The following is a 57,671-nucleotide window of genomic DNA, read 5'->3' on the forward strand; positions in this document are numbered from 1 at the left end:
GGGGCAACTGCCATCAGTTATACCCCACAGGATCTGAAAGTAGTGCCGCAATTATTGATCAAGGCGCTTAGACATACGCCTTATGACACCGCCAAAGTAATTGAGGATATTGTGGGTATGGCAGAAGAAGCACGAAGGGAAGGTTTGCTGTACCTGGAGAATCACCTGACTGAGATTGAGGATCAATACCTGCGGAAAGGTATTCAATTGGTTATAGACGGCACCGATCCGGAATTGGTCAAAAATATTCTGGAGGTTGAAATTTATTCCGTTGAGGAACGGCATCATATCGGCAGCAGCATATTTGAGGCGGCCGGGGGATACGCCCCTACCATGGGCATTATCGGCACGGTTATGGGGTTGGTTCATGTTTTAGGCAATATTACCAGCCCCGAGGCTCTGGGACCATCCATTGCGGTTGCTTTTATGGCCACCCTTTACGGTATCGGCAGCGCCAACGTGTTTTGGCTTCCCCTGGGGGCCAAGCTTTCCAACATCAGCCAAAAAGAAATATTATTAAAGCAATTGATGATGGAAGGGATCATATCGCTGCAAGCCGGTTATAACCCTATTTTAATCAGGGAACGCCTGGTAGCCTACCTTAACCCTGCTAATCGCGGAAATATGGAAATCGAAGAAGGGGAAGAATGAACATAAAGTTTTTTGGGAGTCAGAAGTCAGGAGTCGGAATGAATTGGAATGAAATATAGAATAAAAAGCGGGAGGAGTATAAGTGAGTAATTTTGCCGAACAGTCAAAGGACCTGCAAGTAGTTGTATTTTCTTTAGACAATCAACTATTTGGTCTTGATATTACCCTTGTGTCGGAAATAATCAGACTGGAAAAAATAACGCCAATTCCCAATGCACCGGATTATGTTGAAGGAATAATCAACATCAGAGGCAATGTTATCCCCGTTATAAGTTTGCACAGCCTTTTTAACATAAATACTGAAGGCTGGAACGAAAACAGCCGGGTAATTATTGCCGAAACAGGCGATCTAAAATTTGGTATCATTGTTGAATCGGTCTATGAAGTGCGCAAAATAAGCCAGGAAGCTGTCAGGCCGGCGCCGGCCGCGGTTATTGCCGGTCAGGAGTACATTCAGGGAATCATTTTGGACGGCGATGATCTGATCGTACTTATCGAACTCGATAAACTGGTCTCCGGGCAGGATTTACAGGAAGTTAAATCAATCCTCTAAAAACAGCGGGGGTGAAGTAATGTTTAGCGATGCAGAAATTGCAATTTTCCAGGAAGAACTGGAAGAAAAACTTCAGATCATTAACGACAACATTTTGCTGCTGGAGCAGCAGCAGGTTACACCGGAGGTAATTCAGGAAATTTTCCGGGCTGCTCACACTATCAAAGGCTCATCTGCCGTAATGGGTTATGATAAAATGACGGAATTAACCCATAACATAGAAAGCCTGTTTGATGAGATACGCCACGACCGGCTAAACATAACCGGTGAATTAGTTGATGTTTTATTTGAGTCTATGGATACCTTGACCGAATTAAAAGAGGAAATAGTCGGAGGCGACGTTAAGCATATTGATATCGGGCCGGTTATGGAAAAATTAAAGCTGTTCCAGGGAGGCAATGACCAGGCGGCTGCCGCCGCGGCAACCGGCAGCACGGCTTCGACTCCCGGTTTCCCCGCGTCTGAAAGCAATACCCCGCAAAGTGCCGACTCAAATACAGCTGCTGAACCAACTGAATTAGATATAGAAATAGACAGCGTGGTGGAGGAAGTAATCACTGAAGCCGAACTGCGCGGCTTCAGGGGGTACGGATTAAAGATTATCTTTGAAGATGACTGCCAGATGAAAGAGGTCCGGGCATTTTTATTGTTTGAAACCCTGGAACAGGCCGGGGAAATAATAAAAACACTGCCGCCTGCCGAGGACATCCAGAACGGCCATTTTGACCAGAGTATCGATATGGTTATCATCAGCCAGTCGGACCCCGACCAGATAAAAAATATGGCCCTTTCGGTGGCAGAGATAAAAGATGTGTTTATCAAACAGTTGGAAAACGGTGCTGCTTTCAAAGAGGAAGTCAGCTACGAATATCAATTGGAACATAAAACCGGCGCAGCCAATTTAAAATTGGCCGGACGTCCTAATGTTCCGGAGAAGACGCAGAACGGTAATGCTGAAACATCGGAAAAGAAAACCATCAAAACGGTCCGGGTTGATGTAGAAAAGCTGGATACATTGATGAACCTGGTGGGTGAACTGGTTATCGACCGCACCAGGCTGGACCGGTTTGTCGATGTGTTTGAGAATAGATACGGCACCGGTGACCTGGTTGACGACATCTCGGACATATCCACTCACCTGGGACAGGTAAGCACTGACCTGCAGCATGAAATTATGAAAGCAAGGATGCTGCCCGTGGCGCAGGTTTTCAACCGTTTTCCAAGAATGGTCCGCGATATTGCCCACAAACTGGGCAAAGAAGTGGAGTTTATCATCGAAGGCAAGGAAACGGAACTGGACCGCAATGTTATTGAGGTTATCGGCGACCCGTTAATTCACCTCCTCAGGAACTCAATTGATCACGGGATCGAGGAACCGGCGGAAAGACTGAAAAAAGGCAAGCCGGCCCGTGGCTTGCTGCAATTAAAAGCTTCATATGTAGAAAGCCACATTGTCATTACCGTAGAAGACGACGGCCAGGGCATAAATGTGGAAAAACTAAAAAATAAAGCATTGCGTAACGGAGTAATCACCCGGGAGCAATATGACCGGATGAGTAACCGTGAGGCTATGGACCTGATTTTTATGTCCGGTTTTTCAACAGTTGATGAGAATAAAGTGAGCGATATTTCCGGGAGAGGCGTGGGCATGGATATCGTGCGCACCCAGATTGAGAATATCAATGGAACGGTGGAATACACCACCACTCCCGGCCAGGGCACCAGCTTTGCCATTAAACTGCCTTTGACCCTGGCGATTATCCGGGCGCTGATGGTGGAAAGCGGCGCCAGGGCTTACGCGTTCCCGCTGACTTACGTCGTGGAAACTCTAAATGTAAACAGCAGGGATATTAAAAACATCCGGCATTCCGAGGTTATCGTGGTGCGCGGGCAAGTGTACCAGTTAAAGCGGCTGGGTGATATTTTCAGTCATAGTTCCGGTGATCAAATTGACCAAAAAATCTATGTGGTTATCGTGGGCAGCGGCCAGCGCAAGCTTGGTGTCGTGGTGGATAAACTGATTGGCGAGCAGGAAATAGTAATTAAATCCCTGGGAGATTACCTGGGGCAGGTGGAAGGTCTCTCCGGGGCGGCCATTCTTGGTGACGGCAACGTTTCACTGATTGTTGACGTTCGGGGCCTGCTGCGCCATGTCGGAGCCGAGGAGGCCCTCTCATATGCTGCGTCAAATTAAGGTACTGGTAGTTGACGACTCGGCGCTGATGCGCCGTATTGTCAGCCGGCTGCTGGAAATGCAGGCCGACATAAAGGTTGTGGATACCGCTGTCGATGGCGAGGACGCGATAAAAAAGGTTAAGCTGCACCGGCCCGACGTGGTTACCATGGACGTGGAAATGCCCGGCTTAAACGGTGTTGCAACCGTTAGAAGGCTGATGCAGCAGTGTCCCGTGCCGGTGATTATGCTCAGCGCCCACACCATGGAAGGAACAAGTGTAACCATGGAGGCGCTGGCTGCCGGCGCAGTGGATTTTGTCCCCAAGCCAACCAAAGCCGGCGGCGTAGAAAAAATGGTTGCTGATTTAACCAGAAAAATCAGAGTGGCCAGACGGGCGTCAATTGGCCGGTGCCAGGCTGCACCGGCTCCAAGCCGGGTCATAGATTATAAACCTAAACCGCAAACAGCGGCAGCAGTGGTGGCCGCTGCCGCTGAAAAAGCGCCCTACGCCAAAATTGACCTGGTTGTGGTGGGCTCCTCCACCGGCGGCCCCGCCGCCCTGCAGAATTTACTGCCTGCGCTGCCCGCCAATTTTCCCTGCGGGATAATTGTTGTTCAGCACATCCCCGTAGGCTTTAGCGGCCCCATGTCCGAGCATTTAAACCGCAAGTGTAAAATGGAGGTAAAGCACGCCGAGCATGGAGACAGGGTCACGCCGGGCCGGGTGCTGGTGGCCCCGGCCGGCTACGACTTGTATTTGCGCAAATACGGCGACAGGCTCAGCGTGGCGTTGGATAAAGGAAATAAACCGGTTCCCCCCGGAGGCTTTCGCCCGTCCGTGGATGTAGTGATGAACTCCGCCGCCGAGGTGGCGGGAAACAACACCCTGGCTGTATTGCTCACGGGAATGGGCCGCGACGGGGCCCGGGGCATGCTGGCCATCCGCCGGCGCGGCGGCCGCACCATCGCCCAGGATGAAAGCACCTGCGTAGTATACGGCATGCCCAAGGCCGCCGCCGACCTGGGCGCCGCCGAAAAAATTCTCCCCCTGCACCAAATAGCCGCCGAAATAATCAAGCTGGTTTAATCTTATAAACAAAAACTACTCAAGTTACTAAAAAAACTGCCGATACTATCAATATACATACAAAAGCAATGGGGCGGTGTTCGCCATGAAGATCAATCCTACCGAACGCAACATTATCGACGCCTATAAAGCGCAAAGCCAAAACAATAACGCCGCGGCAAAAAAACAAATCAACCCCCGGCACGACCGGACGGAAATATCCACCAAAGCCCAGGAAATTATCAATTTGCGGGCCCAACTAAAAGCAATGCCCGACATCAGGCAGGACCGGGTGGACGAAATCAAAGCACAGATTGCAGACGGCACCTACCAGCCGTGTGCGGAAAAAATTGCCGGGGGCCTGATCCGGGAAAGAAACGACCAAAATTAGATGCGGGGAGAAATTAAACGATGCAGCTTTATTGTGACCTTGAGCAAACGATGCAGCAGCAATATGAGCTGGCAGCGCTGCTATTGGAAGAAACCCGGAAACAAAACCGGGCCCTGCGGAAAAACGATTTGGCGGCAATTAACGCCTGCGCCGCCGCTTTGGAGCAACTGGGCTTAAAAATGAGCGAAATAGATAAAAACAGGGAAAAAATAACCGGCCAACTGACGGAGCGGCTTAACCTGCCGCCGGATGCCAAACTGACCGCAATAGCCGCCCGGGCTCCTGAAGACTTATCCCTCCGCCTGTTGCATTTAAGACGGGAAATCCGCCGCAGCCTGGAGGAATTAAAGGAACAGGTGGAATTCAACAGCCTGCTGACCCGCAACGCCCTGCGTTTTAATAATACGGTGCTGGGTATTTTCCGGCAAGCCGCCGGCGCCACCTATGGCAACAGCGGCCAGGTTAAAGACGGCGCAGGCTTCGCAGCGTCATTTAACAAATCCGTTTAGTTGTTAGTTACTGGTTGGTAAGGAACTAGTAGCTAGCAATCTAGATACTTAATACCCTAACCAACTAACCCCTAACCAACTAACCAACTACCAAAAGCGAGGTAAGATAAAATGCCCAGCACCTTTTTAGGCCTAGAAACAGCCCGGCGCGGTTTGCAGGCAAGCCAGGTGTCCCTGGAAACCACCGGGCACAATATCGCTAACGTCAACACCCCGGGATATTCACGCCAGAATGCGGTTCTTGTTGCCAGCACCCCTTATGCCAACCCTACTATGTCGAGCAAATTGACGCCCGGCCAATTGGGCACCGGCGTGGAAGTAAATGAGATCAGGCGCATTCGCAATGAATATCTGGACACCCAGGCCAGGGACAGTACATCCTCATGGGGATACTGGCAAGTCCAGGAGGATATATTTGCCAGAGTGGAAGCTGTTTTTACGGAGCCCGGAACAACGGGCGTCGGAGATACGCTGACCAGCTTTTTTAAAGCCTGGCAGGATTTGAACAACAACCCTCAGGACCCCGGCGTCAAGGCTGCTGTGGCCGAAATCGGCGACCAATTGGCCAATATGTTTAGAGAAGAGTATCAGCAGCTGACCATTGTTCGTGAAAGCGCGGTTAGCCAGCTGGATTCCCAGGTTAATACGGTTAACGACTTACTGGCTCAAATTCGGGACGTTACCGGGGCAATCACCAAAGTTTACGAACAAGGCAACCAGCCCAATGATCTGCTGGATAAAAGAGACTATTTGATTGACCAGCTGGCCGGCTTCGGGGAGGTTTCCGTTGAAAACATCACCCAAAACGGGAAACCGACCGGCGAAATGAGGCTGCTTTTTAATAATATAGATGTAATGTCAACAACAGATAAATTTTTCTTAAAAGAAGAGGATGATACTGTAGCAATAACTTTTGGGGCCAACGCAGATAACTCCGAATTAGTTTATCTTAATCAAGGCAAGGGTAGTTTGGACGGCATTAATCAAGTATTGGGCAATATTGACAGCTACCTGGGGCAGCTGGTTAAATTGACCGATTCTTTAAGCCGGGTCATTAATCAAGCCCTCAACGAGGGCAGAGCAGAAGCGGACTACATTGATTTTTTCCAGGGCAGTCTTGCCAGCACTAATCCCGATGACCGGTTTAGGGTAAATCCGGATATATTGGCCAATCCCGCCGGAAGTGATGCGGCCGGCAACTTGCTGATTGACGGCACCAAGGCTATTGACGTGGCCAGGCTGTACAGCACGGGAATTGATGAGCTCGACGGCGCCACATTTAATGAATTTTACAACGCCTTACTGTCCGATGTCGGAGCCGATTACAGCAGGTTTATGGACATGGCCGAAAATCAAAGCGCCATTAACGAGCAGCTTGAATCATTGCGGCAGTCCGTGGCCGGGGTAAACATGGATGAAGAACTTTCGCTGATGCTCCAGTATCAATACGGCTACCAGGCATCGTCCAGAGTTATGACAACCCTGGATGCATTGTTGGATCACCTGATCAACCGGACTGCGGTTTAGCTGACAGTATAAAAAAGTTTTAGAACCCCGGGAGGGAAGATACATATGCGTATCACCAACGGCATTATTGCTAAAAATACCCAAAACTACATTCAAAGGAGCATGCAAAAGCTTGCCCGGACCCAGGAAATGTCTTCCACTACCAAGAAAATTATCAGGCTCAGCGATGATCCCAATTCGCTCAGCCAATTGTTGAACATCAGAAGCACCGTAGCTATGAACGAACAATATATGCGCAATATCAAGGACGGGCTCAGCTACCTGGACGCGGCCGATACGGCATTGGGCACGGCCGGCAGCCTGCTCCAAAGAATCCTTGAGTATGATGTTCAAGGTTCCAACGGAACACTGGATGAAAATGACATGGCGGCAATCGGCGAACAAATAGACAAAATGATCGACGAGCTGGTGGATATCGCCAATACCACTGTCGGCGGCAAATATATTTTTGCGGGAACTAAAAATAACCGTCCACCGTTTGAACGTGTGGACGACACCATCATCTATTCGGGCAACCTCGATAGTGTGAACAGGGAAATACTTGATCAGGCCAATTACGCCATCAACGTTACGGGGTTTGATCATGTCATTGATCTATATGCTCCTCGTGACGGGGGCGCCGGCATTAAGAGTGATGTACTGGATGCCGATGGCAACGTAGTCACTCCTGGTGAAACAGTTGCCCACGGTGACGGAGAGCTGGTAATAACCGCCGGTGACAAGGAATATAGGGTAAGTACATATAAATCCGATGGCAGCCCCAAAACCTACCAGGAAATCGCAGATGAAATTACAGATTTGGGTGACGGCCTGGCTGTTGAATACGAAGCCGGAAAAAAATTTATTATCTACAGCAATTCTGGGACGCTAAGAGTTGCGGAATCAGCCGACGGGGTCTTGGGCAGCTCGACAGATTATTCCGCACATCCCGAAAGCGCCGATCCAGGAATGTTTGGCTGTGTTGATGAAGAAACCGGGACGGTATACGGCGGGGTATTTCAAGCTCTCTTTGACCTCAGGGATAATTTAAATAATGGCATAACCAGTGTATATGGTGACGACGGCGAACTGTCGGGCGGTGTGGAATATTCCATAGGTGAGGTTTACGATCAAATCGATCATTTATTAAAATTCAGAGTTCAGGTTGGCGCACGCACACAGCACTTTGAATCGGTGCAGGACCAGCTGGAAGACCAGGAAGTGCTGTTAAATCAGGTTATGAGCAACCTGGAAGATGTTGATTTGGCCAAAGTAACCATAGACTTGGCCCAGAATCAGCTTGCCTATAACGCTTCCCTGGCTTCCGGCTCGCAAATACTCCAAGTTTCCTTGCTCAATTTTTTAAAGTAGGCTGTGATTAGGAAATAAATTCTGATATGAGGGGTGCAGCCAGTGAAAATTGGTGCCGGCGGGTTACAATCCCAGATAATTGAAGACGCTGTAAAAATTCGCGATGTCGACCCGGTGCGCAATAAACCAGGCCATGACGACGCATTGGCGGCAAACCTCATTGCAGGGCAAAAAAAAGCCAAGGAACAGGTTACCAAGCGGCCTGTTGATAAAACCATGCAGAACAGCAAAGTCTATAATCAAAAAGTCAGCCGGCGCGAGGAACAGCAAAATCAAAAGCATGGAGAAAATCAGGAGCAGCAGAAGCAACGTAAAGCAAAAAAAGTTGATCTATACATATAGGATATAATATGCGTCCGGGTGGCCACAGGGTCACCTTAATTTTATTATGCTTATCCTGTCAATGAAAGAGCAAGAGGGGAATCAAAATGATGAGAGTCAACACCACGCGTTTTGGTGAGCTGGAAATAGACAGCAATAAAATAATCGCATTTCCCAAAGGCATTCCGGGCTTCGAAAATTTGCGCCGGTTCTTTATCCTACCCGTGGCGGGCACGGAGGATATTCACTGGCTGCAAGCGGCAGAGGCGCCGGAAGTGGCCTTAATGGTGATTGACCCGTTTAAATTCTTTAAAGACTATACCTGTGACATACCGGAAAACGATATCGAGGAGCTGGAACTGACATCTCCCGAGAAACCCCTGGTGTTAACAACTATTACCGTACCCGGGGGCAACCCCGCCGGGGCCACCGCCAATTTGGTCGCCCCCATTATAATTAATACCGAGCAAAATCGCGCCAAACAGGTAATTATGTCCGGCTCGCCTTACACAACAAAACATCAATTGTTTGGCCAAAAAACATCTGGCGGGGAGGGAAAATAATGCTGGTGCTGACCCGTAAAAAGAAGCAGAGTATAATGCTGGGCGACGATATCCGGATAACGGTATTGGAAATCAAGCAGGATTCCGTCAGCATCGGCATTCATGCTCCCCGGGATATTACAATCTTGCGTGCGGAACTTTATGAAGCGGTTCAGAGAGAAAATATTGATGCTATAACCAACAACGTTGAATCAATTGAGCTTTTGTCAAATTTATTTAAGAAGATATAGACTTTGGCGCTAAAGTATCGGAAAAAAATACCGATTAAAAGAAATAGGATGTGAAAAATCCTTGGGGTGGCCACCCTGGAATTTAAATGCATGGATGCAAAATAACTTTCAAGGAGGAATGAAAACTTGATTATCAATCACAACATTGCAGCGCTGAACACCTATCGTCAGTTGAGCAGCAACAACAGCATCGGGCAGAAATCGTTGGAAAAACTGTCCTCCGGCCTGCGTATCAACCGGGCTGGCGATGACGCTGCCGGTCTGGCTATTAGTGAAAAAATGCGGGCTCAAATCCGTGGTTTGGATCAGGCTTCGCGTAACGCGCAAGACGGCATCTCTATGATTCAAACCGCCGAGGGTGCCTTAAACGAGACCCACAGCATTCTGCAGCGTATGCGGGAGTTGGCCGATCAAGCGGCCAACGACACCAACGTGGAAGTTGACAGAGATGAAATACAAAAAGAGATTAATCAATTAACTTCAGAAATTAACCGTATAGGTAATACAACTGAATTTAACACCCAAAAATTGCTTAAAGGCGGCAACAATACCGCGACGGTAACTGCAACCGGTCTTGTTGCAGCGGCTACCTTAAACGACGGGACACCGGGTACCGCAGATACTTTATCCCAAGTTAATATTACCGATACTATTGCTGACCTAACCCAAGCTGGAGCAAACGGCGAAACTGCAACATTTACAGTTGGTGGCAAAACATTTACTGTAACCATTGACCAAACTCAAACCGCTGCTGCTGCAAACAGTGTTTCAGCAGACGGCTTAACAATTACATTAGGTACATCCGATGCTACAGACGACGCTGGCAGTGCGGCTGCTTTAGCGAGTATATTAAATGATGCCTTTGATGCTGCTGGCATTGATGGTCAATACGAAGCCACTAGTGCTGGCGCCGCTTTAACTATTTCTGCCATTGCCGGCAGTGAAGCGGATGGTCCCGCAGGATCTATTGCTGGAACAACTTATTCGGATGCAGCAGTGGGGGCTGCTGGTGCAGTTACACCAGGTACCATAACTCCGGGAACTAAAGCATTGTCAGCGGAAATTGATCTTACGAGTTTGGCCACGCAGGCAGATGTTTTAGCTTTAGCCGGCAAAGGCTTTACTATTGATGGCCAGGTTATTGAGTTTTATGACGGTGCTAAAGGCAACTATGAAGGTAATGGTATAGGTGTAGACATTGCAGGCTTGGATGACGGTGCTGATCTTGGGGCCGCCCTAATTGCACAAACTTCAGGGAAACTAAACAACGTAATCATTAAAGAAGGTACAAGTGGTGCAGGTTATATCCAAATAGAAGCTCGTCAGGCGGGAACCGCCGCTAATAGCATCTCTTTCAGTGACGGCGGAAGACAAGAAGATTTTGAAGCAACATTCCAGGTAGGTGCCAATAAAGGTCAAAGCATGTCTATCTCTATTGCAGATATGAGAGCTAAGGCGTTAGGTATCACCGGTACTGCTGGCACTGAAGGTTTTTCCAGTGTAAACAATGTAACTAATGGTACCAATAATACCGCAGTTGAATCAGCATTGGATGTTTCAACCCATGAAAGTGCAGCTAAAGCTGTTGAAGTTATAAATAAGGCTATTGAAACTGTATCGGCTGAGCGTTCCAAATTGGGTGCCTATCAGAACCGCTTGGAACATACCATCAACAACCTGGGAACATCCAGTGAAAACCTGACCGCAGCCGAGTCCCGTATTCGTGACGTCGACATGGCCAAGGAGATGATGGAATACACCAAAATGAACATCCTTTCCCAGGCCGCTCAGGCCATGCTGGCTCAGGCCAACCAGGCGCCGCAAAACGTACTGCAGCTCCTGCGGTAATTAAATAATCGAGAAGAGACCTTTAATTAAAGGTCTCTTCTTACCTTGATTGCTGTAAATATTTGTCTCTGCATGTAGGGTATAAAGAAAGGGGGCCTACCATGCGATTGTCGGAAAAGACTTTTGAACTCAATATTTGTGCTCAGCTTAATACCATTTATGGTGGGAAAATAATATGGTTTGGTTTGACGCAGAAACAAGAAGCCAAATGGGGCTTTGATGTATGCGCTCGTTTAGGGGGTAGATTACTACTACTACAATTTAAGGCATCGAGTTATGTAGTAAAGGCTGGTAGACGATTTAGCACCACTCATAAGCAGTTGCAAAGTCTGGTTAAACAAACAGGGAGTTTTCGTCGCTCGGTCTTTTAGGTATTGCCCTCTATTGGGACAACCAGTGATTTGCTTTCAAATAATTATGATTTTATATCAAATACATGGCTTTTAGATGTAGCAAATTTACCGAATCCCTTTCCTAAGCCGTTTAGTAAACAAGGCATATTAAGAAAAGACAATCGCCATTATATTTATCTTAATCCCCCTTATGCAACGATACACTCGGATCCCGTCAAGGTAGATCTTGTTAAACTTGATTCTTTTTTCTCCGAAGGTGCCCCCGATGCTGATGGTGTTAACCATCTTTTTGAAAATTACCAGCACTTTGAAAAGTTCCGAAAAGACATTAATAGGAACTCTCTTGGTGCAATTGTTCTTCCATAATATTCTGCCCGGAAAACATTAAAAAGCTTACTACCCCTCCGAAATATCCCAAAAGGGGAGTGGCCGTTCGCCAAACTAAGGGCGTATCATATAGTGGGTGGGAACCCCACTGGGAAAAGTTTAGGCCAACTATCTACAGCGAGTCTTGCGAGGCGTGGGGCGATCCACGTCTCTAAGCGTAGACAGCAAACTATTTTGTGGACATCAATGCCACAACAAATTTTGTAAACGATTTTTAAAGTCATCGAGAAATTATTTTCAAAAAATTACGGAGATAGACAGCATTGACTGATTGCATGGCAATAAACGAGTAATGTTTATACAAAGATAAGTCTGCGTGCTTGAAGTCACACTTATTTGTGCTTGGAAAGGCAATCTAAACATATAACCATGCGGTCACTCCAATACTGAAGCGGCCCACTCACTCCCCGTGATTTGTAGTTAACTTTTTATCCCTATGACTTAGATTAATAAAAAAATAGCTCGAAGCCAACATTCTATTACGTTTTGTGCCTTGAGCGAAGCGAAAGGAATGGGCATAAATATGAATAACGGATACCAAGATTTATCTTGCAGTGCATATACTACGAATAACAACCATACACGAGAAAAATATACTGAATTTGCAGAACATATTAAGGTGCATGGTTTAAAAGTTGATTCCTATTTTATGGATAATAATATATTTATCAAAAATTTCTTGAATGGGATAGATGAGATTATAATAAATGAACAGGAAAAGTTAATTAGAATTGTTAGATGGGATGTTGGTATGAAGGGAGAGAATTTTGCTCCAGATCCTGCACGAACAAAAGCAGGGAGATTAAATCCCGAAAAAGTAGCATACTTATATTTAGGAAATAATGAGATCACGGCAATGAAAGAGACAAGAATTAAAAAAAGGGAGTCATTTTACATAGGCACATTTAGATCTAGAACCAACTTAAAAATTTTAGACTTCAGCAGCGATAGAGAAGCAGAAAGAAGTAAAGTCAATAGTTATAAACTAATAATAGATGAAGAGTTTTCAAAGCCCCTCAAAGACAGTGATGAAAAAAAAGAATATTTACCAACTCAATTTATAGCAAAATTGATTAAGGATAAAGGTTATGATGGAGTAAAATATAGTAGTGCACTATGTGAAAGCGGTTACAATATATGTATTTTTGAAGCAAATAATATGGAATGTGTTCATTTTGAATATAGGTAATGCTTGAGGATGTTTTTGGCTTGGGGTATGCACCATTACCCAAACATCCAAAAAGGCACGTCCCTCATTTTGTTAACACGGGGTCGGTTTTGGTCATGGCTCGACGCCATTCCCAAAACATCCCAAAGGGGGACAGACCCCCGCCGCGTTAAAGACTTAACAAACTAAAGCGATTATGGGGCAGCCAAGGGACTGAAGCAGCTATAAGAACAATTTTCATGGTATGTTACCGTGAATATGAATAGCAACAAAATGACGGCAAGTTTTGTTTCGTAGTGTAAATGAGGCAACAATTATCGTTCGGCACAATAAAATAGGAAGCACATTAATTACATTATGAAAGACGAAGGTGTCAGCTACCAAACTTATCAACTTATTTATTATATAATTACACAATATGTAAATATTTCAACGATTAACAACCAAGAGGACGTAATGTGAATTGACAGCTGTCCAACTTGTTTTCAAAAAGGATTAAAACCATGATCATAAACCACAATATTGCCGCGTTGACCGCCTATAGAAACATGACCATAGCCGGTAAAATGGTTGCCAGGTCCATAGAAAGATTATCCTCGGGCCTCAGGATAAACCGCGCTGCGGACGATCCCGCCGGTCTGGCCATCAGTGAAAGGATGCGGGCGCAGATCAGGGGCCTGCAGCAGGCCAGCCGGAATGCCCAGGATGGTATCTCCATGACCCAGACCGCCGAGGGAGCCTTGAATGAAACCCACGCCATGCTTCAGCGCATCAGGGAACTGGTGATACAGGGGCATAACGGTACCCTCAGCGACAGCGACAAAAGAGCAATCCAGCAAGAAATAGACCAGCTAATTGAAGAAATTGGGGGAATAGCCGGCAGAACAAAGTTTAACACCAGAAAGCTCCTCGACGGCAGCTGTGACTCCGGTACGGGCAAGGGGCTCTGGCTTCAGCTGGGGGCAAACGCCGGTCAAGGAACCTACATACAATTTGGCAATATGAGTGCCGGCACATTGGGGGCAAGTGCGGAGCCGGATTTTGCCCTAAACGGCGTCAATATACTGAAAAACTCCTATGATGATAACATGGCCGTTGTCGATCAAGCCCTGGCGGACGTTTCCAGCGAAAGGGGCAGGCTGGGCGCTTACGTAAATCGCCTCGAGCACACGATCAGCAATTTGGATACCACCGCCGAAAACCTCATTGCCGCCGAATCCAGGATCAGGGATGCGGATATGGCCAAGGAGATGATGGCGCTGACGAAGTACAGCCTCCTCCAGCAGGTTGCGCAGGCCATGCTCGTTCAGGCCAATCAGCAGGCGGAGAGCGTCCTGTGGCTGCTGCAACAAATGGCTCCAAACCGGAAATCCTGATTGCATCGGAGACGTTTCCCGTTATGAATTGGTTCGCACTGCTTTGCAAGTTAAATCATGGAATGGTGGTATAAATGACCAATGAAGAATACCTGAGACAACAACTTGTATGGGTGGAACGAAGAATGGGAGCCCTGGCTGAGATCGAGGCTAGGCTGACAGAGATGCGGGCACTGGCCGAATACGCCAGGGATAACAGCCTCAGTCGCGTCCAGACCCGGGAGATCAATGCCAAGCTTCAGGGGCTACAGCAGGAAGTGACAAAGCTGGACGAGCAGAGCAAGGTTTTCTGGCTGGATTACCAGTAAGTCTGTTCACTTATTCCCACAGTACATAGACACCACCAAGATCGGAGGTGACACTGATGGATATAGCGGCGCTGTCGATACTAAAGAACCAAGCCCAACTGCGGCAGGATGTGGGTATAGCCGTGCTGAAAAAGGCCATGGGCACGGCGGAGCAGGGCGGCAGCCTGATAAACCGGATGCTGGATAAGGCGGCGGAGGGGAAGGCCGCAGCCCAGATCATGCAGTCGCACCTGGGTAGCAACATTAACACTTTTGCATAGTTTATAGACAAAATTGATTGGAATATAACATTACACTAAAGAACACCTTTTTCGAGAATTGATTTTCCTTATTATACCATGAGGGTTATGCTGACGCAATCTGACTTGCAATGATAATACCGCAGCTCAGGTTTAAATGCTGCAATTTGGCGAGATGGAATAATTCACCCTGTATACAGATTGTGGTATAATGAATATAGGTAAAATTTATGGGAGTTGGAAAATTATACGGAGGATCAAAAGATTTTTGCTGGACAAAAAGCAAAAAGAACTGTTGATCGTCCAGATTGCCGGTCAGGTTGAGGAAATACCGGAAATTATCCTGGCTTTTCCCAATATTGTACTTTGGCTTAGAAAAGGATTCTATCCGGTAGATCAAGGCTAATTTTAAATTCTTAGTAATAGTTTAGAAAACGCCATACCTGGAAAGGTGGTCTCGATGGCTTTCAGACATAAAAAATACTGCGTGTTACCTGCAGAAAAAGAAAAAATGAAAAGTATGTTAACGTCATTTATGTACCACAGGACGGAAATTTGTTTTGTTTACCTGCATGGTTCTTTTGTGACTGAACGAAGCTTTGGCGACATTGATATAGCTGTCAATTTAAATACAGAATGTCCTGGAGCGACAGCCTATGAGCTACAGTTGGAAATAGCGTTGGAAAAAATAATCAAATACCCAACAGATGTAAGAATTTTAAACAATGCTCCCCTATCCTTTCAATATAATGTCATCAAATCCGGTGAAATTATCGTATCTCGCAATGAAAATAAGCGCATAGAATTCCATGTCCGCACTATCATCAGGTATTGTGACTTTGCCCCCCTCCGCAGAAACTATCTGAAGGAGGCATTCAATATTGAAATACAACCAGGATAAAATCAACAAGCTATGTTATGAGTTAAAGAAATCTCTGGCAAACCTGCACAGGCTATCCCGACTTGAAAAAAAAGCATTTATCAGCGACCCGGATAAAACCGGCAGCGCCAAATATAATTTTATCATTGCAATTGAAGCAGCCATAGACCTGTGTAACCACATTATCGCCAATAAAATGTACAGAACACCTGAAGATTATGCCGATACTTTTCGGGTTATGCAAGAAGTAGGCGTGTTCACGGAGAAATTTACCGATTCACTGGTGCAGATGGCAAAATTCAGAAACAGGTTGGTCCATATTTACTGGGACATAGATGAAGAAATGCTACATACATTTATGCAAAATGACCTAATGGACTTGGAACAAGTTATAATACAGTTAGGTAAAATCTTTAATAGTGACTAATCCCATCCGGTGTCAGGCACTGTTGTTATTCCTCCGCCATATTGGCGGAGTTTTTTTGTATTGAGACAAATAAATAATGGTAAAGTAATTGCTTTTTTTTCCGATATTTTAACTAAGATTACTTATAATTCTGCTATTATGAAAGGCAGTGATGATTTATGGTTATGCGCGTTAGCGGGCTGGCGTCGGGAATAGATTATGAATCAATGATCAAACAGTTGATGGATGCCCAGCGAATTCCGTCAATTAAACTTCAACAGGATAGACAAATACTGGAATGGAAGCAGGAGCAGTATAGAGATATTAATAATACCTTGCGCACTTTCCGTGATACCGTTTTTAATATGAAATTGCAGTCGACCTTTCTGACTAAAAAAACCATTATCGCTGATGGAAGTGTTGCTGCGGTGACTGCAGGCAGCAATGCCGTTGCAGGGACTTATACCTTTGCCGTGGAGCAGATGGCTGTCGGGGCCAATATAACAGGGGAAAAAATAGAATCAGACGCCGACAAGTCCACACTTGGCAAACAGTTAGCCTCCCAGGACATTTCCGGCACTCAGAGCATTACGATCAGTCAAACACTGAATGGCACGACTGTAACCAATACTTTTGAGGTTGATACAGATACCGAGAGTATATACGATCTGATTAATGAAATAAATAACTATAAGCCCGAAGACGGTACTTGGAAGGTAAAGGCTTCCTATGATGCTAATCTGGACAGGATTTTTATCATGAGCGCTGAAACCGGCGCGGGGGATATTGCTGTTGAAAACGGCACCGACAGCACACTGGCTGATGCATTGAAAATAACAACCAACCCTGAAGATCCGGCAAGCAACAAATCGGCGGCTTATATCAATGGCGCGGATGCCAGTTATCAATTTAACGGTGTCACCTATACGTCAGCTTCCAATACAGTTGCCATCAACGGCCTGACTTTCAACTTGAAGGGTGTTAGTGCCAAAGATGACGACGGTGATCCTGTCGCCACAACTGTCACAGTCACTAACGATACCGATGCTGTGGTTAAGGTTATTACTGACTTCGTAGATCAATATAATTCACTAGTTGAGACATTATCAGATAAATTATACGAAAAACGGTATACAGACTATGAACCATTGACGGATGATCAACGGGAAAAATTAACGGACGATCAAATTGATCAATGGATAGAAAAGTCCAAAAGCGGCTTGTTGAGAAACGATACAATACTGTCAAGCATTCTTACAAAGGTTCGGATGACCATGTCCTCTGTAGTGCCCGATGTTTCCGGTGGATATGTTGAGGATGGTCAAACCATCTACAATGACCGGTTATCGGAGATTGGCATTAAAACAACTGCCGATTATATGTCTGCGGTGCTTGAGGTGAATGAAGATCAACTGCGGAAAGCCGTAGAAAAAGACCCCGAGGGTGTAATGAGTTTGTTTACCAAGACATCGGATACGGATGATTACGATGAGATGGGTATAGCTTCAAGGTTATACCAAAATATTAACTATGGCATGGACCAAATATTTGACAAAGCCGGTTCTGCCAGTGATTATAACTTAGTTGATGAAAGCTATATTGGCAAAGAGATTAAAGACATTGATTCTCGTTTGGAAGATTGGGATGATCGTTTGGAGCAGATTGAAGACCGCTATTACCGCCAATTTAGCGCGATGGAACAGGCTATTTCACAGTTAAATCAACAAAGTGCCTGGCTACAGCAGCAGTTTGGCAGCAGCAGCTAATAATTTGAGGAGGCGTAGATATGGCTTTAAGCAACCCCTATCAAAAGTATCAACAGAATTCGGTAACAAGCGCGGCTCCGGAAGAGCTTACGCATATGCTCTACGGCGGTGGGGTTAAATTTATTAAACAGGGCATGAAATATATTGAAGAAAACAATATGCAAGCTGCTAATGAAGCCCTGGTCAGGGCACAGGAAATATATATACACCTGTCCGAGACACTTAATCATGAAATTGAGCTGTCGACTAACCTGAAGCAATTATATGATTTTATTATTGAACAATTAATGATGGCGAATATAAAAAAAGATATTGCTGTATTAAAGCGGATGCTTGAATTGGCCGAAGACCTGCGTGATACTTGGAAAATAGCCATGGAAAAAACCAGAGGGTAGGTAGTTTAACATTGAACGAAGAGGTTTTTAGCACAGTGAACCATGAGGATTTAATAGAATCTTTAGAACAAAAATTAGGCAAGCTTAATGATTTTTGTAATTTGACTTCTTTGCAGCGAAAAGCCATATTGGATGAAAACATAAACGAATTAAACAGTTTGATTCAAAAAAAAGAACACATAATCAAAACGGTTGATGAGATTGATAATGGCTTATCCAAATTGGTAAGTCTAATTGGAGAGGAGTTATTATCTAATCAAGTCAAGTATCTAGATTTAAAAAAACAGATACATGATCAATTGAAACAAGCGCTAGAGCTTGATGAACAGGTTAGGGACGGTATGGAGAGGCTGGCTCAAAAAATGGTTAAATCAATGAAAGACCTGCGCCTGGGCAGGCAGACAATAAAAAGCTATTACCAAAAAAGCGCTCAGGTTGAAGGTTATTTCATTGATCAAAAGAAATAAGGATCAAAGGGAGGTATATTAAAGAGGTGAAAGTTAGCGGAGTAGATCAGCTTGCACGGGTTGGATTGGATAATTATGTCGCCCGGTCTCAGGACATAATTACAGCAAAAGAAATTACCAAAACAGATGAAAGCTTGCGAGAGGATGAGCAAAAACAGCAGTGTACGCCACAGCAATTAAATCAATCGATTGAAGTATTAAATAAAACAATGGAAACCTATAAGACGAATGTAAGATTTGAACTACACGAAAAAAGCGGCGAATATATGGTTAAGGTTTTAAATGAAACAGACGGTACGGTAATCCGGGAAATACCTCCCAAAAAAGTTTTGGATATGGTCGCGTATTTTAAAGAAAAGCTTGGTATCATAATCGATAAATTGATATAAATACATAAAACAACTCGCCGGTTTGGGCGAGTTTCTTATTTATACAAATGGATTATTAATATAGGTGTTAAACAAAAAAGTGTTGACATGTGACTTATATTTGTATAAATTGACATTGTAGTCATAAGTTCGACTTGAAGTTACAATTAAACAATATTGGGCAAACCGACCGAAAGGCAGGGACGCAAAGCCATGGGTCTAAGGCATTTAGCTAAGATTGCCAGGCTGCAAACGATAGAAAACCGGAAGGATTTTGTTTGCGTCCTTCCGTTACTTTTTGTTATATAAGATTAAATTTGTTAAAAATACCTTAAGATTTTACAGATTCTCTTTTTTTGCAGGGAATTTTTTGTGTGCCGTAGAAAGTTTTTTAAAATAATTGTCTTCTTTTACATAATGGAGGATATTTATGAAATTATTTAATGATGAATTTTCCAATATTTTAGTAAAGCAAATGGATGCTTGCACTTTGCGCCAGCGCGTTTTAGCCAATAATATTGCCAATGTCAATACTCCGGGGTTTAAAAAGTCGGAAGTTAATTTTCAGCAGCAGTTAAAAGCCGCGCTTAATCACAATGCCATGGGGTTGCGGGTAACCAATCAAAGGCACATAGGGGCGGCCAATAACCTGCAATTGCTGAAACCGGAGGTCTTGCAGACCGAAGATACCTCAATGAGAGCAGGTAAAAACAATGTCGATATTGATGAAGAAATGGTAAACACCGCCGCAAACACACTTTTGTACAGATTGACAACCAGGGTTAACAGTGACAGGGCCAATTTAATAAGTTATGTGATCAAAGGAGGCAGATAATTAATGGGGTTGTTTGACAGTTTTGGTGTCAGTGCTTCTGGCATGACCGCCAACAGATTTTGGGCGGACCTTATCTCCAACAATGTGGCCAATATTAACAGCACGGGAACACCGGGCGATCCGAATCACCAGCCATATCGCCGTGAAGTGCCTGTTTTCGGCGAAATTTTGCAAAACCGGTTGGGCAAGTCAAATACGGCTGCCGGCCGCGGCGTAAATGTTATTAAACTAGCCAGAGACAATCAAGAACCCCGGATGGTTTATGAACCGGATCATCCGGATGCCGATCCCCAAACGGGCTATGTGGCTTATCCCAATATTAATATTTTAAACGAAATGGTTAATTTAATTGCTGCCACCAGAGCGTACGAGGCTAACGTTACCGCGTTGGAGGCGTCAAAAACCATGGCGGCCGCAGCGATTGACATGGGACGATAATAAGTTACAAAGGGTGATAAATAGTGAACATAGTTCCCATTATTGCAACACCTATTCAGGATATGTCCCGGGTTCAGCAAGCCGATCCAAATAGCGATTCTAAAACATCATTTAGGGATATATTTGACAGTGCAATCAATAACTTAAACGATAATCAGTTAAAAGTTGAGGATACTGTCAAAAATTTTTTAACGGGTGAAATTCAGGATATTCATACGGTTATTGTAGCTATGGAAGAGGCTAAGTTGAGCATGCAGCTGGCGGTGGAAGTGCGCAATAAATTAGTTGAGGCTTACCAGGAAATTTCTCGAATGCAAATATAATCTATTAAACAGAGGCGTGGTCGGATGATTGACGGAATGCTGGCCAAATTTCGTCAGTGGTGGCAGTCCCTTAAACAAAGCCAAAAGATACTTTTTGCGGTTGGGTGTTTGGGAATATTAATCACCATTGGCATTTTAGGTCAAGTTATGATGCGCCCAGCTTATGCACCGTTGTTCACCGAGCTGGAACCAAAAGATGCGGCAAAAATTATAGAACAGCTGGAAAGCACTAAAACACCTTACCGTCTTACCAATAACGGGAAAAACATAGAGGTGCCGGAAGATCAGGTTTATAAATTGCGCATTGATATGGCCAGTACCGGTGTTTTTTATAACAGCGGAGTTGGGTTTGAACTATTTGACGAAAAAAAATTCGGTATTACAGAGTTCGAGCAGCAAGTTGGTTATCAGCGTGCACTGCAGGAAGAACTAAGACGTACTATCGTTCAGCTTGATGAAGTTGAAGAAGCCAGGGTTCACCTTGTTTTACCCAAGGAAAGCTTATTTTTGGACGAAAAAGTTACGCCTTCTGCCGCCATTGCTTTAAAATTGAAAAGCAATACCGATCTTGACCATGACAAAGTTCAAGGTATTCAGAGTCTGGTGATGGGCAGTGTAGAGGGGTTAACGCCTGAGAACATACATATTATCGATATGCAGGGTAATGTTTTAAATGACACATTAGGCTCCGATAATGAAGATCAATTGTCAGCGTCTTCACTGGAAAGATTTGATATTCAAAGAAAATACGAAAAGGAAATGGAATCCCGCATACAGCAAATGTTAAACCGGGTTCTTGGTCCCGGCAGGGCGGTGGCTATGGCGGTTGCCGAATTGGATTTTGACCAGCAGCAGACAGTAATGACCGAACATGGGCCGGGTGCTGTTTTAAGCCAGGAGACGGCTCGGGAAGATGGTTCCGGCACATCTGTAGGAGGCCCGGCCGGAACTGATTCAGAAATGCCAGGAAATTCCATGCCTTTTGCCGACACGGGCACCGGATCCCAATATTCCAGGGAACAGCAAACCACTAATTACGAGGTGGATACAACTCAGCAGACTACGGTAAAAGCGACCGGCGGATTAAAAAGATTGTCAGTGTCGGTGGTGGTCGACGGGGACTACACACAGGACAGATTGGATGCCATTCAACAGGTAGTTGCCGCCGCTGTCGGTTATGATGCTAACAGAGGCGACCAGTTGACTGTTTCCAGCATGGCTTTCGATACTGATCTACTTTCAGCTTTCAACGAACCTGCTGTGGATCAAACAAATGCACCCAAAGTTTCCTTGCTTTCAGTTGGTTATCTGCTGCCGGCCGGTGTGGCTGCAATTTTACTGGTTCTATCAGCTGCGTTTATATTGCTCCGGCGACGCGCCCGCAGGCGCAGGGAAATGCTGATGCAACTGGAGGCTGAGGAAGAGGAGCAGTTGAGACTGGCGCAAGAACAAAAACACGATGATGATACACTTGTTTTTGAGGAGCCCAAGCCGGGTCCCCGTGCTAAAGTACAGGATATGGCCAAGGAAAAACCGGGGGTAATTGCGGAAATCTTGAAAATTTGGTTGAGGGAGTAGATTATGCCTGCTGCGTCAAAGTTGAACGGACTGCAAAAAACTGCAATATTATTAATTACGCTGGGGGCTGACATATCAGGCAGCATTTTAAAAAGCTATTTCCATAATGACGATATAGAAAAGATTACCCAGCAAATAGCTATGATGGATTCTGTGCCACGGGATGTCCAGGAAGAGGTATTAATGGAATTTTCAGAGATGCTTCAAGCCCGGGAATTTTTGATGATAGGCGGTATGGATTACGCCAAAGAGATGCTGCGTAAGGCATTGGGAGATCAAAAAGCGAAGTCGATATTAGAAAAAGTCCAACTTACCATTAAAAACAAGCCGTTTAGTGCGCTGCGCAAAACAGACCCCAGGCATCTGGTAACTTTTATCAGGGATGAACATCCACAGGTGATTGCTTTGATACTTAATTATTTGAGCCCTGATCAAGCGGCACTGATACTTTCCGCGCTTAACCCCGAGCAGCAGAGCGATATTGCCCGCAGGGTGGCGCTTACCGACCGCGTGTCGCCTGAAATGATACGCGAGGTGGAAGGTATTCTGGAAAGAAAACTATCGGTACTTGAACACAGCGAGCAAACAACCGGCGGTGTTAAGGCGCTGGTTGACGTACTGAACAGAGTAGACCGGAGCACTGAAAAGACCATCCTCGAGGAGCTGGAAATTACGGATCCCGCCTTAACCGAAGAAGTTCGCAAATTATTATTTGTATTTGAAGATATTGTCAAGCTGCCCGATTCGTCTATTCAGCGCGTTCTCAGGGAAGTCGATCCCAAGGATCTGGCCAAGGCGATGCGCGGCACGAACGAAGATGTACAGGAACGCATTTTCAAAAATATGTCCAAGCGGGCATCAGATATGCTGCGTGATGAGATCAGATACATGGGGCCGATCCGTCTCAGAGACGTGGAAGATTCCCAGCAAAAAATCGTACAGATAATCAGACGGTTGGACGAAGCTGGGGAAATAGTAATTGCAAGAGGTGGCGAGGATGCCGTTATCTCATAGGATTATCAGGAATAGGGAAAACGGTAATGGCTCAAAAGATTTGCATCATCTTGATTTAAGGTATGACTTCCCGCTTAAGCTTGAAGAACATAAAAAAAATGGAAAAGACAATTCGAAACAGGAAACAGTACCAGTGCCTTCTGAAATTATAGAAGATGCTGAAAGGAAATCCAAAGCAATTATCCTACAGGCCCATAGTGAAGCCTCGGTTATCCTGGAACAAGCACGGGCTAAAGCCTCCGCTGAGGCTGAAATAATAAAAACCGACGCAACCAAACAGGGCTACGAACAAGGACATAAATCAGCTCTTGATGCGGCCGCTGCTGAAGCTCAAGTCATCAGGGAACAGGCCAAAAAAGTGCTGGTACAGGCTGAAAGGGCCAGAGTTGATCAAATAAACCTGCTAAAAGATGAAATATTAGATTTATCCATAGAAATAGCGGAGAAATTGGTTAACCGGCACCTGGAATTACAACCGAATGCCGTGCTGGATATCGCCAGAGAGGCCATCCAACTGGTTGGCAACCGGCAATATGTTGTGTTGTGGGTGCATCCGGACGAATTGGCTGTTTGTACTAACAATCGGGACAACCTGATGGCAGCCTTATCTCCCAAAGCAAAACTGCAAATTGTGACCGACGAAACCATAAAAAAGGGCGGCTGTATTGTTGAAACAGATTTCGGCAAAGTGGATGCCACGGTATCGGCAAGGTGGGAAAATTTATTGGCGGTATTAAAAGGAGAGACGGTCTGATTAAACACCAGGATATGTCAATAGATTTTAAGAACTGGCGGCAGGCAATAAGACAGTCTAAATTAATTTACTCCACCGGCAAGGTGACCAAGGTTATCGGCTTAACGGTTGAAGCCAAAGGTCTGTCTGCCGGAATAGGTGAAGTTTGCGATATATTCATACCGGGAGAAAGCATTCCGGTAAACGCTGAAGTAATCGGCTTTCAGGGGGATGCATCCATATTAATGCCTCTGGGTGAACTGAAAGGCATCTACCCTGGGTGCCGGGTGGTGCCCCAAGGTGAAACCTTTAAAACTATTGTTGGTGAAAAACTACTGGGCAGGATTTTGGACGGTTTGGGACGTCCACTAGATGGAAAACCTTTGGTTATTCACGAAAAATGTACTGTCAATAATCCGCCTCCGGACCCTCTTCAACGAAAGCGGGTTAAGGAAGTGCTGGTTACCGGTGTAAAGTCGGTTGATGCGCTTTTAACCTGCGGTAAGGGGCAGCGCATAGGAATTTTTGCCGGAAGCGGCGTTGGTAAAAGCACACTGCTGGGCATGATAGCTCGGTTCTGCAACGCGGATTTAAATGTAATTGCCTTAATTGGTGAACGGGGCCGTGAAGTTTTGGACTTCATCGAAAATGATCTTGGTCCGCAAGGGCTGGCCCGCTCAGTAGTAATCGCAGCCACTTCCGATCAACCTGCTTTGATCAGGCTAAAAGGAGCCCTGGTTGCCACGGCTATAGCGGAATACTTTAGAGACCGGGGCAACAATGTAATGCTGTTTATGGATTCAGTCACCAGGTTTGCCATGGCTCAGCGGGAAGTCGGCCTGGCTGTGGGGGAACCCCCGGCAACCAGAGGGTATACCCCTTCTGTTTTCAGCTTGTTGCCCAAGCTGCTGGAACGATCCGGCAACTCGCAAAACGGCTCTATAACTGCGTTTTATACTGTATTGGTGGAGGCGGATGATATGAACGAGCCTATTGCCGATACAGTGAGGGGTATTTTAGACGGGCACATTGTGCTGTCAAGGGAACTGGCGGCCCGCGGCCATTACCCCGCCATAGATGTTTTAAACAGTGTCAGCAGACTGATGCCTGAACTGGTGGACAGCAACCACCTGGTAGCGGCAAACAGAATGAGACATTTATTAGCCACCTATAAACAATCGGAAGACTTGATTAATGTTGGCGCCTATAACCGGGGCTCCAACCCCGCTATAGATGAAGCCATTAAATATTACGATAAAATAATTTCGTTTTTACACCAGGACGTCAATGATAACAGCGCGTTTCCGGAAACGCTTAAAAAAATTATGTTTTTACGGATGTGATAAAACATGCGCCAGTATAGCTTCCGCCTGGAACAAGTATTAAAGCTGCGCGAAGCTCATGAGGATAAAGCAGCCTGGGAACAAGCCCGCGCCAATGAAGAATATAAACTAAATTATCATAAGTTTTGCGATGCCAGAGATAAACTCGCAGCAGCCCAAACAATAGGCGGTATGATAGATTCGTTTGACCTATTGAATCAAACGTTATATTGTGCTTCTGCCGCTGTGGAACTAAGTAAACGGGAAGCCTTGCTGGCAAAATCCCGGACTAAGCTGGAACAGTGTAAAAATAATCTGATTCAAGCCATGCAGGACCGGTCTGTAATGGAAAAACTCAAGCATAAAGACCGGCAAAAATATGACCACGAATTAAATTTAGTCGACCAAAAAGAGACAGATGAAATAGCCAACAGACAGTTTATTTATTTTAAACCAAAATAGTTCATCCGGTGTGCCGGAATAACCAATTGGGGAGGTGAGGTGTCAAATATTGTTCTTTTAACATTAATACGCAGCAAAGTTTTAAGAAAGGGGGTGAACGGGTAAAAAATGCAATTTTTTTCGCCGGTTATAATGGCAGAAACACAAGGCTGGAATAATTCAAAAAGCACAACATTAACAAAACCTGTAGCAGGCAAAGAACAGGCTATGGATTTTATGCAGCTGTTGCTAATGATGACACGCAATCAAGAAGCAACCCAGCAAGATACAGGCACAAACAGTTTGCATAATTACAGCACTGGAAATGCGGGTGAAAAAGGTAATGATGCTGTGTTGGAAAATAACACTTTCGAAAGTTATGATGTTACATCAGACATTAATACCGAAATAATGCAGCTGTTGCAGTCGATAACATGTAATCCGGATATAGCTCACCGGATTACGGGTATAACCGGTTGGGATAACTTCAATACTGGCAATGCGAGTGGACAAGATAACGATATAGCATTAGGGAATAATACTTTTAAAGGCTATAGTGCTGCGCCAGGTATTAATCCCGAGGCAATGCAGCTGTTGCAGTTGATAACATATAATCCGGGTGCAATTCAACAAGCACCGGGTTCACCCAGTTGGAATATCTCCAATATTGAAAACGCGGATCAACAAGGTAATAATGTGATATTGGAGAACATAGCTTCAACAGGTCAAAGTGTCATGTCGGACATAAGTCCCGAGACAATGCAGATGCTGCAAATGGTAGGCAATCAATTAAATCTATTGCTGAAAATGGCAGCCGTGACCGGTGAATATAAATCGTTCTGCAATATGGATAATTTACCGGAAACGTTATCGCAGCAAGGGGTTACACTTACTGATGTTTTATCATTGGCACCGGGCTATAATCTAAATCTTAATCTTAAGCAAATTATCAATGCAAATGCCCTATTACCAAAAAACATGGAAAACGGGTTAACAAATGATACGACAATTGAAATGGATTTGGATGGCTATTTTATTGGTAGACCTGAAGCTGACGGCAAAATGCCTTTATCCCGTATCAGTAATACAACAAGTGGAACCGATTTGAACGGATCAATAAAAACCCAACCACTGGCAACAACATTGCCGCAACAAGTTAATCTCGACGGACCGGCTAAAAATAGTTCCATAGCAACAGCTAATAATAATGTGCAATTTGCTCTAAAAATTCAACCGGAAAATGTGGGGGCGAATTTGCCGCAACAGGAGGCCGTTGCCGGTTTACTACAAGCTGTTGATAATAAGGTTGACAATACTAAATTTTCTGCAGCAAAAGCTGATTCAACAACGTTTGGAGTTATTGCACAAAAAAGCAATGTTAACGTTGCTTCCGTTAATGTTACGGCTGATTCAGGAGCTAAACATGAAAGCCAACAATTTACCCGTCAAGATTCCGGTTCGCAAACCGCTGCTGCCGGCTTGGAAACTTTTACAGTAAAATCTTCTAATGACGGTATATTGCAGCAGCTGCGCGTGAATGACAAATCCTTTGTAACCAAATTTGCTGAAATTATCAAGGGGCACGTAAGTGAGGACTCCTCCGGGCAGACCCATATCAAGCTGCAATTACAGCCGGAAAGCCTTGGTCAGGTGATAATAAAGTTAGTGTTCAAGGATGGCAATATATCGACCCAATTTCAGGCCGCAACTGAACATGCAAAACAAATCATTGAAAATTCACTGCCCCAGCTGCGTGAAACACTGGCAAATTTCCAGCTTAACCTGCAAAACGCTTCGGTGACGGTTGGTGGCGAAAATGGGGGTAGCGGCAAATGGGGAAGAGAGTGGAACCAGGGCGGTAGTAATAATAGCCGGCGCAATCAGCTTAAAGGCAATAATGATGATGTAGAAGTTGTTGACGGCCTGTCTAAACCCAAAGACGCAGTTAAGCAAAATCAAATAAATTATTTTATCTAAAAATAGCTGTAGTTAATAATTACCGGAATCGCGTAAACCATTTTGGGTGATGAAGGGAGATGCGGCATGACTGAAGCGGTCACCGGCAGCAGTAACGATTATTACCTGCCGGATAAAAACCAGAACGTTAAGGAACAACAAACCCTGGCCGACCCCGATGCTTTTCTGAAAATCCTGGTGGCCCAAATGAAATATCAAAACCCCATGGAACCACAGGACAGTTCCACCTTTATCAGTCAGTTGACTCAGATGGCGTCTATGGAGCAAATTTACAACATGAGCGAGAGTATGAGCAATATGGCTTCCGAGTACGAGTTGACCCGGTACTTCCAGCTCATCGGCCAGCAGGTATCTGTGGTAAACGAGGATACAATAACAACCGGCCTGGTAGGCGGTGTGTCTTTTTATGATAATGAGCCCTGCTTTTACTTTGAAGGCGCTTCCGGCGGCAGTAAATATACTCTTGATGATGTAATAAGCATAACCGGCAAAGCGGATGACGGCTTGCTTTTACCATACCTGTCCCTTGTTGGTCGTCAGGTTACAGTAAAAGACGACGATTCCGAAACAGGTGGTGTGGTGGAAAAGGTTCTCTTAAAAAACGGCGGCGTTTTTGTTAGAGTAAACGGTACGGATTACAGCGCAGCACAAATAATAGGAATAAGCAGCGCGCCGGAAGAAACCGCAAACCAAGATGATTCAGGGACCGAAGAAGAAACAGCGCCGGCTGCGGATACCGAAGCCACGGAAGAATAACAGCAAAAGAATGAATATAAGCTTTATAATTCAGCAGGTGAAGGGCAGGTGATGCAAATTGAACATCAAGGGGGTGCAGATCACTCCCGAACCGGTGGTTGGCAAAACCAGCCGGGGCAGCAAGCCCAAAACCGGCAACAGCGCTACAGACAGCTTCCAGGACATCTTGTTTCGTGAACTGGCCAACAACGAACAAATTAAAGTTTCCGCCCATGCCCGGAAAAGGATGCAGGAAAGGAATATCAATTTGGGCAGCGATGACTGGCATAAAATAAACGATGCCATAAACAGGGCCGGGGACAAGGGAGCTAATAATTCCCTGCTTATTCACGGTGAGCTGGCTTTGGTCGTCAGCGTGAAAAACCGTACAGTAGTATCTGCCATGGATGAAAAATCAATCAAGGAGCATGTTTTTACCAATATAGACAGCGCGGTAATTACCAAATAGGCAGCCGGACCTTAGGGAGGCTGCGGGCCGCCGACTGACAGAAGCGGCCCGTTATCCGAAATGTGTGTCAAATGGTATGACATTCATTTACACAGGGGGTTTGTTTATGATCCGTTTAATGTCTTCGGGCGTGTCAGGTATGCGCAATCACCAGGTACGCATGGACGTGATCGGCAATAATATATCCAACGTAAACACCACCGGCTATAAAACCGGACGGGCCGATTTTCAGGACACTCTGTACCAGACAATGGGGGCCGCCGGTGTTGCCGGAGGATACCAGATAGGTACGGGGGTCAGCGTGGGCAGTGTTTCAAGTAATATCAATCAGGGGCCGCTGCAGGCTACGGGTAGATTATTTGACTTCGCCATATCCGGCCAGGGGTTTTTTGGTGTAGTGGACGATAATGATAACCTGATGTACACCAGAGACGGTTCTTTCTTTATTGACAAAGATGGGAATCTGGTTAATTCCTCGGGCCTGCAAGTGGTTGACAGCGATGAAAGTCCGATTGTTATTGAGCTGGATGAGGATCAGTCGCTGGATGACATTTCAATAACCAAAACCGGTGAGATTTTCCTGGACGATGATTCACTGGGTACAATAGGTTTGTTCAGCTTTACCAATCCGGCAGGGCTTATCAGGGCGGGAGACAACCTGTTTACGGAAAGCGAAAATACCGGTGATCGGGTATCCAATGCCGACGAACCGGAAGGGTTCGGCCAAATCCGGTCCGGTTACCTGGAGATGGCCAATATTGATATAGCGGATGAACTGGCCAATCTCATTGCCACCCAACGTGGCTTTCAGGCCAATGCAAAAACTTTTTCAACAGCGGATGAAATTTTGCAGGATATCATTCAACTAAAACGATAAAACATTTTTGATTATATAAATTAAGGAGGACAAAATACATGATTCGTTCTCTTTACTCCGGAGTATCCGGTTTAAAAAACCACCAGCTTCGCATGGATGTGGTGGGCAACAATATATCAAACGTGAACACTTTGGGCTATAAAGCGGGCGTGGCCAATTTTCAGGACGCTTTGTCTCAGACTATCAGTTCCGGGGGCAATGGCAGGAACCCAGCCCAAATCGGCACCGGCATGTTGACCGGCAGTGTTGTTAATGACTTTACGCAAGGGGCTACGCAGTCAACCGGAAGATCCCTGGACCTGGCTATAAACGGTAACGGTTTTTTTGTTGTCAAAGATGTTGAAACCGGCAATGAGTATTATACCAGAGCTGGTGTCTTTTATCTGGATAATCAAGGCTATCTGGTTAACAGTGATGGATTGCGGGTTCAATCATCCAGTGGCGATATAAGAGTGTATAACGGCCCGGCGTCAACCATTAGCATAAGCGCTGACGGTTCTATTACTGGAACCAATGAAATGGGAGAACCGTTGCAATTTACATCCACACCTGTAACCATCCCCGCTCCGACACCGGTTGAAGAAGCTGTATTGAATGGGGATTACATGGGCGAGATACAACCGCTTGTGAGCGCAACCGGTTCGTTGACCGGGGATGCGATTGCAGCAGTCGAAAAAGAGCTAGAGGAGGCAATAGTAAAAGGTAACAGTGACTCAGCGAAAGTAGAGCCCAAATTAGCTACATCAGAAACTGTTAATATGACCGACGAGACTAATTATGATTTTCAACTTGTATACAATGATGGTAATGGAAACACATATACTGTCGACCTTAACGATTCTCTTTCATCTGTAAGTGGTTGGTACGATTTGGCAGATCAGCTGCAAGCCGCCATAGACAATGACCCAGACGTAGCGGGTAAAGTTAAAGTATCTTATGATGACAGTGCCTACGGAGGGTTGGTTTTTGAAACTATTACAGACCCAGGTGCGACCGATACCAGTGGTAATCCTGTTGCACCGACATTCACCCTTACTGGTGACGGTGTGGCTAAGTACATGGGCTTGGATGATGGTGCTACTCAATTAACAGACCAAGTCACAGCTGTTCAGCCAAAAGACTGGACCGGTAAAACTTTTACCTTCTATCTGGGTAATAAAGGCTGGCAAGAGGTTAAGTTAAAAGAAGACTTTGCGGATTTTGGTTATTCTACAACTGATACTGGCTTTTCCAGCGTTACCAGCGGCCAAGACTTGGCCGATAAATTACAACAGTTATTAAACGTAATGGCTGGTGATGACCCAACAACAGCAAATGTGGAAAGCGAAGCCAATGTCTCCGTTATATGGGATAATGATCATCTGGTATTTAAGCCGTATCCTGAAGATGCCGGTAAAACAGTAACCCTTGGTGGGGCAGACGTTGCAGATTTTATCGGAACCGGCTCCGCTGCCACTGAATCCAACATCGATTGGATCGACAAGGATATAACCATTAATTACAATGGTACAAGCTATAGTTTTTCTGCAACAGAAAAGCAGCAGGCGGGGCTTGGCAGCATCACCAGCGGCGTTGCACTGGCCCAGGCATTAAATAATCTAATTGACACCAAAATAGGCTCCGATAAGGTAGATGTAACATGGAGTACTGATCATCTGGTATTTACAACTAAGGACACTACCGGTATTGGGAATCAGCCTTCCATCACTATTGGCGGAGCTGACGCCGCGGATTTTGTCGGCGCTACAACTTCAGCAACAGGCACCGCGAGCAAGGAATCGGATGTTCCCTCACAGGCGCCCTATAATGTTATTAGGCTTGTCTCCTTCTCCAACCCGGAAGGCTTGATCAAGGTCGGCTCAAATGTTTATGAATGTTCGGCGGAAACCTCGGGATTGCCTGAAAATGATACGGTAAGTGCTATCGAATCAGGACGCGTTGAAATGTCCAATGTTGACCTGACCGACGAGTTTGCCGATATGATTACCACTCAAAGAGGTTATCAAGCCAACTCCAGGATAATAACCGTATCAGATACTATGCTGGAAGAATTAATGAACCTCAAACGGTAATTAGGATTAACCTTAGTCCAGGTTATTGCGAGTAAAACAACGTGGCAATCCAATAAGGAAAGGAGACACACCTCCTCTTGGGAGCCGGGTTTCAGGGGCGGAGGAATGTCCTATATTTTGAGATTGCCACGCTACGCCCGCAATGACACCCAAAAATTATTCTGACTCCTGTCTCCTGATTCGTTAAAATTACATAACAACATAGGTTAGGGTGAGCAAATTGGCGTTAAGAAAACCGAAAAAAGAGAAACAAAAAAAGGCCGATCAGGCTGAAAAGAAAGCTGGCGGCGGCAACTTATTAATGATGTTTATAATGATGCTGGCGGTCTTTTTAGTCGGCGCCGGCATGGTTATCGGTTATTTCCAGTTTTTCGGTCCTGCAGCAACAGCTGAAAATGAAAAGCCGAAAAAAGAAAAAGAAACTGTTCTGGCCACGCTTGATTTAGGTGATATGGTGGTCAATCTGGCTGATCAGGACCAGGGCAGGTTTTTAAAGACCAAAATTACATTAGGGTATGCTCCAACCAAAGAAAATGAACAAATAGTTGAAGAGAAAAAGGCTCAGGTAATTGAAGAGGTATTGCTCACCCTGCGCAAAAAAACCTACGCGGACGTCAGTCCGCCTGGTGCAACCGATAAATTAAAATCCGAGCTGATTAAAGCCATCAACGGCAGATTGAATGCGAATGTAGCCAAGGAATTATATTTTACTGAGTACATAGTTCAATAAGGGAGTTGCAGCCATGCTTTCTCAACAGGAACTGGATGATTTTTTGGGCAATTTTAATGCTCGCAAAACTACGGTAAAAAAAATCAATTACCCTGTTTTAAGCGTCCAACCCGGCGTGCCCGGAGCAAGGGTGCCGATTGAACTTTTAAGTGATGTAACGTTAGACATCTGGGCCGAGTTGGGGGAAGCTACTTTAACTGTCAGGGAGATCCTCAATTTAAAAGAAGAATCAATAATAGAATTGGAAAAAGCAGCCGGGGATACTGTTAACCTGAGAATTAACGGGCGGGAATTTGCCCGCGGAGAAGTTATAATTATCGGCAACAACCTGGGTATCAGGGTGGACCGTATTTACGACGCCAAACCAAGTACGGATAAGAAGGATGCAGGTTAAAATGGATAAAGAAATGATAGCGGCGCTGATTCGCTTGATGATATTGCTGCCTGTTATCTGTATGCTGGCTTATCTTACGGTTAAGTATGGTTTTGGGCAGGCCAGGAGGGGTAGCCTTACCGGCATAAAACGAATGCGCCTGGTGGAGCAGATTTCGCTGGGGCCCAAAAGCGGGTTGTCTTTGGTGCAGGTGGGTAAAAAATATTTACTCTTAGCTCACCAGGAGGGCAGTATCATTATGGTTAAAGAAATGGATCAATTACCTGATGAGTTGGAAAATAACATGCCGGAATGGAAAAGTTTAAGCCAGGTTATCAAAGGCATCAATCTTTTTGGCGGGAAACCGGGGAAATAATACCTTTAATCGCAGGTTACAGCAAAATTTCCATTTGACACCGATTAAAGCGAGGTAAACAAATGAATCCGGCAGTTGATAAACAGTACATAAAAAGTATATGGTTGCTCCTATTAATCGGCCTATGTCTTCTGGTCTATGCCGGACCGGCGCAGGCCGAACCGCTGCCGGGAATTGATCTGAATGTACAGCCGACGGAAGATCCGGTCCAGGTGGTTAACAGTATCAAAATTCTTGTTATGCTGACCCTGCTTTCACTGGTGCCGGCATTTTTGATGATGATGACCAGTTTTACCCGTATCGTAGTGGTTCTTTCGCTTCTGCGCAGCGCCGTTGGCACCCAGCAGACTCCGCCAAATCAGGTAATTATCGGGCTGGCTTTATTCCTTACTATATTTATTATGTCGCCGGTCTTTAAACAGGTTAACGAGCAGGCTGTGCAGCCTTATCTGGCTAATCAAATTAGCCAGCAGCAAGCCTGGGATAAAGCATACGACCCTTTGCGAACATTTATGGCCAAGCAAACACGGGAAAAGGATATAGCCCTATTTGTAACACTTTCCGGCATGGACAAGCCAAGGAACCAACAGGACTTGCCCGCCAGCGTAATGATACCCGCTTTTGTCATCAGTGAGCTTAAAACGGCTTTTCAAATTGGATTTATGATTTACGTCCCCTTTTTGGTAATAGATATGGTTGTTGCCAGTACGCTGATGTCGATGGGTATGTTCATGCTGCCGCCGGTGATGATTTCTCTGCCTTTTAAAATTTTGCTGTTTGTAATGGTGGACGGCTGGTATTTGGTGGTTAAAACTCTGGTGGAAAGCTTTTAGACCTGCACGAACGGGGGAGTTAATGTGTCCGAATCCTTTATCATCGAGTTGGTGCGGGAAGCTATATTAATGGTTTGTATCATAGCTCTGCCACCTCTGGCCGTCTCATTAATTGTCGGACTGGTTATCAGTATTTTGCAGGCTACAACTCAGATACAGGAACAGTCCCTTACCTTTGTGCCAAAAATCATTGCGGTTTTTGTAACTCTTGCGGTAATGGCTCCCTGGACTATCCGTGTTTTGGTTTCTTTTACCAACCAGATTTTTAACAGGATTCCGGATTTGCTCAGGTAAGGGGTAATTCAAATTGTTTGACACCGGCCAAGTTGCCATATTTTTTCTTGTTCTGGCCAGGATCTCGGCCTTTATTATGGCTGGACCCGTATTCTCAATGCCAAATATTCCGGGCCTGGTGAAAATTGGACTGTCATTTACCCTGGCGGTTATTGTTTACCCGTCTGTTAGTGCCAACGCGGGGGATTACAGCATTGATGGCTGGGAATATGTATTTGCCCTGCTGCGGGAAGTTCTAGTCGGCCTGGCTGTTGGATATGTCGCCTCACTGATTCTAAATGCACTTATGTTTGCCGGAAGCCTCATAGATATGCATATTGGCTTTTTTATGAGCAGCATCTTTGATCCTATGTCCGGTGCCATGACAGGTATCACCTCAAGGTTTTTGCATCTCCTGGGTTTGGCGGTGCTGCTCGGGTTTAACGGTCACCATGTCATTATTGCGGCTCTGGTTCGAAGCTATCAAGTGGTCCCGGTTAATTCAGCCAAAGTAAGCGCAGCATCCGCGTTGTTTTTAATTAAGGTTTTTGGCCAGATGATTGTTATTGGTGTGCAAATTGCAGCTCCTCTGATTGCTGTGATGCTTATCGTCGACGTAACACTGGGCTTGCTTGCCCGCACGGCTCCTCAAATTAATGTCTTTATGCTGGGTTTTCCCATCAAAATCATCTTCGGCTTGTTAACACTTAGTGTTATGGTGCCGGTGTTGGTTCGGATCATCTACTCGCTAATTGGGACAATAGAGCAGGATATGCTGACAATAATGAGAGGAATGACCTGATGGCTGAGAATAATTCTTCCCAGCAGAAAACTGAGGCCCCGTCACCGCGACGGTTAAGTGAGGCGCGTAAAAAAGGTCAGGTACCTAAAAGCCGGGATTTTAGCGCGGCGATAATCTTATTGGCTGCGCTGGTTGCGATTGCTTTTTTGAAGAATAACATTCTTTTTTCAATGCAGAGAATTTTGCTGGAGTATTATCGGACAGGTTTCATCGTTGATTTGCCGTCGGAGAACCTGCCGTTTTATTTGATAGGTTTCTTAATCCGTATGTTTCTTGTGTTAATGCCGGTTTTTATTATCATTGTAATAGCCGCCGCGGCATCAAATGTAGCCCAGGTTGGGATTTTGTTCGCGCCTCCGGTGCTTCAGCCTAAACTGGAACGCTTGAATCCCGCCGAGGGGTTTAAGAGAATCTTTAGCCTGCGCAGTTTGTTTGAACTGGTTAAAAACGTACTGAAAATAGTTATTGTAGCCTGGGTTGTCTATTTAATTGTTAAAGCCAGGCTTTCGGAAATGCTGTTGTTTTATTTTAAGGCACCGGCGCAGTTGCTGGACCAAATTGCCAATTTGATGATGATTGCTGCTTTTGCCGGGGGGGGAGCATTTCTGGTGATTTCTTTTTTAGATCTGCTATATCAGCGCTATGAACACTATAAAAACATGCGTATGACCAAGCAGGAAGTAAAAGACGAATATAAACAGACAGAAGGCGATCCGATGGTTAAATCGTGGCTGCGTCGCCGGCAGCGGGAAATTGTGATGAACTCTATCCGGCAGGAGGTTCCCCAGGCAACTGTAGTCATAACCAACCCCACCCACGTGGCAGTTGCTGTTAAATACGAAGACAATTCCATGCGGGCTCCCGTGGTTACGGCCAAGGGCGCAGGTGAACTGGTTCAGGTGATTAAGCGTTTGGCCCGGCAAAACAATGTGCCCGTTATTGAAAACCCCCCGGTGGCCAGGATGCTGTACCATAATGTTGAAATTGGCAGCGAAGTTCCGGTTGAGTTATACCAGGCTATCGCAGAGATAATCGCTATGGTTTACAAGCTAAAAGGCAGAACGGCCGGTTAGCGGTGCTTGCTGTTAGCGGGGTCAGACCCCAGCGCATGGAGGGAACCACCGGAGCGCCAGATACAAGTAACTTAAAAACTTTTTTCAGGATAGAAAGAGGAGAAAACAGTGGCTTCATTTACCAGGGCAGAAATAGGACGGCAGTTAAAAAAGAATACGGACATGATGGTCGCGGCTGCCGTATTGGGCATAGTGCTGTTAATTATTATCCCGTTGCCGCCGCTGGCTCTGGATCTTTTTCTAACCATCAGCATCGCTGTTGCTCTGTTGATTATGCTAATTACCATGTTTACCACCGAACCGCTGCAATTCTCTGTGTTTCCGTCGTTGTTGCTGGTTACGACACTTTACCGGCTTTCCTTAAATATATCGTCCACCCGGCTAATACTCGGTGAAGCCCAGGCCGGCAAGATTATTAACGCTTTTGGCCAGTTTGTGGTTGGTGGCAACTATGTTGTAGGCGCTATTGTGTTTATCATTATTACGGTTATTCAATTCGTAGTTATCACCAGCGGTTCCGGCAGGGTATCCGAAGTTGGCGCCCGCTTTACCCTGGATGCAATGCCCGGTAAACAAATGAGTATCGACGCTGAATTTAACAGCGGGTTAATTGGCGAGGAGGAAGCCAGGGACCGCCGCCGTAAACTGCAGCGGGAAGCGGATTTTTTTGGAGCTATGGACGGCGCCAGCAAGTTCGTGCGGGGGGATGCTATCGCCGGTATTGTTATTTGCGTTATTAATATCATTGGCGGTATAACCATTGGGGTGCTGCAAAAGGGCATGGGAATGGCAGAATCTTTACAAACTTACACCATCCTGACGATTGGTGATGGACTTGTTTCTCAAATACCGGCTGTACTTATCTCTACGGCATCAGGTATTCTGGTAACCAGGGCCACTACCGATGCCAGCTTTGGTACCGACCTGACCAGACAATTTTTGAATTTCCCTAAAATATTGTTCATTGTAGCCGGGATTTTATTAATTATTGGCTTTATTCCGGCTATGCCGGGCATTGTGTTTTTTATCCTGGCCGGTTGCGCCGGTTTTCTGGGCTACAGCCTGTTAAAAGAACAAAAACAAAAGGTAATTCAATCCCGGGAAGAAGAGGCTAAAAAACAAGTCCAGGAACAGCGCGAACCCGAAAATGTGCTGCAGCTGCTGGAGACCGACCCGCTGCAAATTGAAATTGGCTATAATTTAATTACTATGGCTGATGATAAATCCGGCGGCGACCTTTTGCAAAGGCTGACTGTCGTTCGCCGTCAGGCGGCCTCTGAGTTGGGTATATATGTAAGGCCAATACGCATCAGGGATAACCTGCAGCTGCCGCCCAACAGATATGTATTTAAAATACGGGGTGAGGAAATCGACGGTGGTGAATTGATGCCTTCCCACTTATTGGCACTAAATCCTACAGGCCAGGATGTGGTTATTTCAGGTATCCCCACTACTGAACCGACTTTTGGACTTCCCGCCTGGTGGATTACCCAGGACATGCGGGAGCAGGCGGAAATTGACGGTCTGACTGTTGTTGACTGCTCTACTGTTCTGGTTACCCACCTTACCGAGTTTATTAAAAAATATTCCCACGAACTGCTGGGCCGCCAGGACGTTAAAGAACTGTTGGACGTAGTCAAGGAAACGAACTCTGCTGTGGTGGAGGAACTGGTGCCTGATTTAATGACTGTGGGGGAAGTACAGAAGGTTTTGCAAAGCTTACTGAAAGAGAATGTTAATATAAAGGACATTATATCTATTCTCGAAGCCTTGGGAGATGGTGCCCGGATCAACAAAGACCCCGATTTCTTAATCGAACATGTGCGGGCTGCGCTGGCCAGGAGTATCTGCCGTAGCTTGCTGAACGCAGAAAACAAGCTTCAGGTTATAACACTGCACCCCAAACTGGAAAAGCTGATGGCGGATTCCGTACAGCCTACTCAGTTGGGACCGTACCCGGTGCTGGAACCCCAGCTGGCTCGCCGGGTGCTGGAAAAAATCGCGGATGTCGTAGAAAAGGCGGCCGGCAGGGGCTATGCGCCGGTGTTGTTATGTTCACCGCGTTTACGGTTGCCGCTTAAGCGTTTTCTGGCACGTCAGATGCCTTCAACAGCAGTGTTATCCTTGAATGAAATTATACCTGAGATAGAAATTGAAGCGGTGGGGACGGTGGTCATGGATGAAAGTTAAGAAGTTTTGGGCTGATAATATGCAGCAGGTGATGGAGCAAATCAGATTAGAACTTGGTGATGATGCGGTAATTATTAGTACAGCCAGGGAACCGATAAAAAATATTAAACAATTATTGGGCCACCGTAAAGTTGAAGTAACCGCGGCTGTTGATGATACACCGGTAAACATTCCTGAGTATAATAACGTTATTGAGGATAAACAACCCAAGTATATATCGGATGGTACGGTGTGCACGGCAGCTATTGATGAACCGGTTAAAAGCGACATGCCCCAAAGAGTAATTCCCGGTAGTATAGTTCCCTCCAAATTACCGGATCCGATTTTACCGGTATATAATGAAGAAGATAATGCCTGGTTTAGAATAATCCTGGGGCGGGAGCTGGCAAAGGGGGGCGAGGAAGTGGATAACGGTATAATTGGTAAATGGAAAAAAATATTTCGCCAGATGGAAGTCAATGATGCCATCACCGACTTAATTTTAAAAGATTTGGAGCCGGAAAGCGGTGATTATCCCAACGAAGAATTTTTTAAAGTCCACTTAAAAACTAAAATCATTAATTTAATGAAACCCGCTTATAACAAAGAAAACGGAGCCAGGATATTCACTTTTATCGGACCCACCGGAGTGGGGAAAACACTGTCACTGGTAAAACTGGCTACAAGGTATAAAGTTATTGACAAAAAAGACGTTGCCTTAATCGCTGTTTTTAACCAAAGATTTGGGGCAATGGAGAAGCTGCATTTTTATGGTAATATTTTAAATGTGCCGGTAGATGTGGTTATGACACCGGCTGAATTGGCCCGTGCGGTTGAATCGCATCAAGATAAGGACTACATTTTTATTGATACCGAAGGCCGGCCTTCAAAAGTTAGAAGTCAGGTGCTGGAACTCCAAACATTTCTAAGTGTTGTCGGAGAAAAACAAAATATACTTTTAGTACTTAGCTCGGCAACTAAAAACCGTGATCTTATACGTATCGCCAATGATTTTAAAACGTTAGGCTATAACAAAATTATCATGACCAAAATTGATGAAACCGATTCCTATGGGTCTATGTTAAACATTGTTTGTAATACCGGTGTGCCTATTGCCTATACCAGTAGCGGGCAAAATGTTCCTGACGATATTGAGCGCATCAACCCCAGACGCTTTGCAGAAATAATCCTTGGGAGCGTAGTACTTGATGAGGATTTTCAAGCGTAATACCTTAAAAGAGTTTGGAGACCGACTGTTTAAAGCTCCAACACCAAAAACTGAGCCAGGAGCGCGGATAGTTACTGTAACCAGCGGCAAAGGCGGTGTGGGTAAAACCAATTTATCGGTTAACCTGGCTATTGCTCTGGCTCAACTGGGTCAGCGCGTAATTGTTTTTGATGCTGATCTTGGCATGGCCAATGTGGAAATTGTGCTGGGAATAACACCTAAATTAACTCTTTATGACCATATATTTAAAAATGAGACCATAGAAAATATACTTTATCCCGGGCCCGGAGGAATAAAAATTATTCCAGGCGGGTCAGGCTTTCTTGAACTGGCTAACCTTTCCGCCCAACAGCATGCCAGGTTGGTTAATGGCCTGGAGCAATTGGACCGGATGGCTGATTTTGTAATCATTGATACCGGGGCGGGTATTGCTAAAGAAGTACTGGCTTTTTGCGCTTCTGCTGATGATGTTTTGGTTGTGGTTACCCCTGAACCAACGTCTTTAACTGATGCATATGGATTAATCAAAGTACTGGATAAATTTAATTTACATAGAGATATTTATTTTATAGTTAACCAGTCTAATAATGAAAATGAAACTGCTGATACGGCGTCCAGGTTAAAAACCGTGGTAGATAAGTACTTAAATATTAAAGCTAATTATTTAGGCGATATAGTTTATGATAAATTTGTTATCAAGTCAGTAAAAAACCAAAAGCCGTTTTTATTAACTAATCCTTATTCACCCGCGTCAGAAGCAGTTAAAAAAATAGCTCTGTCTCTGTTGAACAGGGAACTGCCGGTTACGGAAGAAAGAGGCTTGCGGGGTTTTATTAATAAGCTGAGCAGGTTGTTTAGATAAATTGGGAGGGTATATGATTGGTTGAAAAATTACCTCTGAATATTAGTCAAAAGATCCAGATTCGAAGAAAAGACGCCAAGGAATGGTTTAATTCAAGCGTCCAGGATATTCGCGATGGTTATTATATAAATATCAATATGCCTTTTATAAAAGAGCGCCCGCTGGTGCTGCGTAGAAATGAAAAAGTTGTTGTTCGTTTTTTTTCAGAACAATCAAGTTTTAATTTTAGTACCAAGGTGATAGGAGAAGTATCTGATAATATAAAACTTTACCGCTTGGATTATCCTCAGGAAATAATCAGGGTTCAGCAGCGGAATCACGTTCGTTTGCCGGTTATCCTTGATATTGAGTACACTTTACCTGAAGAAAATAAAGATAATAAGAAAAAGATTGTTTTTAGGAAAACAACCACTGTTGATTTAAGCGGTGGTGGGATGAAGCTGTTGACACGAGAAAAAATTGAGCCGGGTACCAAGATATTGCTGGTGTTTTCTTTGCCTTTAAAAAACAGGCCGGAATTGATTGAAATTAATTCGCTGGTGGCCAGGTGCATTAAAGTAGAGCCTGACAGAGAGGTTTATCATATAGGAATTAAGTTTAAAGATATCAACCTTAATCAGGAAGATAAAATAGTACGATTTATATTCGAAAAGATGGCCCAGCAAAAACGCCTTCGTTAGCGGGGTGATCGATTGGCAGGCCGGGATTTATGGGAACGTTATAACAAAACGCGTGATCCTGCATCCAGAGATGAATTGATTATTAAACATTTGGGATTGGTAAAATATCTTGCCGGTAGGTTGGTTTTAGCGGCACCACCTTTCATGACGCAGGAGGACTTGGAAGGTTACGGAGTTATCGGTTTGCTTGACGCTATTGATAAATTTGATCAAAGGCTGGGAACTGCCTTTAAAAATTATGCTTACACCAGGATCCGCGGGGCTATTTTAGATGAAATAAGAAAACAGAACTGGATTCCAAGGAGCAAGTGGCAAAAATTCAGCCAGTTAAACCAGGCCAGGGAAAAACTGCAGCAAAATGGGAACAGCCTCTACGAGAATGAATTGGCTCAGGTAATGGGAATGGCCAGTAGCGACATCCGTAAGCTTGCTGCGGAGTATTACAGTGCATTTCCTGTTTCACTTGATGATACTGCCGGACATGAAAATGAAACGGTTTTGGTTGATGCTATCAGCGATCCCAACAGCCCGGACCCATTGGCTGTTATAACCGAGAGAAATGAGAAAGAAACTTTGGTTGAAGCAATTAATGAGCTTTCTGAAAGAGACCGCCTGGTGCTGGCTCTTTATTACCAGGAAGAATTGACTTTAAAGGAAATTGGATCTATTTTGGATGTCACGGAATCCAGGGTCTGCCAGTTGCATTCCAAGGCATTGCAAAAATTAAGGGGGAAGCTTTTAAAATATAAAGACGATGCCAGCTACAAGAAAGGAGTTAAGGTATGATCAGGGGGATATATTCAACTGCGGCAGGAATGAATTTGCAAATGCTCCGAATTGATACAACATCTAATAACCTTGCCAATATCAGCGTGCCCGGGTTTAAAAAAGATCAGGTTTTAGCGGTGCCATTCCCCAGTTTAATTCAGTTAAGCGCACGGCAGGAAGGTCTTTTGCCAGGCATGTCCGGCAGGTCGGTGCTGGGAGTATCCAACCAGGGTGTAGCCGTTCAGCAGGTAGTAAAAGATTTTAAACCCGGTACGATTAGTGAAACCGGAATTCCGACTGATTTTGCCTTAACGGGTGATGGCTTTTTTACTGTAGCTGACCCCAATGATGAAAGTAACTTGTATTATACCAGAAATGGTAATTTTAAACTGGATCAGGAGGGTTACCTTATAACCGTTGACGGGTACAGGGTTATGGGCGAGGGAGGCCCAATTCAGATAAATGCTATTGATAAAACAAGTGTTGATGAATTTGGGGTTATAACTGAAGATGGAGATGTGCTTGATAGTTTTTCTATAGCTACTTTTAGTGACCTGTCTATGCTGGAACGGGTTGGTGGCAATATTTACCAGGCCAATGCGACAGAACCGGAAATATCTGATAATCCGGGGATGGTTCAGCGTTCTTTGGAAAGTGCTAATGTGGACCCGGTGCAGGAAACTGTTGATTTGATTTCAGCTGCCAGGGCATACGAAACCGGCCAGAAAATCATCCAGGCCCAGGACACTATGTTGGGCCTGGCTATTAGCAAGGTTGGCGTTGTAAGGTAGGGGAGGGATAGTTTTGATTAAAGCATTGCACAACGGAATGACCGGCATGGCTGCCCAGATGCAGCAGATGGATGTTATCGGCAACAATATCGCTAATATCGATACTAATGGTTATAAACGTCAAACCGCAAGTTTTGACGAATTGTTAAGGCAGCAGGTAACGGCGCAGGGCATGCCTGTGGTGCCGGATGCTGCGACAGAATCAAATCAGGGCGGTGGAGCTAAAATTAGTTCAACCAATCGCAGTTTTACCCAGGGTAATTTGATCAATACCGGGCGGGATTTGGACCTGGCGATTGACGGTGACGGCTTTTTTAATTTAACCAGTGCTGACGGAGAAATATTTTATACCCGGGACGGCAGTTTTAAGCTCGATTCGGATGGCCTAATCAAAAACAGCGAGGGTTATGTGCTGCTGGATAATGAACTGCCCGAGGGCTTTACAGACCTTGTAATTGACGAATCAGGTCTGGTTTCTTGTAAAGACGGGGAGGGAAACACGCAGGAGATCGGCCAAATTGAATTGGCGGTGTTTCCCCGGCCTGAATTGCTGGAAGCAATAGGTAATAATATGTTTAAACAATCCGATTCCAGTGGTGAGCCGGAAACTGTAACACCTGGTGACGATAATCAAAATAGGATTTTGCAGAATTACCTGGAAGGGTCTAATATCGACCTTGTCCAGGAGGTGCAATCGTTGATTGAGGGACAGCGCTCTTTTCAGTTAAACGCAAAGTCTGTAAATACAGCTGATCAATTATGGAGCATTACGAACAATTTGCAAAAGTAAATGAATTTAGGTGATCGAATGGATTTATCAAGAAGTAACAAGGATATACATGTGGGCATCGGCGAGTACAAAATTGCTTTAAGTCCCAATCGTTTGGTAACCTTGGGGTTGGGGTCCTGCGTTGGAGTAAGCTTGTGGGATCCTTCAACCAAAATAGGCGGCCTGTTGCATATAATGCTGCCAAACAGCAGGGATTTTACAAAAGTAGTTAAACCGGAAAAATATGCAGACCTGGGGATTCCTTTAATCATTAAGGATTTGGTTAGGCAGGGAGCGGGGCAGAGCAGACTGGTTGCCAAACTGGTGGGAGGGGCCCAGATGTTTACCGGTGCGGATAAAAAACAATTATTTAACATTGGAGAAAGGAATATTGAAATGTCCCGTAAAATTCTAAAGGAAGTAACTATTAGAATTACGGCTGAAGAAGTTGGGGGCAACAAAGGGAGAACTATGTATCTGGATACGGCCACCGGCGAAGTTTTGATACGGACAATAGGAAAGGACATTAAGGTGATCTAATTGCAATTCGAGGAATTTAAAGCGAAGGTTATGGTGTCTTTTCGCCTGGACTTGAACAGCTATAAGGAAAAACAACTGAAGCGAAGGCTGGATTCTTACATAGTTAAACTTAAATTAAAAGGCTACGAAGAGCTGTATCGCCAAATTACCCAAAAACGTGAAGATTACGAAAAGTTTTTGGATCATTTGACTATAAATGTTTCGGAATTCTTCAGAGACCCTCACCGGTTTACTGAACTGCAGCAGCATTTAAAAGAGATGTTTCGTGACCGAAATTCGGTTAAAATATGGAGTGCCGCTTGTTCCAACGGTTCCGAGCCTTATTCCATAGCAATTATTCTTGAAGAAATGGGACTAGCCGGAAGGAGCAGTATTGACGCCACAGATCTCGACCGGCAAATATTAAACAAAGCTAGGCAAGCCAGGTACAACCGTGATGGTTTAAAAAATGTCAGCACTGAAAGATTACAGCGGTTCTTTGATGTACAAGGTGATCTGTATGTGTTAAAAGATATTGTCAAAAAGAAAATTTCTTTTCGCTACCATGATTTACTTAATGATGAGTATCAAAAAAACTATGATCTAATCGTTTGCCGCAATGTAACCATTTATTTTACAAGAGAAGCACAGGACTTGATATATAAAAAATTTCACCGGTCATTAAATACCAATGGGATATTATTCATTGGAGGCAGTGAAATGATTTTTAATTATAAAGAATTGGGTTACGAAAAACTTTCTCCATGCTTTTACAAAAAAGGTACTTGAAAGAGGTTGATCGATGAAAGGATTGATTAGATGAATGATAAAAAGAGTTTTTCTGATTTACAAATCGATGCCTTGCAGGAAATAAGTAATATCGGACTGGGTCACGCTGCAACTTCACTGGCGGAAATGTTGGACAGAAAAATTGATATGGGTGTTCCACATGCCGATTTTATATCCTTTGAGAGAGTAATTGAACTCATAGGTGGCTACGAGGAACTGGTGTCCTGCGTTAGCCTTGAGTTGGACGGTGATATCAACGGACTGGTTTTTTATATATTTAATGAATCAAGCACCTACCGTCTGGTCGATATGCTAATGGGGCTGGAAGAGGGCACAACTGTTGAATTAGACGAAATGGCTACCTCTACCATCAATGAAATAGGCAATATTTTGACGGGAGCTTTTGTTTCAGCCATCAGCGACTTTACCCAGCTGCACATTAATACCTCAGTTCCTATTTTTGCCTTTGACATGCTGGCAGCGATTTTTACCACGCTGGTTGTTGCCGTGGGCAGGCCGGAGGATGATAGTGTTATGGCTATTGAAACAAATTTATTCCGGGAAGATAAAAAAGTGAACGGGCATTTTTTCTTGCTGTCGGAGCCGAAATCAATACACAAATTATTTACCGCTTTAGGAATAGATGCATAATCAGAACGGAGGGAAAATATGTCAATTAGAATGCTTATTGTTGATGATGCGACTTTTATGAGAATGATGATTAAAAATATTGTTACCAAAAACGGATTTGAGGTTATAGGAGAAGCTGAAAACGGTTCTGAAGCGGTTAAATTATATTCTGAATTAAAGCCGGATCTGGTTACCATGGACATTACCATGCCGGAAATGGACGGGATTGAAAGTGTCAAAGCCATTAAACAAATTGATCCCGGTGCTAAAATAATTATGTGCAGCGCTATGGGGCAGCAGGCTATGGTTATGGAAGCTATTCAAGCCGGCGCCATGGATTTCATAGTTAAACCTTTTAAACAGGAAAGAATACTTCAGGCTATAGAAAGGGTAATGAGCAGATAACCGGGAGGCCAAGATGCAAGAAGTACTATCGCAAAGTGAAATAGACTCGCTGTTACAGGCATTGAATACGGGCAACATTCCCGTGCAGGAGCTGCAGCATGCCGAAGATACAACTACACGGTTAAAAAGTTATGATTTCCGCAGGCCGAACAAGTTTTCCAAAGAGCATTTGCGGACTCTGGAGATGCTGCACCAGCATTATGCCCGGCATTTATCCAGCTTTCTGTCAGGTTACCTCAGCACTAACATTAATATTGAGCTTGCTTCTGTCGGCCAAATTATATTCGATGAGTTTATCAGGTCTATTCCCACTCCGACTATATTGACTATTTTTGAACTTAAGCCGTTAAACGGGCCGGCAATATTTGAGGCTAATACTAATTTTATATTCCCCGTTATTGACTTGATGTTTGGTGGAAACGGGACGGTTACCGATTTAAACAGAGAGCTGACGGATATTGAAATCCAGGTGACCAAAAAGATTATGAACCGCATTCTTGAATATCTGGTGCCTACCTGGAAAGACATTGTGGAAATCAAACCGGAGGTTCGCACTATCGAGACAAACCCCCGTTTGCAGCAGTTATACTCACCCAATGAAGTAGTTGCCTTATTGACTTTTACCATTACACTGGGTGAAAACGACCAGGGGATGATGAATCTTTGCCTGCCATATATGGTTTTGGATGAAGTTGTTTCCATGTTATCCGTAAGGCAGCAGTTTGTCCGGCAGTTTTCTTCAGCCACTAAGGATGATTATGATAAATTATTGCACTGGCTGGGTTATAGTGCAATCGAGATTACTGCTGTAATAGGGGAAGCTGAAATACAGGTGGAGGATTTCCTGCAGATCCAGGTAGGGGACGTTGTGGTACTTGATCGAAATGTCAATAATGATCTTGATGTGTATATTGGGGACAAATTGAAGTTTGGCGCCCAGGTAGGCTCTGTGGGTGATAAGTTGGCCATCCAGGTCGTTTCACTTTTTGAAGGGGAAGGTACTGATGACAGATAATAAACTGCTTCAGCAGGATGAAATTGATGCTTTGTTAAAGAGCGCCGGCGGCAACCTGGACACGGAAAGTGGACCAAGTTCTCAGAGGGAAGCTTCCGCAGTTAATGTTGATGCTGCTGAAGGGAATCCTTTCGACTTTGAGCAACTCGACACTGACGATGCCCGGACATTGGAAACGGGAGTTCCTGGTGAAGATAATGATGATGCTATGGTATTTGAGGACCTAAAGCCCGAGGAAAAGGATGCACTTGGGGAAATAGGCAATATCTCGATGGGTTCAGCGGCAACCACATTGTCTCAACTGCTGAATAAGCGGGTACTCATTACCAGTCCGGAAGTTATTCTCGCAAGTACACAGGAATTTTTAGGTGGTTTTAATGTACCGTTTTTAATTATAAAAGTGAAATTTATTGAGGGTATTAACGGCCATAATGTGCTGGTGATTAAGCTGCATGATGCCATGGTGATGGCTAACTTAATGATGGGGGGAGACGGTACAGACTTGCCGGACGAGATTTCTGAGATGGAAATTAGCGCCGCCGCCGAGGCTATGAACCAAATGATCGGCACTGCGTCAACTTCACTGGCAGATTTAATGAATAAAAGCGTAAACATAGCCCCCCCGGAGGCGAATGTAATTCACGAATCAGAAATAATGGATGTAAAACTTCCTTTTACCGACCCAATTGTAATTACATCCTTTAAAATGAATATAGAAGATTTGCTTGATACCCGGATTATGCAGATTTTAGACTTGCAAGGAGCCAGGGAACAGGCCAGGTTACTGTTGCAAAGTTTCGGCATGTTTTCCGAAGAGCCCGCGGCACAAGAAGAGAACCATTTTGAGCAGGACTTTATGCCTGAATCAGCAGAACAGCTTATAACAGATACGGATAAAAGCTTGGAACAAGGTGCTTATTCAAATGAGGCTGGTAGTGATTTTGATTCAATTCTTGATCAAAAGTTTGATCAATATTATAATCAGCAGGCATCGCCAACCCCACCCCAGCCTACGCCCCAACCCATGTCATCGCGTTATCCTGAATTAGAAAATATTGATCTGGAAAAATTAAATATGCTTCTGGATATCCCGTTAAGGATCTCAGTAGTATTGGGTCGGACTAAAAAAAGTATTAAAGACGTACTGTCAATGACGCCGGGAGCAATAGCAGAATTGGAAACCCTGGTTGATGAACCTGTAGATGTACTGATTAACGGCAAGCTGGTGGCCAAAGGTGAAGTTGTAGTAGTAAATGAAAACTTTGGCGTAAAAATTACCAGTATAATATCACAAAGGGAAAGAATTATTACGTTGAAATAGCAGGCCTGTCATTGCTATGAATAGGATATGCGATATCTGAAAATATTTTTAGGAACTGGTGTTTGGAGTTCGTCATTACGGGGAGCGAAGCTACGTGATAATTTATTGCTTGAGTAAAAGGGACATACCTCTTTAAGGTAGGTCCCCTATTAATGTTTTGTTGCTCTCTTTTATGATTTTTAACACAGGCGGACAGGGGTCCCGTCCGCCCCTACGTAATAACGTTCCGTGCGGGTAGTTTAAAACTTGTTGATTACCAGTCCGGTGATTAGCTTGGGGTAAAAGAAAGTTGACTTTTGGGGCATCTTTTCCCCGTTGGCGGCAACTTCAGTAACTTCCGGAATTAATGTGGGGTTCATTAAAAAAGCCATGCCATGTGAACCGTCATCAACCTTCGACATTGCTTCGCCGGCATCGCGGGTATATTGCACAATTTCCCCTCCGGCCAGTTCTTCCATACCAATTCCCAGGATATTTTCAAAAATTAACTTCTGTAACACCGATACATCCAGCGACCGCCAGGCTTTGGACCGGTCGGCGGGCATTTTGCTGTCAATTATGCTTGAATCGCGCAGCTTTAAGCTGTATAGCAAGCCATTTCCCAGATAAAGGCCAAAAACCTGACCATCTTTAATACCTTCATCCTCATTAAGCTTGGCCATGTCGGATAGCAGTCCGGCAATAGACGCGGCATTTGACGTTTGAATACCCTCAACTAAGAAATCTTCCTGGAGGGCGGCAATCAATTGGTTTTGAGCTAAATTGCTTTTTGTTATCAGCCTGTGTGTAGGCAGGATTACCAGTCCCGGATCGTACAAGTTCACCAGTGTCATCATCAGATGATCTGCTCCGGCTATAGTGGGATTATCCCGGGCGAACTTTAAAGCTGTTTCATAGCGGTGGTGTCCATCAGCGATGAATATTTGCAGAGGTTTCATTTGTTTTTGAATTTTTTGCAATAGATCCGGGGTGTCTATTACCCAAAGGCTGTGGCTGTGCCCCCATTCATCAGTAAAACCGGTGCCGGGAGGAGTATTTTGGGTAAAATCGTCAAGCATGAGGTCAATCGATCGCTGACGGTCGCTGTAAATACCGAAAACAGGGCTAAAATTGGCGCCGCAAGCAGTCATTAAAGCATAACGGTCGGCTTTGTGTTTGGGCATTGTTTCCTCGTGGGGCAAAACAACTCCCTTTTCGTAGGGTTCCAGTTTGACTCTGCAGATAATGCCGCTGCGGGTTAGGGTTTTACCATCGACGCTAAACTTCTGCCGGTACAGGTAAATGGCTGGTTTTCCCTCCGCTTGAAGGACTCCGTTCTTTTGCCACTGGCTAAAAAACCCGGCAGCCCTGGTATAACGGTTGTTTGCTTCGTTGTCATTCGGATATTTTAAACCGTATTCCAGGCGGATAATATTATATGGGTTACGCTCGTAGTATTGTTCCTGAGCCGTAGGATCAATTACATCATAGGGTGGTGTTACCAGGTCTTTAATATCTCCGGCTTTTTTTTCATCATATCTGAGCCCGTGTAAGGGAGCTATTTCAGCCATTTATAATTCCTCCTGTGAGTCTTTTCTGGTCCATCTAAAGGCATCCCGCGCCCTGTATTTATTCATCATCCTGGTAAAAGCTTCTTCCAGGTCGATCCCCAGCGAATTGGCGTAACAAATAATGATAAATAATATGTCCGCCAGTTCCAGAGCCAGGTCACCTTCCGGTTCCTCCGGTTTTTTGGGTTTGGTGCCGTACCGGTGATTTATCTCCCGGGCAAGTTCGCCCACCTCTTCGGTCAGGCGGGCAAGCATAGCCAGTGGCGGCCAGTAACCCTCTGCAAACTGTCCAATCCAGTTGTCAACCTCTTTTTGCATGTCAAGAATGTCCATCACTGGAACCTCCTTGCTTTTACAATATTCCTATTTTAACACATTGATAATATAAAAAACAGGATACCTTTACCAACAGGTATATTTGCGATTAGCTCCCAGTATAAATTTTTAAAGAAGGTTATGGGGGGAGATGTTATTATGTCCAGACCCTATTCGTTTTTGCTAAATAGAAAATATGTGCTGATTGCCGTTATTGCAGTTCTCTGCCTGGCAGGCATTTACCGTGGTGCCGAAAATTATCTGGCCAAGGTTCGTGTTCCACCGGAGGAAAGGCTTACTGTGGCGCTGGATAAAACCATTAACAGCAGCGCATTTCGCTTTCGTATGGCTGTAAAAATCGGGGATGATACAATATCAAAGGTTGAGGGTGAAAGAGTAGCGCCGGATAATGTCCATATTAAAGGAACAATGCAGGATTTGCCGGTGGAATTTATTCATGCCGGAGATAAAACTTATGTTAAAGGTTATTGGTCCGACCGGTGGATTTGTCTGGAAGGAAACAAAATGGCGGAATCAGAGCTATTCGTTACCGAATTCAACCCCCTGGGAATTTTCAATTTTAAGGACATTCCGGTGGTAAAAGAAATAAAAGATAAAAAAACAGATTTAAAGGTGCTTGAGTTTAACCCGATAGTGCAAAACTCCTTGATGGAATTGAATTATGATAATTACTTTTACCGTATTTGGGTGGACCCCAAGCAGCAGGTAATTACTAAAGCGCTAATCCAGGCCCAGGGTAAAATAAAAGATAACAACAAGCTGGAAATAAACCTTGAATTATGGGATCATAATAAACAAATTAAAATTGAGCAGCCTGATGTATAATATAAGGGACGGAATCCGAGTTTAACCCACTCAGATTCTCGTCCCTTAACTTATCTTGACAGTATTTTATGACTCTTGTTATAATAACCCAGATTTTGACGGCAGGAGGAGATTTTTTGCATCAGGATGTTGAAAAAGTTTTAGTTTCATTGGAAGCAATAAAACAAAAAATCAGTGAACTCGGCAGCGTTATTTCCAGTGATTATACGGGTAAAAACTTACTGGTGGTTGGCATTTTAAAAGGTGCCATGGTTTTTATGTCCGACTTAATCAGGTCATTATCAGTTGATGTGCAAATTGATTTTATGGCGGTTTCCAGTTATGGCGCTTCCAGTCAATCAACGGGTGTTGTGCGGATTTTAAAGGATCTGGAACAAACTATTGAAGGAAAGCATGTTCTCATTGTCGAGGATATTGTTGATACCGGCCTGACCCTTAATTATTTGCAGGAGATTTTGAAGGCCCGGGGACCGGCCAGCGTGCGCATCTGCACTTTGCTGGACAAACCCTCCAGGCGTGAAGTTGATGTTGCTATTGACTATAACGGCTTTTCAATTCCTGATGAGTTCGTAGTTGGCTATGGCTTGGATTATAATGAAAAGTATAGAAACTTACCGGAAATCTACATCTTAAAAAAGGAAGTATATGCGAAAAAATAGTAGTCAGGAGACAGAAGTCAGGAGTCAGAATGAGAGAACTGTCACTTACATGATGTTAGCATATTAATGGAAGCATATTCTAAAGACATACGAATTCTCTATTCCATCTACTGAATTCTGACTCCTGACTCCTGAATTCTACAAAAACAGGGAGGTCTGCAAGTTGTCTGTTCCGGAGCAGGAAATGGTTGTTGTACTGGATTTTGGCGGCCAGTACAGCCAGTTAATCGCCCGCCGTATTCGCGAGTTGAATGTCTTTTGTGAAATGCTGCCTTACAATACAGCACTGGATGAAATTCGCGCCAAAAACCCGCGCGGAATTGTCTTTTCCGGGGGGCCGTCCAGCGTTTACCAGGAAGGGGCCCCGGTAATTGATCCGGGCGTTTACGAACTGCAAATACCGATTTTGGGAATTTGCTATGGTTTACAGCTGATGACCTTCCAATTGGGCGGTAAAGTATTACGGGCCGAAAGAAGAGAGTACGGCCATGCTGAAATTAGTATTTTAGAGGAGCAAGGCCTGCTCGGCTGTATGGGAGAACGCTCTCAGTGCTGGATGAGCCACGGTGACATGGTGGAGACGCCGCCGCCGGGCTTTGTGGTGCTTGCCCGCACGGAAACTGCTCCCGTTGCGGCCATGGCCGACCCGGAACGAGGGCTGTACGCAGTTCAATTTCACCCGGAAGTGGTTCATACGCCGAAAGGGCAGGATGTTTTCCGCCATTTCCTGTTTGATATTTGCGGGTGCACCGGCAGTTGGAATATGGGCTCATTTATTGAGCAAACAGTAAGTGAGATTAAAGAGCAGGTGGGGGATAAAAAAGTCCTCTGCGCGCTGAGCGGCGGGGTGGATTCCTCCGTGGCTGCGGTGCTGGTGCACAAAGCGATAGGAGACCAGCTAACCTGCGTATTTGTTAACCACGGCTTATTGCGCAAGGGTGAAGCCGAGTCAGTGCTCGAAGTTTTTAGAAATCAATTTAATATTAACCTGGTGTATGCAGATGCGTCAGAACGTTTTTTAACCAAGCTAAATGGTGTTACCGACCCTGAGCGGAAGCGTAAAATTATTGGCGAGGAGTTTATTCGCGTTTTTGAAGATGAGGCGGGCAAAATAGGGGAAATTGATTTTTTGGTGCAGGGCACGCTTTACCCCGATGTGGTAGAAAGCGGGACAGCCACCGCAGCCGTGATTAAATCACACCACAATGTGGGTGGTTTGCCGGAAGATATGCGCCTGGCTTTGATTGAGCCGCTGCGCTGGCTTTTTAAAGACGAGGTGCGCCGCGTGGGTGAAGAACTCGGTATGCCGGCCAGTGTCGTCTGGCGCCAGCCGTTTCCCGGCCCCGGACTCGCTGTCCGTATCCTTGGTGAGATTACTCCGGAGAGAATTGCACTGCTGCAGGAAGCTGATGCAATTGTTACAGAGGAAATTGCCAGGGCTGGCCTGGACAGGGAGATATGGCAGTACTTCGCGGTGCTGCCCAACCTCTTCAGTGTCGGAGTAATGGGAGATGAACGCACTTACGCCCAAACTGTGGCTATCAGAGCGGTTTATTCCAACGACGGCATGACGGCAGACTGGGCGAAGATTCCCCACGATGTGCTGGGGCGCATCTCCAACCGCATTGTCAACGAGGTAAAGGGCATTAACCGGGTGGTTTACGACATTACCTCCAAGCCCCCGGGAACTATTGAGTGGGAGTAAACCTGCTTGACTCTTAAGTCTCTTTTAGGTATGATTAACCTGGATAGATCTTTCGTATGGAAAATAAGTATTTCCAAATGTAACCTGTGAGAGAAAGTGTACCTAGGGTTCCACGCCGGTAGTATTTCGGCGGTTTGGACCAAGCGGTACAGGCTGCGAGGTTATACTTTCGCAGCTACACCGGTCGGGATAAAAGCCCAGGCGGGTAGGTTTCACTCAAGTGAGAACCTACTTGGCCTGGTTTTTTAATTTTTTATCAAGGAGGCAGATGATGAGCGTCTTGGTAGGGATTGTAATGGGCAGTGATTCTGACCTGCCGGTAATGAAAGATGCGGCAAAAATTCTTGATGAATTCGGTATTGGCTGGGAAATGATTATATCATCAGCCCACCGGGCGCCTGAAAAAACAGCAGCTTACGCCCGTGCAGCCGCCGGACGCGGCTTAAAGACAATTATAGCCGGTGCCGGAGGTGCGGCTCACCTGGCCGGAGTTATCGCAGGGCATACACCGCTGCCCGTAATCGGTGTGCCCATAGCTTCCGGCGCTTTAAACGGAGTTGATGCGTTATATGCCACTGTGCAAATGCCCCCGGGGATTCCTGTGGCTACGGTTGCCATCAACGGAGCAAAGAACGCCGGTATTCTGGCCGCTCAAATCGTCGGGGCAACTGATCCCGGCATAATGGAAAAAATAATTGCCTATAAGGATAAAATGGCCCGGCAGGTGGAACATAAATCTGAGAAACTGCAGCAGCTGGGCCTTGAAGGATACCTGGAAAAGATGGGAGGAAGCAAATCTTGATTGATCGATACACCCTGTCTGAGATGAAAGCAATCTGGTCTCAGGAAAACAAATACCGTAAATGGCTGGATGTGGAAATAGGCGCCTGCGAGGCTATGAACCAGCTGGGTATCGTGCCGGATGACGCACTGCGTGAGATTAAGGAAAAGGCTGATTTTACGGTGGCACGGATAGAAGAAATTGAGGAAATCACCAATCACGATGTTATCGCCTTTACTACCTGTGTGGCGGAATACGTGGGTGAAGCCTCTAAATATATCCACCTGGGACTGACCTCGTCCGACGTGGTGGATACGGCACTGGCTGTTCAAATTAAAGAAGCGGGCGAAAAGATCGTCAGCAGGCTGGAAAAACTAAACCAGGTGCTGCTGGATCAAGCCAAAAAACACCGTTATACGATAATGATTGGGCGTACCCACGGCATTCATGCCGAGCCGACCACCTTTGGTCTGAAAATGCTGCTGTGGGTGGCTGAAAACGAGCGCAATATTGACCGGATGAAGCACGCGCTGGATACCATCAGCGCGGGTAAAATATCCGGTGCGGTTGGCACTTACGCCAATATCGACCCGTTCATCGAAGAATATGTATGTAAAAAACTGGGTTTAACGCCTGCCAGAGTATCCACCCAAATTTTACAAAGGGACAGGCATGCAGAGTTTATGACCACGCTGGCCGTAATTGGCAGCTCTCTGGAAAAGTTTGCTACAGAAATTAGAAGCTTGCAGCGCACCGATATACTGGAAGCTGAAGAATACTTTAAAAAAGGTCAAAAAGGGTCTTCGGCCATGCCGCACAAGCGCAATCCCATCACTACAGAACGGATCAGCGGAATGGCCAGATTGCTGCGGGGCAATGCCCTGGCCGCCATGGAAAACGTTTCTTTGTGGCACGAGCGCGATATATCCCATTCCTCAGTGGAAAGAGTGATCATACCAGACAGCACCATTACCTTGGATTACATGCTTTATAAATTTGCCGACATCATGGAAAATCTCATCGTTTACCCGGAAAATATGAAGAAAAACCTTGACCGCACGCACGGCCTGATTTTCTCCCAGCGCGTACTGCTGAAGCTGGTCGACCAAGGTTTGTCCAGAGAACGAGCCTATGAATTGGTACAGCGCAACGCCATGCAATCCTGGAGCACCGGGGATGATTTCCGCCAACTGCTGTTAGCTGACAGCGATGTCATGAGCTCTTTGACGGAAAAAGAAATTGCAGGACTGTTTGATTACAGTTATCACCTGCAGCACGTAGACGACATCTTCAAGCGTTTCGGTTTATAGGAGCGGACGACCCTGCCTGCCCGGACCTACGTTGGATGTTACTTTAAGATTGCCACGTTGCAAGGCGATCCGGGGATTCTTGGAGCAAGCGGAGCACTGGATGCGGGAAATAGCCGATGAAAATTGCGCAGCGCGCGGAAGGAACCAACGGAACACCAGGTACAAGTAACGTAACAACAGGAACGAGGATACACCTCTTCTTAGGGTTTAAGGTTGAAGGAATGATTCCAATAAAAAAAAGGAGTTAAGAGCATGTTGAAAAAAGAGCAGCTTTATGAGGGGAAAGCCAAAAAAGTATACCGCACCGATAACCCTGATTTATATTGGATTGAATACAAAGATGATGCTACAGCTTTTAACGGCTTAAAGAAAGGAACCATTGCCAACAAAGGTGAATTAAATAATCTTATATCGGCTTATTTTTTCCGCCTGCTTGCGGAAAACGGTATTGAGTCACACTTTGTTGAGGAAAAATCCGAACGGGAAATGGTAGTAAAGTCATTGCAAATTATCCCTGTTGAGGTTGTGGTTCGCAATATTGCCGCAGGCAGCCTGGCCAAGCGACTGGGGCTGGAAGAGGGGACAGTGATGTCCCGCACCGTAGTTGAGAACTACTACAAAAGTGATGAACTGGGCGATCCCTTGATTAATAGTGATCACATCAGAGCACTGAACCTGGCGACACCCGAACAAATGGCCGACATCAGAGCAATAGCGCTTAAAGTAAACGAAATATTGCGTGCTCACCTGGCGGAGCGGGAACTGGACCTGATCGACTTTAAACTAGAGTTCGGCCTGCATAACGGCCAGCTGTTGCTGGGTGATGAAATATCGCCGGATACATGCCGCTTCTGGGATAAGAACACCAAGGAAAAACTGGACAAAGACCGTTTCCGCCGCGATCTCGGCAATGTAGAAGAAGCCTATAAGGAAGTATACCGGCGCTTAACCGGCCGTTAAACACCAAATAAAATTTATATCTGGGGGAGATAGCATGGCAGTTCGCCGTCCCGGATTTTATAATCAAATAATGTTGCCCGACAAGCCCAGGGAGGAATGCGGAGTCTTCGGAATTTATGCCCCCGGCTGTGATGTGGCCAAGCTAACCTATTACGGGCTGTACGCTTTGCAGCACCGCGGGCAGGAAAGCGCCGGCGTTGCCGTTGCCAACGGTGACAAGGTTCAGCTATACAAGGGCATGGGGCTTGTGGCAGAAGTGTTTGCAGGGGATCAACTGGATGGCCTTCAGGGTCACTTGGCTATCGGGCATGTTAGGTATTCAACCACGGGGGCCAGCCACCCGGTTAACGCCCAGCCGCTGCTGTTCAGGTATGTCGGCGGGATGTTGGGTCTGGCGCATAACGGGAATTTAACCAATGTTACCGAATTGCGCTCCATGCTGATGGCCACCGGCGCGGTTTTTCAATCTTCAACCGACAGTGAGGTTATTGTTAATATTATTGCCAGGTCGGCCCAAAACGGCTTGGAAGAGGGCCTGGTAAAAAGCATGATTGATATTAAAGGCGCTTATTCGCTGGTAATTATTACCGAGAATAAGCTTGTTGCCGTCCGTGACCCCAACGGATTCCGACCGCTCTGCCTGGGGTCGCTGGGGGATGGCTATGTCATAGCCTCGGAGTCCTGCGCTCTGGATACTGTGGGAGCCAAGTTTATCCGCGACCTGCAGCCGGGTGAAATTGTTGTGATAAGCGACAAGGGCCTGGAGTCCATCCAGGTATTAAAGCCGCGTAAACGAGCCCACTGTATTTTTGAGTATATTTATTTTGCCCGCCCGGACAGCATTATTGACGGGTACAATGTGAACAAAGTCAGACGGGAAATGGGCCGGGTGCTGGCCAACGAATACCCCGTTGAGGCCGATGTGGTCATACCGGTGCCCGACTCCGGCACTGCCGCGGCCAGAGGTTATGCCGAGGCCTCCGGTATTCCCTTTGAAGAGGGCCTGATGAAAAACCGGTACATTGGC

At 45.3% G+C, this 57,671-nt stretch carries 67 protein-coding genes and 2 riboswitches (2 of these 69 running past the window's edge); of the genes, 65 read left to right on the forward strand and 2 right to left on the reverse strand.

Annotated elements, in window-relative coordinates; all coding sequences use genetic code 11:
- From BM056_RS00855 to fliY, 58 genes are all read left to right on the forward strand, one after another.
- Positions 1-651 carry the 3' portion of a flagellar motor protein gene (locus tag BM056_RS00855; protein ID WP_092467767.1) on the forward strand. It extends 132 nt beyond the left edge of the window, so 651 of the gene's 783 nt are visible here — the last part of the coding sequence; its start codon lies off the left edge, out of view; its stop codon occupies positions 649-651.
- Between the two features lie 82 nt (positions 652-733).
- Entirely contained in the window at positions 734-1,204 is a 471-nt protein-coding gene (locus tag BM056_RS00860) for a chemotaxis protein CheW (RefSeq protein ID WP_092467769.1), read from the forward strand.
- 19 nt (positions 1,205-1,223) lie between these two features.
- Positions 1,224-3,398 (forward strand): chemotaxis protein CheA, encoded by a 2,175-nt coding sequence (locus BM056_RS00865; protein WP_092467771.1) that lies wholly within the window; start codon positions 1,224-1,226, stop codon positions 3,396-3,398.
- On the forward strand, positions 3,382-4,467 hold the full coding sequence (locus BM056_RS00870) for a protein-glutamate methylesterase/protein-glutamine glutaminase (RefSeq protein WP_092467773.1): 1,086 nt from the start codon (positions 3,382-3,384) through the stop codon (positions 4,465-4,467). The genes BM056_RS00865 and BM056_RS00870 overlap by 17 nt, the downstream gene beginning before the upstream one ends.
- A gap of 85 nt (positions 4,468-4,552) precedes the next feature.
- A complete protein-coding gene (gene flgM / locus BM056_RS00875; RefSeq protein ID WP_092467775.1) occupies positions 4,553-4,837 on the forward strand; it encodes a flagellar biosynthesis anti-sigma factor FlgM in 285 nt (94 codons plus the stop codon).
- Between the two features lie 20 nt (positions 4,838-4,857).
- Positions 4,858-5,346, forward strand: a complete 489-nt coding sequence (locus BM056_RS00880) for a flagellar protein FlgN (protein WP_092467777.1) — start codon at positions 4,858-4,860, stop codon at positions 5,344-5,346.
- Between the two features lie 111 nt (positions 5,347-5,457).
- Positions 5,458-6,873, forward strand: a complete 1,416-nt coding sequence (gene flgK / locus BM056_RS00885) for a flagellar hook-associated protein FlgK (RefSeq protein ID WP_092467779.1) — start codon at positions 5,458-5,460, stop codon at positions 6,871-6,873.
- A 45-nt stretch (positions 6,874-6,918) separates the two neighbouring features.
- On the forward strand, positions 6,919-8,223 hold the full coding sequence (flgL, locus tag BM056_RS00890) for a flagellar hook-associated protein FlgL (RefSeq protein WP_092467781.1): 1,305 nt from the start codon (positions 6,919-6,921) through the stop codon (positions 8,221-8,223).
- Between the two features lie 42 nt (positions 8,224-8,265).
- Positions 8,266-8,565, forward strand: a complete 300-nt coding sequence (locus BM056_RS00895; protein WP_092467783.1) for a hypothetical protein — start codon at positions 8,266-8,268, stop codon at positions 8,563-8,565.
- An 86-nt stretch (positions 8,566-8,651) separates the two neighbouring features.
- Positions 8,652-9,107 (forward strand): flagellar assembly protein FliW, encoded by a 456-nt coding sequence (fliW, locus tag BM056_RS00900; protein ID WP_238456258.1) that lies wholly within the window; start codon positions 8,652-8,654, stop codon positions 9,105-9,107.
- Complete coding sequence (gene csrA, locus BM056_RS00905) at positions 9,107-9,337, forward strand: carbon storage regulator CsrA (RefSeq protein WP_092467785.1); 231 nt, start codon at positions 9,107-9,109, stop codon at positions 9,335-9,337. The genes fliW and csrA overlap by 1 nt, the downstream gene beginning before the upstream one ends.
- 126 nt (positions 9,338-9,463) lie before the next feature.
- Entirely contained in the window at positions 9,464-11,185 is a 1,722-nt protein-coding gene (locus BM056_RS00910) for a flagellin N-terminal helical domain-containing protein (protein ID WP_092467787.1), read from the forward strand.
- Between the two features lie 101 nt (positions 11,186-11,286).
- Positions 11,287-11,556: a hypothetical protein gene (locus tag BM056_RS00915; protein WP_092467789.1), complete on the forward strand. Its 270-nt coding sequence runs from the start codon at positions 11,287-11,289 to the stop codon at positions 11,554-11,556.
- 3 nt (positions 11,557-11,559) lie between these two features.
- Positions 11,560-11,904 carry a hypothetical protein gene (locus BM056_RS25830; RefSeq protein WP_131820699.1) on the forward strand — a complete coding sequence of 115 codons (345 nt, stop codon included), beginning with the start codon at positions 11,560-11,562 and terminating at the stop codon, positions 11,902-11,904.
- 514 nt (positions 11,905-12,418) lie between these two features.
- On the forward strand, positions 12,419-13,114 hold the full coding sequence (locus BM056_RS00920; RefSeq protein ID WP_131820700.1) for an RES family NAD+ phosphorylase: 696 nt from the start codon (positions 12,419-12,421) through the stop codon (positions 13,112-13,114).
- Positions 13,115-13,596: 482 nt separating this feature from the next.
- Entirely contained in the window at positions 13,597-14,469 is an 873-nt protein-coding gene (locus BM056_RS00925; RefSeq protein WP_092468400.1) for a flagellin N-terminal helical domain-containing protein, read from the forward strand.
- Positions 14,470-14,543: 74 nt separating this feature from the next.
- Positions 14,544-14,777 (forward strand): hypothetical protein, encoded by a 234-nt coding sequence (locus BM056_RS00930; protein ID WP_092467793.1) that lies wholly within the window; start codon positions 14,544-14,546, stop codon positions 14,775-14,777.
- A gap of 56 nt (positions 14,778-14,833) precedes the next feature.
- Positions 14,834-15,037 (forward strand): YjfB family protein, encoded by a 204-nt coding sequence (locus BM056_RS00935; protein ID WP_092467795.1) that lies wholly within the window; start codon positions 14,834-14,836, stop codon positions 15,035-15,037.
- Positions 15,038-15,284: 247 nt separating this feature from the next.
- On the forward strand, positions 15,285-15,422 hold the full coding sequence (locus tag BM056_RS25955) for a hypothetical protein (protein ID WP_165613313.1): 138 nt from the start codon (positions 15,285-15,287) through the stop codon (positions 15,420-15,422).
- 54 nt (positions 15,423-15,476) lie between these two features.
- Positions 15,477-15,917 (forward strand): type VII toxin-antitoxin system MntA family adenylyltransferase antitoxin, encoded by a 441-nt coding sequence (mntA, locus tag BM056_RS00940; protein ID WP_092467797.1) that lies wholly within the window; start codon positions 15,477-15,479, stop codon positions 15,915-15,917.
- Positions 15,898-16,323 carry a type VII toxin-antitoxin system HepT family RNase toxin gene (hepT, locus tag BM056_RS00945; RefSeq protein WP_207648110.1) on the forward strand — a complete coding sequence of 142 codons (426 nt, stop codon included), beginning with the start codon at positions 15,898-15,900 and terminating at the stop codon, positions 16,321-16,323. Before mntA ends, hepT begins: the two co-directional genes overlap by 20 nt.
- 164 nt (positions 16,324-16,487) lie before the next feature.
- Entirely contained in the window at positions 16,488-18,068 is a 1,581-nt protein-coding gene (fliD, locus tag BM056_RS00950) for a flagellar filament capping protein FliD (protein ID WP_165613314.1), read from the forward strand.
- 20 nt (positions 18,069-18,088) lie between these two features.
- Positions 18,089-18,463 carry a flagellar export chaperone FliS gene (fliS, locus tag BM056_RS00955; protein WP_092467803.1) on the forward strand — a complete coding sequence of 125 codons (375 nt, stop codon included), beginning with the start codon at positions 18,089-18,091 and terminating at the stop codon, positions 18,461-18,463.
- Positions 18,464-18,474: 11 nt separating this feature from the next.
- Entirely contained in the window at positions 18,475-18,930 is a 456-nt protein-coding gene (locus BM056_RS00960; RefSeq protein WP_131820701.1) for a hypothetical protein, read from the forward strand.
- A gap of 26 nt (positions 18,931-18,956) precedes the next feature.
- Positions 18,957-19,319, forward strand: coding sequence for a flagellar protein FlaG (locus tag BM056_RS00965; protein ID WP_238456259.1), 363 nt, complete (start codon positions 18,957-18,959; stop codon positions 19,317-19,319).
- A 149-nt stretch (positions 19,320-19,468) separates the two neighbouring features.
- A riboswitch (cyclic di-GMP riboswitch) is annotated at positions 19,469-19,552 on the forward strand.
- Between the two features lie 176 nt (positions 19,553-19,728).
- The gene (gene flgB / locus BM056_RS00970; protein WP_092467809.1) at positions 19,729-20,133 is read left to right on the forward strand and encodes a flagellar basal body rod protein FlgB; all 405 of its coding nucleotides are present in this window, start codon (positions 19,729-19,731) and stop codon (positions 20,131-20,133) included.
- 3 nt (positions 20,134-20,136) lie between these two features.
- The gene (flgC, locus tag BM056_RS00975) at positions 20,137-20,571 is read left to right on the forward strand and encodes a flagellar basal body rod protein FlgC (protein WP_092467811.1); all 435 of its coding nucleotides are present in this window, start codon (positions 20,137-20,139) and stop codon (positions 20,569-20,571) included.
- A 23-nt stretch (positions 20,572-20,594) separates the two neighbouring features.
- Positions 20,595-20,894 (forward strand): flagellar hook-basal body complex protein FliE, encoded by a 300-nt coding sequence (gene fliE / locus BM056_RS00980; protein ID WP_092467813.1) that lies wholly within the window; start codon positions 20,595-20,597, stop codon positions 20,892-20,894.
- Between the two features lie 24 nt (positions 20,895-20,918).
- Positions 20,919-22,472, forward strand: a complete 1,554-nt coding sequence (gene fliF, locus BM056_RS00985; protein ID WP_092467815.1) for a flagellar basal-body MS-ring/collar protein FliF — start codon at positions 20,919-20,921, stop codon at positions 22,470-22,472.
- Between the two features lie 3 nt (positions 22,473-22,475).
- Entirely contained in the window at positions 22,476-23,486 is a 1,011-nt protein-coding gene (gene fliG / locus BM056_RS00990; protein ID WP_092467817.1) for a flagellar motor switch protein FliG, read from the forward strand.
- Entirely contained in the window at positions 23,470-24,240 is a 771-nt protein-coding gene (locus BM056_RS00995) for a FliH/SctL family protein (RefSeq protein WP_092467819.1), read from the forward strand. Before fliG ends, BM056_RS00995 begins: the two co-directional genes overlap by 17 nt.
- Before the next feature lie 14 nt (positions 24,241-24,254).
- Entirely contained in the window at positions 24,255-25,562 is a 1,308-nt protein-coding gene (gene fliI / locus BM056_RS01000; protein ID WP_092468402.1) for a flagellar protein export ATPase FliI, read from the forward strand.
- A gap of 6 nt (positions 25,563-25,568) precedes the next feature.
- A complete protein-coding gene (locus tag BM056_RS01005; protein ID WP_092467820.1) occupies positions 25,569-26,003 on the forward strand; it encodes a flagellar export protein FliJ in 435 nt (144 codons plus the stop codon).
- A gap of 108 nt (positions 26,004-26,111) precedes the next feature.
- On the forward strand, positions 26,112-27,959 hold the full coding sequence (locus BM056_RS01010) for a flagellar hook-length control protein FliK (protein WP_092467822.1): 1,848 nt from the start codon (positions 26,112-26,114) through the stop codon (positions 27,957-27,959).
- Positions 27,960-28,025: 66 nt separating this feature from the next.
- Positions 28,026-28,715 (forward strand): flagellar hook assembly protein FlgD, encoded by a 690-nt coding sequence (locus BM056_RS01015; protein ID WP_092467824.1) that lies wholly within the window; start codon positions 28,026-28,028, stop codon positions 28,713-28,715.
- A gap of 58 nt (positions 28,716-28,773) precedes the next feature.
- On the forward strand, positions 28,774-29,163 hold the full coding sequence (locus BM056_RS01020) for a TIGR02530 family flagellar biosynthesis protein (RefSeq protein WP_092467826.1): 390 nt from the start codon (positions 28,774-28,776) through the stop codon (positions 29,161-29,163).
- Positions 29,164-29,269: 106 nt separating this feature from the next.
- The gene (locus tag BM056_RS01025) at positions 29,270-30,040 is read left to right on the forward strand and encodes a flagellar hook-basal body protein (RefSeq protein WP_092467828.1); all 771 of its coding nucleotides are present in this window, start codon (positions 29,270-29,272) and stop codon (positions 30,038-30,040) included.
- A gap of 38 nt (positions 30,041-30,078) precedes the next feature.
- Complete coding sequence (locus tag BM056_RS01030; protein WP_092467830.1) at positions 30,079-32,112, forward strand: flagellar hook-basal body complex protein; 2,034 nt, start codon at positions 30,079-30,081, stop codon at positions 32,110-32,112.
- Positions 32,113-32,332: 220 nt separating this feature from the next.
- Entirely contained in the window at positions 32,333-32,842 is a 510-nt protein-coding gene (locus BM056_RS01035) for a flagellar basal body-associated FliL family protein (RefSeq protein ID WP_092467832.1), read from the forward strand.
- Positions 32,843-32,855: 13 nt separating this feature from the next.
- The gene (locus BM056_RS01040) at positions 32,856-33,236 is read left to right on the forward strand and encodes a FliM/FliN family flagellar motor switch protein (protein WP_092467834.1); all 381 of its coding nucleotides are present in this window, start codon (positions 32,856-32,858) and stop codon (positions 33,234-33,236) included.
- Between the two features lies 1 nt (position 33,237).
- A complete protein-coding gene (locus BM056_RS01045) occupies positions 33,238-33,591 on the forward strand; it encodes a flagellar biosynthetic protein FliO (RefSeq protein ID WP_165613315.1) in 354 nt (117 codons plus the stop codon).
- A gap of 62 nt (positions 33,592-33,653) precedes the next feature.
- On the forward strand, positions 33,654-34,424 hold the full coding sequence (gene fliP, locus BM056_RS01050) for a flagellar type III secretion system pore protein FliP (protein WP_092467838.1): 771 nt from the start codon (positions 33,654-33,656) through the stop codon (positions 34,422-34,424).
- A gap of 24 nt (positions 34,425-34,448) precedes the next feature.
- On the forward strand, positions 34,449-34,718 hold the full coding sequence (gene fliQ / locus BM056_RS01055) for a flagellar biosynthesis protein FliQ (RefSeq protein ID WP_092467840.1): 270 nt from the start codon (positions 34,449-34,451) through the stop codon (positions 34,716-34,718).
- A gap of 13 nt (positions 34,719-34,731) precedes the next feature.
- Positions 34,732-35,499: a flagellar biosynthetic protein FliR gene (gene fliR, locus BM056_RS01060; RefSeq protein ID WP_092467842.1), complete on the forward strand. Its 768-nt coding sequence runs from the start codon at positions 34,732-34,734 to the stop codon at positions 35,497-35,499.
- Positions 35,499-36,572 carry a flagellar biosynthesis protein FlhB gene (flhB, locus tag BM056_RS01065; RefSeq protein ID WP_092467844.1) on the forward strand — a complete coding sequence of 358 codons (1,074 nt, stop codon included), beginning with the start codon at positions 35,499-35,501 and terminating at the stop codon, positions 36,570-36,572. The genes fliR and flhB overlap by 1 nt, the downstream gene beginning before the upstream one ends.
- 162 nt (positions 36,573-36,734) lie before the next feature.
- Positions 36,735-38,762 (forward strand): flagellar biosynthesis protein FlhA, encoded by a 2,028-nt coding sequence (gene flhA / locus BM056_RS01070; protein ID WP_092468404.1) that lies wholly within the window; start codon positions 36,735-36,737, stop codon positions 38,760-38,762.
- Positions 38,752-39,969 carry a flagellar biosynthesis protein FlhF gene (locus BM056_RS01075; RefSeq protein WP_092467846.1) on the forward strand — a complete coding sequence of 406 codons (1,218 nt, stop codon included), beginning with the start codon at positions 38,752-38,754 and terminating at the stop codon, positions 39,967-39,969. The genes flhA and BM056_RS01075 overlap by 11 nt, the downstream gene beginning before the upstream one ends.
- Positions 39,950-40,831 carry a MinD/ParA family protein gene (locus BM056_RS01080; RefSeq protein WP_092467848.1) on the forward strand — a complete coding sequence of 294 codons (882 nt, stop codon included), beginning with the start codon at positions 39,950-39,952 and terminating at the stop codon, positions 40,829-40,831. The genes BM056_RS01075 and BM056_RS01080 overlap by 20 nt, the downstream gene beginning before the upstream one ends.
- A 17-nt stretch (positions 40,832-40,848) precedes the next feature.
- Positions 40,849-41,511 carry a flagellar brake protein gene (locus BM056_RS01085; RefSeq protein WP_092467849.1) on the forward strand — a complete coding sequence of 221 codons (663 nt, stop codon included), beginning with the start codon at positions 40,849-40,851 and terminating at the stop codon, positions 41,509-41,511.
- Positions 41,512-41,523: 12 nt separating this feature from the next.
- Entirely contained in the window at positions 41,524-42,297 is a 774-nt protein-coding gene (locus tag BM056_RS01090) for a FliA/WhiG family RNA polymerase sigma factor (RefSeq protein ID WP_092467851.1), read from the forward strand.
- The gene (locus tag BM056_RS01095) at positions 42,294-43,070 is read left to right on the forward strand and encodes a flagellar hook-basal body protein (protein WP_092467853.1); all 777 of its coding nucleotides are present in this window, start codon (positions 42,294-42,296) and stop codon (positions 43,068-43,070) included. Before BM056_RS01090 ends, BM056_RS01095 begins: the two co-directional genes overlap by 4 nt.
- A 13-nt stretch (positions 43,071-43,083) precedes the next feature.
- Positions 43,084-43,860: a flagellar hook-basal body protein gene (locus BM056_RS01100; RefSeq protein WP_092467855.1), complete on the forward strand. Its 777-nt coding sequence runs from the start codon at positions 43,084-43,086 to the stop codon at positions 43,858-43,860.
- An 18-nt stretch (positions 43,861-43,878) separates the two neighbouring features.
- Positions 43,879-44,379, forward strand: coding sequence for a chemotaxis protein CheD (locus BM056_RS01105; RefSeq protein WP_092467857.1), 501 nt, complete (start codon positions 43,879-43,881; stop codon positions 44,377-44,379).
- Positions 44,380-45,147, forward strand: a complete 768-nt coding sequence (locus tag BM056_RS01110) for a CheR family methyltransferase (RefSeq protein ID WP_092467859.1) — start codon at positions 44,380-44,382, stop codon at positions 45,145-45,147.
- Positions 45,148-45,177: 30 nt separating this feature from the next.
- Complete coding sequence (locus BM056_RS01115; protein WP_092467861.1) at positions 45,178-45,798, forward strand: chemotaxis protein CheC; 621 nt, start codon at positions 45,178-45,180, stop codon at positions 45,796-45,798.
- A gap of 18 nt (positions 45,799-45,816) precedes the next feature.
- Positions 45,817-46,182, forward strand: a complete 366-nt coding sequence (locus BM056_RS01120; RefSeq protein WP_092467862.1) for a response regulator — start codon at positions 45,817-45,819, stop codon at positions 46,180-46,182.
- 13 nt (positions 46,183-46,195) lie between these two features.
- Positions 46,196-47,197: a flagellar motor switch protein FliM gene (gene fliM / locus BM056_RS01125; protein ID WP_092467864.1), complete on the forward strand. Its 1,002-nt coding sequence runs from the start codon at positions 46,196-46,198 to the stop codon at positions 47,195-47,197.
- The gene (gene fliY, locus BM056_RS01130) at positions 47,187-48,518 is read left to right on the forward strand and encodes a flagellar motor switch phosphatase FliY (RefSeq protein WP_092467866.1); all 1,332 of its coding nucleotides are present in this window, start codon (positions 47,187-47,189) and stop codon (positions 48,516-48,518) included. Before fliM ends, fliY begins: the two co-directional genes overlap by 11 nt.
- A gap of 239 nt (positions 48,519-48,757) precedes the next feature.
- Here fliY and BM056_RS01135 read toward each other — a convergent pair whose 3' ends face one another.
- Positions 48,758-50,068 carry a DUF1015 domain-containing protein gene (locus BM056_RS01135; RefSeq protein ID WP_092467868.1) on the reverse strand — a complete coding sequence of 437 codons (1,311 nt, stop codon included), beginning with the start codon at positions 50,066-50,068 and terminating at the stop codon, positions 48,758-48,760.
- Positions 50,069-50,401 (reverse strand): nucleotide pyrophosphohydrolase, encoded by a 333-nt coding sequence (locus BM056_RS01140; protein WP_092467870.1) that lies wholly within the window; start codon positions 50,399-50,401, stop codon positions 50,069-50,071.
- Positions 50,402-50,542: 141 nt separating this feature from the next.
- Between BM056_RS01140 and BM056_RS01145 the strand changes: the two genes are divergently transcribed.
- The 7 genes from BM056_RS01145 to purF form a co-directional block, all read left to right on the forward strand.
- Positions 50,543-51,229 carry a hypothetical protein gene (locus tag BM056_RS01145; RefSeq protein WP_092467872.1) on the forward strand — a complete coding sequence of 229 codons (687 nt, stop codon included), beginning with the start codon at positions 50,543-50,545 and terminating at the stop codon, positions 51,227-51,229.
- A gap of 116 nt (positions 51,230-51,345) precedes the next feature.
- On the forward strand, positions 51,346-51,888 hold the full coding sequence (hpt, locus tag BM056_RS01150) for a hypoxanthine phosphoribosyltransferase (RefSeq protein WP_092467874.1): 543 nt from the start codon (positions 51,346-51,348) through the stop codon (positions 51,886-51,888).
- A gap of 163 nt (positions 51,889-52,051) precedes the next feature.
- Entirely contained in the window at positions 52,052-53,593 is a 1,542-nt protein-coding gene (gene guaA / locus BM056_RS01155; RefSeq protein ID WP_092467876.1) for a glutamine-hydrolyzing GMP synthase, read from the forward strand.
- A gap of 91 nt (positions 53,594-53,684) precedes the next feature.
- A riboswitch (guanidine-I (ykkC/yxkD leader) is annotated at positions 53,685-53,799 on the forward strand.
- 62 nt (positions 53,800-53,861) lie between these two features.
- Positions 53,862-54,395 (forward strand): 5-(carboxyamino)imidazole ribonucleotide mutase, encoded by a 534-nt coding sequence (purE, locus tag BM056_RS01160; RefSeq protein WP_174549924.1) that lies wholly within the window; start codon positions 53,862-53,864, stop codon positions 54,393-54,395.
- Positions 54,392-55,684 carry an adenylosuccinate lyase gene (gene purB / locus BM056_RS01165; protein ID WP_092467879.1) on the forward strand — a complete coding sequence of 431 codons (1,293 nt, stop codon included), beginning with the start codon at positions 54,392-54,394 and terminating at the stop codon, positions 55,682-55,684. Before purE ends, purB begins: the two co-directional genes overlap by 4 nt.
- 252 nt (positions 55,685-55,936) lie before the next feature.
- A complete protein-coding gene (gene purC / locus BM056_RS01170; protein ID WP_092467881.1) occupies positions 55,937-56,644 on the forward strand; it encodes a phosphoribosylaminoimidazolesuccinocarboxamide synthase in 708 nt (235 codons plus the stop codon).
- A 34-nt stretch (positions 56,645-56,678) separates the two neighbouring features.
- A protein-coding gene (gene purF, locus BM056_RS01175) for an amidophosphoribosyltransferase (protein WP_092467883.1) crosses the window boundary here: on the forward strand, positions 56,679-57,671 show its 5' portion. It continues 444 nt past the right edge of the window; only the first 993 of its 1,437 coding nucleotides appear in the window; the start codon lies at positions 56,679-56,681; the stop codon falls past the right edge of the window.

Source organism: Desulfotruncus arcticus DSM 17038 (assembly GCF_900113335.1).
GTDB classification, from domain to species: Bacteria; Bacillota; Desulfotomaculia; order Desulfotomaculales; family Desulfallaceae; genus Desulfotruncus; species Desulfotruncus arcticus.

Coding starts and splice junctions, on each gene's coding strand:
- BM056_RS00865 (WP_092467771.1), top strand. CDS start 1,224: ATGTTTAGCGATGCAGAAATTGCAATTTTCCAGGAAGAACTGGAAGAA.
- BM056_RS00870 (WP_092467773.1), top strand. CDS start 3,382: ATGCTGCGTCAAATTAAGGTACTGGTAGTTGACGACTCGGCGCTGATG.
- flgM (WP_092467775.1), top strand. CDS start 4,553: ATGAAGATCAATCCTACCGAACGCAACATTATCGACGCCTATAAAGCG.
- BM056_RS00880 (WP_092467777.1), top strand. CDS start 4,858: ATGCAGCTTTATTGTGACCTTGAGCAAACGATGCAGCAGCAATATGAG.
- flgK (WP_092467779.1), top strand. CDS start 5,458: ATGCCCAGCACCTTTTTAGGCCTAGAAACAGCCCGGCGCGGTTTGCAG.
- flgL (WP_092467781.1), top strand. CDS start 6,919: ATGCGTATCACCAACGGCATTATTGCTAAAAATACCCAAAACTACATT.
- fliW (WP_238456258.1), top strand. CDS start 8,652: ATGATGAGAGTCAACACCACGCGTTTTGGTGAGCTGGAAATAGACAGC.
- csrA (WP_092467785.1), top strand. CDS start 9,107: ATGCTGGTGCTGACCCGTAAAAAGAAGCAGAGTATAATGCTGGGCGAC.
- BM056_RS00915 (WP_092467789.1), top strand. CDS start 11,287: ATGCGATTGTCGGAAAAGACTTTTGAACTCAATATTTGTGCTCAGCTT.
- BM056_RS00925 (WP_092468400.1), top strand. CDS start 13,597: ATGATCATAAACCACAATATTGCCGCGTTGACCGCCTATAGAAACATG.
- BM056_RS00930 (WP_092467793.1), top strand. CDS start 14,544: ATGACCAATGAAGAATACCTGAGACAACAACTTGTATGGGTGGAACGA.
- BM056_RS00935 (WP_092467795.1), top strand. CDS start 14,834: ATGGATATAGCGGCGCTGTCGATACTAAAGAACCAAGCCCAACTGCGG.
- mntA (WP_092467797.1), top strand. CDS start 15,477: ATGGCTTTCAGACATAAAAAATACTGCGTGTTACCTGCAGAAAAAGAA.
- fliD (WP_165613314.1), top strand. CDS start 16,488: ATGCGCGTTAGCGGGCTGGCGTCGGGAATAGATTATGAATCAATGATC.
- fliS (WP_092467803.1), top strand. CDS start 18,089: ATGGCTTTAAGCAACCCCTATCAAAAGTATCAACAGAATTCGGTAACA.
- flgB (WP_092467809.1), top strand. CDS start 19,729: ATGAAATTATTTAATGATGAATTTTCCAATATTTTAGTAAAGCAAATG.
- flgC (WP_092467811.1), top strand. CDS start 20,137: ATGGGGTTGTTTGACAGTTTTGGTGTCAGTGCTTCTGGCATGACCGCC.
- fliF (WP_092467815.1), top strand. CDS start 20,919: ATGATTGACGGAATGCTGGCCAAATTTCGTCAGTGGTGGCAGTCCCTT.
- fliG (WP_092467817.1), top strand. CDS start 22,476: ATGCCTGCTGCGTCAAAGTTGAACGGACTGCAAAAAACTGCAATATTA.
- BM056_RS00995 (WP_092467819.1), top strand. CDS start 23,470: ATGCCGTTATCTCATAGGATTATCAGGAATAGGGAAAACGGTAATGGC.
- fliI (WP_092468402.1), top strand. CDS start 24,255: ATGTCAATAGATTTTAAGAACTGGCGGCAGGCAATAAGACAGTCTAAA.
- BM056_RS01005 (WP_092467820.1), top strand. CDS start 25,569: ATGCGCCAGTATAGCTTCCGCCTGGAACAAGTATTAAAGCTGCGCGAA.
- BM056_RS01010 (WP_092467822.1), top strand. CDS start 26,112: ATGCAATTTTTTTCGCCGGTTATAATGGCAGAAACACAAGGCTGGAAT.
- BM056_RS01015 (WP_092467824.1), top strand. CDS start 28,026: ATGACTGAAGCGGTCACCGGCAGCAGTAACGATTATTACCTGCCGGAT.
- BM056_RS01025 (WP_092467828.1), top strand. CDS start 29,270: ATGATCCGTTTAATGTCTTCGGGCGTGTCAGGTATGCGCAATCACCAG.
- BM056_RS01030 (WP_092467830.1), top strand. CDS start 30,079: ATGATTCGTTCTCTTTACTCCGGAGTATCCGGTTTAAAAAACCACCAG.
- BM056_RS01040 (WP_092467834.1), top strand. CDS start 32,856: ATGCTTTCTCAACAGGAACTGGATGATTTTTTGGGCAATTTTAATGCT.
- BM056_RS01045 (WP_165613315.1), top strand. CDS start 33,238: ATGGATAAAGAAATGATAGCGGCGCTGATTCGCTTGATGATATTGCTG.
- fliP (WP_092467838.1), top strand. CDS start 33,654: ATGAATCCGGCAGTTGATAAACAGTACATAAAAAGTATATGGTTGCTC.
- flhB (WP_092467844.1), top strand. CDS start 35,499: ATGGCTGAGAATAATTCTTCCCAGCAGAAAACTGAGGCCCCGTCACCG.
- flhA (WP_092468404.1), top strand. CDS start 36,735: ATGATGGTCGCGGCTGCCGTATTGGGCATAGTGCTGTTAATTATTATC.
- BM056_RS01075 (WP_092467846.1), top strand. CDS start 38,752: ATGAAAGTTAAGAAGTTTTGGGCTGATAATATGCAGCAGGTGATGGAG.
- BM056_RS01080 (WP_092467848.1), top strand. CDS start 39,950: ATGAGGATTTTCAAGCGTAATACCTTAAAAGAGTTTGGAGACCGACTG.
- BM056_RS01095 (WP_092467853.1), top strand. CDS start 42,294: ATGATCAGGGGGATATATTCAACTGCGGCAGGAATGAATTTGCAAATG.
- BM056_RS01105 (WP_092467857.1), top strand. CDS start 43,879: ATGGATTTATCAAGAAGTAACAAGGATATACATGTGGGCATCGGCGAG.
- BM056_RS01115 (WP_092467861.1), top strand. CDS start 45,178: ATGAATGATAAAAAGAGTTTTTCTGATTTACAAATCGATGCCTTGCAG.
- BM056_RS01120 (WP_092467862.1), top strand. CDS start 45,817: ATGTCAATTAGAATGCTTATTGTTGATGATGCGACTTTTATGAGAATG.
- fliM (WP_092467864.1), top strand. CDS start 46,196: ATGCAAGAAGTACTATCGCAAAGTGAAATAGACTCGCTGTTACAGGCA.
- fliY (WP_092467866.1), top strand. CDS start 47,187: ATGACAGATAATAAACTGCTTCAGCAGGATGAAATTGATGCTTTGTTA.
- BM056_RS01135 (WP_092467868.1), bottom strand. CDS start 50,068: ATGGCTGAAATAGCTCCCTTACACGGGCTCAGATATGATGAAAAAAAA.
- BM056_RS01140 (WP_092467870.1), bottom strand. CDS start 50,401: ATGGACATTCTTGACATGCAAAAAGAGGTTGACAACTGGATTGGACAG.
- BM056_RS01145 (WP_092467872.1), top strand. CDS start 50,543: ATGTCCAGACCCTATTCGTTTTTGCTAAATAGAAAATATGTGCTGATT.
- purE (WP_174549924.1), top strand. CDS start 53,862: ATGATGAGCGTCTTGGTAGGGATTGTAATGGGCAGTGATTCTGACCTG.
- purC (WP_092467881.1), top strand. CDS start 55,937: ATGTTGAAAAAAGAGCAGCTTTATGAGGGGAAAGCCAAAAAAGTATAC.